A 51,335-nucleotide genomic window follows, 5' to 3' on the forward strand; every position below is an offset into this window, starting at 1 on the left:
CTCCGGTGCCCGCGCCACCGCCGCCGCCCGGTCCGATGCCGGCGCCACCATTCCCGCCGTTCCCGGCGACGATCGGCACGCCGGGCGTACGGGCCACCGCCCCGGTCTCCGCGCCGCCGGCCGCCTGGCCGTCCATGACCGACGCCGCACCGCGGGCCGTCAGCGCCCCGCACGCCGCCCCGACCGGGACACAGCCGTCGCCGGATGCCGCACCGTCGGCTTCGGGCGGCGCATGGACGTCGGAGGCCGCCTGGTCGGCCCCGAGCAGCGCACGGACGTCGGGTGCCACGTCGTCGACCCCGAGCAGTGCCTGGACGTCGGGTGCCACGTCGTCTGCCCCGAGTGGCGCACGGGCGTCGGAGGCCACGTCGTCGGCCACGAGCAGCACCCGGGCCGAGGTTCCCGTCTCGGCCCCACCTGTGGTGCCCGCGCCCGCGTTGCCGAGCTGGCCACCGTCCACCGCCGGCACGCCGGCGGCCGGTGGCACGGGTTACCGGACGACCACGCCGCCGGGCGGCGCTGCCCGGCGCGACGCGCCGGCGGGCCCGCCCGCCGGAAGGCGCGACGGCGGCACCGACCTGGCGGGCACCGTCTACGGCGGCGGTGAGGGCCCGGGGTTCGCCACGATCGCCCTGCCGGCCAACGCGGCGGTGGAGAATTCCGGCTCGCTGACCGGGCACATCCTCGCCCAGGGTTGGTCGGACACGCCGGCCGAGCGGTCGCGAAACACCCGGGTGGTGATCGTCCTGATCGCCGCGTTGGCGCTGCTGGTGGGGATCAGCGTGCTCGTCGTTCTGCTCGCGAACGACGCCCTGGACGGCCTGGTGGGCGGCGTGCTCAACGGCTGATCCGGCGACCGGACGGGTTCGCCGGTCCGTGAGTCCGCCCACTACCGTCGGTCAACCGGCTGGCGGCTTCGCCGAACCGCCGTACACTGGTCGAGATCACTGACCCGGCGCGCGTGGTGCGCGCCCCTGGGCGATCTTGCGGGCGATCCGGCGGCACAGCCGCGGCAGGCCATCGCGAAGATGCGCCCCGCTCGAAAGGCATTTGTTGACCACCTCTGCTGACCCCAGCACCGTTACGTCCGTTTACAACTCAGTCCCGGCGGCCGACACCGCCCGGGAGCAGCTCGACGTCGCCCCGAGCGAGGCCGGCACCGCGCCGGCAGCGACCGCGCAGGCCGAGCCGACCGAGACCACCGAGCCGATGAGCTTCGCCGCTCTCGGCCTGCCCGAGCCGCTGGTCCGCGCGCTGGCGCAGCAGGGCATCACCAGCCCGTTCGAGATCCAGCGGGCCACCGTTCCGGACGCGCTCGCCGGCCGCGACGTGCTGGGCCGCGGGCAGACCGGTTCGGGTAAGACGCTCGCCTTCGGTCTGCCGATGATCGCCCGGCTGGCCAACCGCAACCGGGCCCGGCCGATGCGTCCGCGCGCCCTGGTCCTGGTGCCCACCCGCGAGCTGGCCATGCAGGTCAACGACGCCCTGGTGCCGCTGGGCAAGTCCGTCGGCATCTTCCTCAAGACCGCCGTCGGCGGTGTTCCGTACGACCGCCAGATCGACGCGCTGCGGCGCGGCGTGGAAATCATCGTGGCGACCCCGGGTCGGCTCGGCGACCTCATCGAGCGGGGCATCTGCCAGCTCGACGACGTCGAGGTGACGGTGCTCGACGAGGCCGACCAGATGGCCGACATGGGCTTCCTGCCCGAGGTGACCGAACTGCTGGCGAAGACGCCGGCCAACGGTCAGCGACTGCTCTTCTCGGCCACCCTCGACGGTGACGTCGACGCGCTGGTCAAGCGGTTCATGAACGACCCGGTGACCCACTCCACCGCGCCGTCCACCGCGTCGGTGTCCACCATGGATCACCACATGCTCCTGATCCCGCCGCACGAGAAGTTCCCGGTGGCCGCGTCGATCGCCGCTCGCGACGGGCGGACCATGGTCTTCGCCCGCACCCAGCTGGGTGTGGACCGGCTCGTCGAGCAGCTCGCGGCGGTCGGCGTACGGGCCGGTGGGTTGCACGGGGGCAAGACCCAGCGGATGCGGACCAAGACCCTTGCCGAGTTCCGTGAGGGCCGGATGAACGTCCTGGTCGCCACGGATGTGGCAGCCCGGGGCATCCACGTCGACGGGGTCACCCTGGTGCTGCACGTCGACCCCCCGAAGGACCCGAAGGACTACCTGCACCGCGCCGGCCGTACCGCCCGGGCCGGCGAGTCCGGCGCGGTCGCCACGCTGGTGCTGCCCAAGCAGCGTCGTACCACCCTCGCCATGCTGGAGAAGGCCGGCGTGGAGCCGGCCGAGACCCGCGTCCGGCTCGGCGACCCGGCGCTGGCCGAGCTGATCGGTGCCCGCGAGCCCAGCGGCGTCCCGGTTCGCCTGGAGGCGGAGCCTCGCGGCTTCGGTGACCGCTCCGGCGGCGCACGCCGCTTCGACGACCGTTCCGGGGGCCCGCGCCGCTTCGGTGACCGGCCGAGTGGCGAGCGCCGCTACGGCGACCGGCCGCAGGGCGAGCGCCGCTACGGCGACCGGCCGCAGGGCGAGCGCCGCTACGGCGACCGCCCCACCGGCGACCGGCAGTACGGCGACCGACCGCAGGGCGAGCGCCGCTACGCCGATCGGGACAGCCGGGGTTACGGCGACCGGCCCACCGGCGAGCGCCGCTTCAGCGACCGCCCGCAGGGCGACCGGCAGTACGGCGACCGTCCGCAGGGCGAGCGCCGCTACGGCGACCGTCCGCAGGGTGACCGGCAGTACGGCGACCGGCCGACCGGCGAGCGGCGCTTCGGCGACCGTCCGCAGGGCGACCGGCAGTACGGGGACCGCCCGCAGGGCGAGCGCCGCTACGGCGACCGCCCGCAGGGTGACCGGCAGTACGGCGACCGGCCCACCGGCGACCGGCCCACCGGCGACCGGCCCACCGGCGACCGGCCCACCGGCGAGCGGCGCTTCGGCGACCGGCCGCAGGCTGACCGGGGTGACCGGCCGGCCGGTGAGCGGCGTTTCGCCGACCGGGACACCCGGGGTGGTTACCGCTCCGAGGGCCGCGGTCGGGACGACCGGCCGCGCGACGACCGTCGCGGTTTCGGCGGCCGGCCGGCGGCGCGTACCCACTGATCCACTGATCCACCGGAACGCCGTCGCGGAGCGCACGCTTCGCGGCGGCGTTCTCGCATGCCGTGGCCGATGTCGGTCCGGTCGCGTAACGTCCGGCTCATGGCGACCATGGCGAAGTCGATCTTCTGGTCCCGGACGGACACCGCCGGCAGTGAGCAGGCTCTGTTCACCGACGGCGACGGGTTGGCGGCGCGGGGCACGCTGCTCGCCGTGGACCCGATTCCGTTCACCGCCCGCTACCGGCTGGCCACGGCGCCCGACTGGAGCACCGCCCGGGTCGAGGTCGAGGCCGAGGGGTCGGGCTGGCTGCGCCGGGTGACGTTGGAGCGGGCGGCGTCCCGGTGGCGGGTGACCACCGCCGAGCAGGGCGACCTGGACGCGGCGCTGACCAGGGCCGGGCATCCCCGGTCCGGCCTGCCGGGCACCGACGATCCGGATCGCCTGGCCGAGGCGCTCGACGTCGATCTGAGCGGTTCGCCGCTGTTCAATGCCGTGCCGGTGCGCCGGCTCGGGCTGACCAGCGGGCCGGCCGACATGCCGCGCCGGATCACCGTCGCGTGGGTGCTGCTGCCCGGCCTGGAGGTGGTGCCGGCCGAGCAGATCTACACGGGGCTCGGGCCGGGCCGGGTCCGGTTCGCCAGCGGCACCTTCACGGCGGACATCGACCTGGACGCCGACGGCTACGTGGTGCGCTACCCCGGTCTGGCGGAGCGCATCGACCCACGGTGACCGGGCCGACAGCCCAGACCGGGCTCGCTCGCAGGCCAGCGCCCGCGCGACTGCGGGCGGGAACGCGCTGCTCAGGCGGGCCAGGCGCCGGTGGTCAGGAAGCGCTCGATGGTCGCGGCATGGGGTGCCAGATCGAGCCCCTGGGCGGCCACCCAGTCGTCGGAGTAGTACGTGTCGGCGTACCGGTCACCGGCGTCGCAGATCAGGCTGACCACCGAGCCGGTCCGACCCTCGGCGAGCATCTCGGCGATCAGGCCGAAGGCGCCCCACAGGTTGGTGCCGGTGGAACCGCCCACCCGCCGGCCGAGCACCGCCGAGCCGGCGCGCATCGCGGCCAGCGAGGCGGCGTCCGGCACCTGGACCATCCGGTCCACGACCGATGGCAGGAAGGACGCCTCGACGGTGGGCCGGCCGATCCCCTCGATGCGGGAGCCCCTGCCGGTGCGTACCGACCAGTCGGCGGCCAGCCAGGCCGGATAGAAGGCGGAGTTCTCCGGGTCGACGACGCAGAGCTTCGTGGCCAGGCGGCGGTAGCGGGCGTACCGGCCGATGGTGGCGCTGGTGCCCCCGGTGCCGGCGCCCACGACGACCCACGCCGGGATGGGGTGGCGTTCCAGCCCCAGCTGCGCGTAGATCGACTCGGCGATGTTGTTGTTGCCCCGCCAGTCGGTGGCCCGCTCGGCGTACGTGAACTGGTCCATGAAGTGGCCGCCGGAGTCCTCGGCCAGCCAGCGGGCCTCGACCACGACGCTCGCCGGGTCGTCCACCAGGTGGCAGCGGCCGCCCTGGAACTCGATCTGCGTGATCTTCTCGGGCGAGGTGGAGGCGGGCATCACGGCGATGAACGGCAGCCCGAGCATCCGGGCGAAGTACGCCTCGGAGACCGCCGTGGAGCCGGAGGACGCCTCGACGATCGTGGTGCGCGGCCCGATCCAACCGTTGCAGAGGCCGTAGAGGAACAGCGAACGGGCCAGCCGGTGCTTCAGCGAGCCGGTCGGGTGGGACGACTCGTCCTTGAGGTAGAGGTCGATTCCCCAGGCCCGGGGCAGGGGGAACGGCAGCAGGTGGGTGTCGGCCGAGCGGTTCGCGTCCGCCTCGACGGCCGCGATCGCCTCGGTCACCCAGCTGCGGCTGGCCTCGTCGCACCGGTCGAGATGAGTCACGCGGGAAACCTAGCAAGCAGGCCAGCGGCGCTCAGCCGCGGTCCGGAGGCGTCGACCGGCGTGACTGTCGGCGTTGCCCGGCCCGACCCACGGCCTCAACGAGAGGATTCAGTCCGACGGCGAGTCGGGGCAGGGCGTCCAGGAGCCGGACCTGAGCGCCCCGCCAGCGGGGCAGGCTGACCACCGGGCGGGGCCGGCGGGCCAGCCGGGCCGCCCGGGCGGCCACCCGCTGCGGGGTCAGCATCGACCCGGTGAACGAGGCCAGCGCGCCCGGATCGTCCAGCCGGTCGTGCAGCATCGGGGTCCAGATGCCGTCCGGGCAGAGGCAGGAGACGTGCACCCGCCGGTACCCGGCCATCCGCAGGTCGGACAGGGTGCCGAGGCTGAATGCCAGCAGTGCGTGCTTACTGGCGGCGTACACCGTCTCGCCGGGTGCGGCGATGAGCCCGGCCAGCGAGACGATGTTCAGGACGTGGCCGTGGCCCTGGTCGCGCATCACCGCCAGCGCGGCGAGTGTGCCGTTCATGGCGCCGAGCGCGTTGACGTCGAGCACGCGGCGGCGGGTCGGCCCGTCGTGCTCCCAGGAGGGGCCGGTGACCAGGATGCCGGCGTTGTTGACCCAGAGGCCGAGGCCGCCCCGGCTTGCGGCGTGCGCCGCGATCTCGGCGCACGCGGCCTCGTCGCGGACGTCCAGTGCGGCCGACCAGCCACCGAACGGCACGGCGGCTGCCGCCGCCGCGGCCGGGTCGAGGTCGGTGAGCAGCACCGACCAGCCGTCGGCGTGCAGCGCTGCGGCGACGGCGCGGCCCAGGCCGCCGGCGGCCCCGGTCACCACTGCCGCGCCGCGTTCCGGCGAGGTCATCGGCGCACGCTACCGCCGTGCGCGGCACGACACCAGGGGTACGCGGCGCAGCAGGGTCAGGCGGGCTGCGGGCCGACCGCCTGGGGGCGGTTCTCCCACTTGGTGGAGAGGGCGATGGCGGTGCGCGTGGAGGCGACCCCGGGGGTCCGGTTCAGCCGCACGATGAGCTGCTCCAGCTCGGCGATCGTGCCGACCCGGGCCTTGAGCAGGAACGACTCGACGCCGGCCATGAAGTAGCAGGACTCGATCTCGGGCAGCACCCGCAGCGACTCCAGCATGTCGTCGGAGTCCGCGCCGGAGTCCTCGACGATGCCGATGAGCGCCGTGACGCCCAGCCCGATCGCCTCGGGTTCGACGTCCGCGCGGTAGCCCCGGACCACGCCGCTGCTCTCCAGCTTGCCGACGCGTTCGTGCACGGCGGGGGCGGAGAGGCCCACCTGCCGGGCAAGCTCGGCGTACGAGAGGCGGGCGTTGCCCCGCAGCAGGTCGACGAGGCTCAGGTCGATGGCGTCCACGGAGAGTGACCTTAACGGGTTGGGCGTAACGCGATGCCTTCGGCATCCGTTGGTCAGAACAGTGAGTAACTGTTCATAAACTGACGGTCTAGGTAGGGGTTGCACCAGTACCATTTACTAACTTCCCACTCAGTGCATTTTTCGCGTTTGGCGGACAGGCCAGGTCCCTGGTGCTGTAATTGCCATACGTCCCTCATGACGGCTCTGGGCTCGCACCAGCCGGGGGCAGTGTGTTCAGCCAGGGGCTTCGTCGACGCGAGGAGGGGGCTGTGGACACTGGAGATCGCCTGCTGACACCGGGTGAGGTCGCCGCGCTGTTTCGGGTGGACCCGAAAACTGTGACGAGATGGGCGGCGGCCGGCCGGATAGGAAGCATCCGGACTCCAGGCGGGCATCGCCGGTTTCGGGAATCCGAGGTGCGGGCCCTGCTTGAGGGGGAGGGCATGCTGGACGAGGTGGACGAGGTCGGAAAGCCACGCAACGTGGGTCCGGCTGCCTCCACCGGGCCGGGTCCGGCCAACGCCGGCATGTACTGAACTGGTGCGGACAACGTCAGGCGGACCGGACATCAGTCCGGTCCGCGTCCCGCTGCGACGACCCGTGCGGCGGCCGGGCCGAACGGGCTGAGCCGACGGCTCAGCCCCGGGCCGCGCCGAGCTGGCCGGACCAGCGGCGGAACAGGGTGTGTGGCACGCCGAGAGCGTCCAGCACCTTGCCGGCCACGAAATCGACAAGTTGCTGCGCGCTGGCCGCCGCGCCCGCGCCGTAGAAGCCGGGGCTGGCCGGGAGCACCACAGCGCCGGCGTCGTGCAACGCGATGAGATGCTCCAGGTGACTGCGGGTCACCGGCGTCTCCCGGGGCACCACCACCACCGGTCGACGCTCCTTGAGATTGACCTCGGCGGCGCGTTGCAGCAGGTCCTTGGAGAGCCCGATCGCGATGCCCGCGCAGGCCGCCGTGCTCGCGGGCACCACTGCCATTCCGCGGACCCGGTAGGAGCCGCTGCTGGGCCCGGCCGCCAGGTCACCCGCCGGCCAGTGCCGTACGTCCGCGTCGGTCAGGTCCCGGCCGAGCCAGGCGGCGAGGTCCTCGGCCCAGTGCGCGTCGCGGAACGACCGTCCGGTCTCGTCGAGCACGGTGAGCCGTGCCGCCCGGGACACGATGAGGTCCACCGGCTCGCCCGCGTCGAGCAGCCCGCCGATGACTGCCGCCGCGTACGGCGTGCCGGAGGCTCCGGAGACTCCGACCACCCATGGTTCCCGCATGCCCTCAGCCTGCCTGGTCGGCGTCGCACGCCGGTGGGCACCCCCGCGATCCCCTCGACGCGAGCCGTCCGAGATGTCCGGGCGGGTATCTGCTCGTCCCGGCGACCTGACATGCTGCCGGTGGCGATTCGCGCCGGAAGCAGATCGCGCGGGAGGCAGGGGTGACGACCGGCGAGGTCCTCTGGGCGCTGCGCGCTGAGTGCCCGATTCCTGCCCGGCTCTCACCGCATGCGGACCGGGTCCAACAGTGGTTGCTCGGTCTGTTGCCCGAGCTGGGTCTGCCGCTGGACGATGCTGCCCTGCACCGGCTGGCCCGGGGCGGCTTCGCGCGGTACGCGGGGCGGCTCTACCCGGACGCCAGCGAAGCCGACCTGCGGGTGCTGACCGCTCTCTTCACGTGGTTCTTCCTCGTCGACGACGCGTGCGACGGGCCGAACCGGCTCGATCCGGCGCAGATCCGGGCGCTGCGCGACGGCACGCTGGCACTGCTGCGCGACGGCCCCCGGCTGCGGCACGGCGGCCTGACCGGTCCGCTGCGGCGGCTGCTGGTGCTGGCCTGGCGGGAGCCGCGCCGCCGGATGCCGGCCCGGTGGCGGCTGCGCTTCGCCGACGCGGTGGCCCGGCACCTCGACGGCACCTGGCGGGAGGCGGTCAACAAGGAGGCCGGCCGCCGACCCAGCGTCGGCGAGTACGTCGAGCTGCGCCGGGAAACGTCGGCGGCGGAGGTGTCGTACCCGCTGGTGGAGTTCGTCAGCGGCCGACCGCTGCCCGACCCGGTCTACCACCACCCGCTGCTGCGGCAGATCGCGCGCACCGGCAACGACCTGCTCTCCTGGTACAACGACGTCGCCTCCCTGGAGCGAGACCGGGCCACCTCGGGCGGGCACAACCTGGTCCTGGCCACGCAGGCCGAGCAGGGCGTGTCGGCGGCGGAGGCGGTCGACCGGGTGGCCGAGCGCTGGCGGGAGTCGATGCGACAGTTCGTGGCGCTGCGCGCCGCCGTGCCGTCGTTCGGGCCGGCGTTGGACGAGGCGGTCATCGACCATCTCGACGGGGTCGCGTACGCGGTGCGCGGCACCGTCGACTGGACGCTGGAGAGCGCCCGCTACCCGACCAACGCCTAGCCGCGCAGGTTGAGGCGGATCACCAGGTCGAGCAGGGCGAACACGAACAGCGCGATGCCGACGAAGCCGTTGGCGGTGAAGAACGCCCGGTTGACCTTGCTGAGGTCGGTCGGGCTGACCACCAGGTGCTGGTAGCCGAACGCGACAGCTGTCAACGCCAGCCCGATCCACCAGAGCCAGCCGAAGCCGACCAGCGCGCCGAACCAGATGAACAGCGCGAACGTCACCACGTGCGCGACCGTGGAGGCGTGCAGGGCGAAGCGCCTGCCGTACCGGGCGGGCACGCTGTGCACGCCGATCTCCTGATCGATCTCGGAGTCCTGGCAGGCGTAGATCAGGTCGAAGCCGCCGATCCACAGGCCGACCGCCGCGCCGAGCAGCCAGGCCGGCCAGGAGCCGTCCAGGGTGCCGGTGACCGCGAGCCAGGCGCCGACCGGGCCGACCGCCTGGGCGATCGCGAGGATGGCGTGCGGCCAGTTGGTGAACCGCTTGCCGTACGGGTAGACGACCAGCGGCACCACGGCGAGCGGCGCCAGCACCAGGCAGAGGGGGTTGAGCAGCGCGGCAGCGACGAGGAACACCACGAGCGCGACGGCCGCGCCGGTCCAGGCCGTGCGCACGCTCACGGCCCCGGTGACCAGTTCCCGTCCGGCGGTACGCGGGTTCCGGGCGTCGATGCGCCGGTCGAGGATCCGGTTGGCGGCCATCGCGAACGTCCGCGCGCCGACCATCGCCACGGTGATCAGCAGCAGGTCGAGCCACCGCACGTGCCCGCCGTTCACCTGCATGGCGGTCAGCGCCGACAGGTACGCGAACGGCAGCGCGAACACCGAGTGCTCGATCGCGACGAGCTTGAGGAAGGACTTGACCCGGCCCGGCTTCTCCACCGGTGCGTCGAGGACGGCCATCAGATCCCGTACTCCTTCCAGCGCTTGTCGACCAGGGCCGCGACTTCCGGGGCCATGGTCATCTCCTCCGGCCAGCCTCGGGTGTAGCCCTCGGTGGGCAGCTTGCGGGTCGCGTCGACGCCTGCCTTGCCGCCCCAGAACTGCTGGTACGACGAGTGGTCGAGGTGGTCCACCGGTCCCTCGGTCAGCAGCAGGTCACGGGCATAGTCGACGTTGCCGAACGCGCGGAAGGCGACCTCGTTGTAGTCGTGCACGTCGCAGTCCTCGTCGACGATCACGATCAGCTTGGTGAGCGACATGAGGTGCGCGCCCCAGATCGCGTTCATGACCTTCTGCGCGTGCTTCGGGTAGCGCTTGCGGATGGAGACGATCGCGCAGTTGTGGAACACCCCGGCGGCCGGCAGGTCGTAGTCGACGATGTCCGGGATCATCAGCTTGAGCAGCGGCTGGAAGATCCGCTCGGTGGCCTTGCCGAGGCCGTGGTCCTCCTGCGGCGGCTTCGACGTGACGATCGAGTGGTAGACCGGGTCGCGCTGCATGGTCATCGCCTCGATGTGCAGCACCGGGAATGGCTCGACCGGCGTGTAGAAGCCGGTGTGGTCGCCGAACGGGCCCTCGGGCAGCCGCTCGCCGGGCTCCAGGTAGCCCTCCAGGACGATCTGCGCGTGCGCCGGCACCTGCAACGGGACGGTGAGGCAGTCGACCATCTCCACCCGTTCGCCGCGCAGGAACCCGGCGAACAGGTATTCGTCGATGTCGCCGGGCAGCGGCGCGCTTGCCGCGTACGAGACGACGGGGTCGCAGCCGATCGCGATCGCGACCGGCAGGCGCTGGCCGAGCCGCTCGGCGACCGCGTGGTGCGCGGTGGAGTCCTTGTGGATCTGCCAGTGCATGCCGAGGGTGTTGCGGCCGTGCTGCTGGAGCCGGTAGAGGCCCAGGTTGCGCTTGCCGGTCTCCGGGTGCTTGGTGTGGGTCAGCCCGTAGTTGTGGAAGATCCCGCCGTCGCCGGGCCAGACCTGCAGCCCCGGCAGGCGGCCCAGGTCGACGTCGTCGCCCCGGTAGACGACCTCCTGGCAGGGCGCGGTCTTGACCTTGCGTGGGGGCAGCGACTTGAGCTGCATGACCTTGCCGAGGCCTTCGCGGATGCCGGACCAACCGACCGGCAGCTCCGGCTTGATCATGGCGCCGATCCGCTCGCCGATCTCGTCCAGCGAGTCGACGCCGAGGGCCATCGCCATCCGCTTCTCGGTGCCGAACAGGTTGATCGCCACCGGCATCTCGCCCCGGGTGGGGTGCTCGAAGAGCAGCGCCGGCCCGCCGGCCCGCACCGTCCGGGTGACCACCTCGCTGATCTCCAGGGTCGGGTCGACGGGCACGTCGACCCGGCGCAGCTCCCCCGCGCGCTCCAGCGCCGCGAGAAAGTCCTTGAGATCGGTGTACGGGAAGCCACGAGCCGCCATGACGCCCAGTCTCCCGCACCGGGTCCGGGGCGACCCACAGCGGGTGCTGTGACACCCACGACGGCCGGGTGCGCCCGCCCCGCGCCCGCGCCCAAGATCCGCGCAACTTCCCGGATGTTGCTGCCTCCGACACGCTGGAGACACCAACATCCCTGATGTTGTGCGGATCTTGCGACGAGCACCTGGTGCGGGCGGCTGCGCCGGTGTCCCGCGCTACTGGAGTTGAGTTACTCGTTGTCAGCTCCGCTGACCACCCGCCTGTCAGTCACGGGCGCTCCGAGCGTGGGGTGGACCTGGCGCGCGTCGCGGTCAGCGCGACCAGGCGCAGGTAGACGGACGATCGGTGGCCGGCACGCGCGCCCGGTGGCGGGTCAGTCGGTGCGGGCCAGGTCGACGAAAGCGCGCCACGCGGCCGGGCTGAAGGTCAGCACGCCACCGTCGCGGTCCTTGGAATCACGGACGTGCACCCGGCCGGGCAGGTTGTCGGCGACCTCGACGCAGGCGCCGCTGTTGTTGCCGCTCCGGGTGGACTTGTGCCAGCGGGCTCCGGTCAGATCCATGGCTTCACGATCTCCTCGAGCAGGTCGATGGACTGCTGCCGGGGCAGCGCGTCACTGCGCAGACTCTCCCACCTTCCGAGCAGGGTCGCCACCTCGTTGTTCTCGTCGACGGCGGTGCCGCCGGTCTGGTTGTCGAGGAAGCCGAGCCAGCTGCCGTCGGCGGTGCGACCGAGGATGAACGGCCCGAACAGGCCGGCGTGCAGCCCGACCGCCTGCGGCAGCACGTGCACCCGGATGCGTGGCCGACGGGCGCACGCCACCAGGTGCCGGAGTTGATCGGCCAACACTCCGGCGCAGCCCTCCGCGAAGCGCCGCAACGCGGCCTCGTCGATCACGGCGGTGAGCTGCGGCGGGTGCTCCCGGTCGAGGATCACCTGCCGCTCCAGCCGGGCGGCCACCAACTCCTCCACCCTCTCGGCGGTGAGCCCCAGGTCGAGCCGGAACACCGCGCGGGCGTAGTCGGCGGTCTGTAACAGGCCGGGAATCATCGTCGACTCGAAGCAGCGCAACTGGGTGGCGACGCGCTCGACCTCCAACCAGGGCCGGAACCAGACCGGCTCACCGTCCCGCCGGCCCAGCTCGCGCAGCGAGACCAGCAGCCCTCCGGTGTCGAGCACCTCGTCGGCCCGGGTCAGGTACGCCAGGTTGGGCACGGTCTGGCCCAACTCGACCGCCGACACCATTGAGGGTGAGTAGTGCGCCCGCTTGCCATACTCCTCCTGACTCATGCCGGCCGCGAGCCGCGACCGCCGGAGCTGGTCCCGGATCATCGCCACCGTCGACACCACTGGGGCCATTCGCCCACCTCCCGCCAGGAATGAAGGACCACATCGGCCCGCCTGCCGCAAGGTAGCGAACTCACGACGCTGAGTCAGCATCCAACGGCCATATCGGGGTATCGCGAGTCTCAAGCCGGCGGATGGAGGCAGCGATGGGCGGCGAAACGGTGCCGGCGGGGTTCACCGAGCAACGGGCACGGGTCGGCGAGATCACCCTGAACTACGTCCGGGGCGGCAGCGGCCCGCCACTGGTGCTGCTGCACGGCTATCCGCAGTGTTCGCACATGTGGCGGCACCTGCTGCCCGAGCTGGGGCGCTCCTTCGACGTGGTCGCGCCCGACCTGCGCGGCTTCGGGGCCAGCGACGCCCCAGCCGGTGGCTACGACAAGAAGACCGTCGCCGCCGACCTGCACGGACTGCTCGACCAGCTCGGCCTGACCGGTGACCTGCGGGTGGTCGGGCACGACCTCGGGACGATGGTGGCGTACGCGTACGCCGCCGCCCATCCGGAGCGGGTGAGCCGGCTGGCGCTCACCGAGGCGCCGATCCCCGACGAGAGCATCTACACGTTCCCCGCGCTCACCGCCGCCGGGCCGGGGGTGTGGAACTTCGGCTTCTTCTCGATCGGCAACGGGCTCGCGGAGGAGCTGGTCCGGGGGCGCGAGTCGCTCTGGGTGGACCGGTTCACCGATGCCCTGATGGTGCGCAAGGGCAGCATCGCCGCGCCCGACATCGAGGAGTTCGCCCGCCACCTGCGCGACCCGGCGCACCTGCGGGCCAGCTTCGCCTATTTCCGGGCGTTCGATCAGGACATCGTCGACAACGCGGCGTACCGGGCCGCGAAGCTGACGATGCCGGTGCTGGCCGTCGGCGCGTCGGCCAGCCTCGGTGGACAGGTCGCCGAGCAGGTCCGCCGGTACGCCGACACGGTCCGCGGCGAGGTGATCGACGACTGCGGGCACTGGCTGTACGAGGAACGCCCGGACGAGATGCTGGCCCTGCTGCGCGACTTCCTCGGCGCGAAATGACCGGTCAGGCGGCGGGCGTCCAGGCGTGGGCGGCCAGCGGCGGGTCGAGCGGCGCGCGGGTGAGCCGATTGGCGAAGGTCGACATGGTGTACGCCCCGACGCCCAGCACCACGTCCAGCGCCTGCCGGGGCTGGTAGCCGGCGGCCAGGAAGGCCTCCAGCTCCTCGTCGGGCACCGCGCCGTGGTGCGTGAGCACGGCAAGCGTGAACTGGCGCAGCGCCTCCAGCCGCGGCTCGGGCAGCTCCGCGCCGGCGCGCAGCGCGGTGATCAGCGCGGCGCTCGCGCCGATCTCAGTGATCTTGCCGGCGTGCAGGGCCACGCAGAAGTGGCATTCGTGGGAGGTGGAGACGGTCAGGATGACCACCTCCCGCTCCACGGGCGCGAGGCTGGTCTGTTCGAAGCCCGCGCTGGCGGCCAGGAAGCCGCTGAGCAGCTGTGGCGACTCGGCCATCAGCGCCACCGCGGTGGGGAGCCAGCCGAACCGGCCCCGCACGCCCTCGACGCTGCGGCGGGCGGCGGTGGGCACGGTCTCGGTGGTGTGGACGGTGAAGACGGACATGGTTACCTGCTTCCACGGCGTACGCCGTAAGATGGTCAACGTGGTTGACGAAATAGTAAACGTGGTTGTCGAACATGGCAACCTCTGATCCCGCCCGGCCCGGATTCCAGCTCCCGCTGTTGCTGCTGGCCGGTTTCCGCACCCTGATCGACGACCTGCACGCCGAACTGGCCCGGCAGGGGCACCCCGAGCTGCGCCCGTTGCACGGCTTCGTGTTGCAGGCCGTCGGGGTGCACGGCACGACCGCCACCGAGCTGGGCCAACGGCTGGGCATCTCCAAACAGGCGGCCGGCAAGACGGTCGACCGGCTGGTAGCCGTCGGCTACCTGGAACGGGTCTACGATCCCTCCGACGCCCGCCGCCGGCTGGTCCGGGTGACCGAACACGGCGCCGACGGGCTACGCCGCTCGGCGGAGACCTTCGACCGGCTGCGCGAGCAGTGGGCCGAGGCGCTGGGCGAGGAGCGCGTCGCCGCCTTGGAGGACGATCTGCGAACGATGGCCTCGGCCAACTGGTTCCGCCTCGACGTGCCGGGCTGGTTCGGCGGCTGACCCCACCCCAGATCGTCGCCGCTGCGACCCTTGATCGACACCACATCGGCGAGGTGGCGGTATGCCGGCCGCGTGACACCCCCACATCCCCGATGTGGTGTGGATCAAGCCGGGTCAAGCCCTGCGGACACATCTCACCGGTCCTGGCGCAACGGCCGAACCGCAGCGCAGGCTGGAGGCATGTCGGACGCGTACGTGGTCGGCGACCCGGACGGGTTGTCGCCCCTGCTGGTCGAGCTGCGCGACACCATCGCCCGGGAGCTGCACGCGCAGGTGGCGCTGCGGGGCGAGCGGATCGAGCTGGTCGACCTGCCCGAGGTGTCCTATCAGGTCACCATCCAGGTCGAGCGGGCGTTGCGCCTCTGGCGACCCGGGTCGCAGCCGCGCGGCGGGGCCCGTTTCGACGGTGGTCGCGCACCGATCGACGGATCGAGAACTGTCACAGGTGATCTCTAGGATCAGGGGTGCCGGTCGGGTCGGGGTCGCAGCAACCCCGGCCTCTTCCGACCGGCTCACCCTCACCAAGGAGATCGATGAGATCTGTGCGCGTTACGCGTGGCCGGCTCCTGCGCGGGCTCACCGCGCTGGTCGTGACCGCCGCGGGGGTCGGTGCGACGGCAGCACCCGCCCTCGCGGTCGACGACCCCGGCTGGGTCAACGCCTGGCTGGAAGACGTGACGGTCGGCGGTCCCGGCGCTCCCGCCCGGACGGTCTCGCTGACCCTGACCAGCACCGGCGCCACCGAGCCCCGGGTGAGCATCGATCTGGCCGGTCTGGCCGGCGTGGCCACCGCCAGCTTCCCCGCCGGGTGCGTCACCGCGGGCACCTCGACGACCTGCCCGATGCCCCCGACTGCCGTCGACGAGTTCGGCACGCTCACCGGCACCGTGCCGGTGGTGTTCCGGGCCGCTCCCGGCGCCGCCGACGGCGCGACCGGCACGCTCGACTACACGGCGTTCGGCGAGCAGACCGAGGCGTACGCCCAGCAGGCGACGATCACCGTGCGGTCCGGGCCCGCCCTGCTCGACATGGTCGACGAGTACGTCTCCGGCGTCGAGGTGGGCGACACTCGCCAGGTCCCGGTGGTCGTGGTCAACGCCGGCGACCAGCCGACCGTGGACCTGCGGCTCACCATGCGCTTCCCGGTGGGTCTGACGCCCGCCAGCTACCGCAACTGCCGGTACGGCACCGACCGGGTGCTCGCCACTGTGGCCGTCTGCACCGTGCGGGGCACCTTCGCGCCAGGTCAGCGGCACGAGCTGCGCGGCGGGCTCGCCACCACGGTCGGCCCGGCCACCCTCGGCGACAAGCGGATCACGCAGATCGTGGAGCCGCTGACCACCGCCGGGCCGCTGCCCAGCGGTGTGAAACTCGCGCGCCGCGAGGCTGACCAGGCGCTGCGGCTGCGGGCGGTCGGACGGCCGCTCGACGTGATCCCGGTCGAGGTGACCGGCGCCGGCGGGCAGACCTACCTGCGCAACGTCCAGGGCGCCTTCGACATCGTCGCCCAGGGGGCGACCGTCACCGGGGCCGTCGGTGACACCGTGCGGGTCACGGTGGGCCTGCGCAACGAGGGCCCCGGTGTCCCGGACGCCACCAACTCGGGTGACGGCGTCGCCGCCTTCCTCTTCGTGCCGCCGGCCGGCGCCACAGTGCTCGGCAACCCGTCGGGCTGCTGGCTGAACGGGGACGAGGAGAGCGCCGGGGACGCCCCGACAACCTGGTACTGCAACGGCCCGGGGTCCGTGTTCCCGGCCGGGACGAGCCGTACCGTCGCGTTCGACCTGCGCATCGACAGCCTCTCCGGTACGCCCGGCGAGATCCAGCCGTACCAGCGTTACCCGCGCGTGGACGACGACCCGAGCAACGACATCGCCCCGGTGACCGTGAGCTGACCAGGGCACCGAAAGACGACGGGCCGGTCACGGACGAATCCGTGGCCGGCCCGCGCGTCGTCGACAGCTGTCAGTTCAGCCCGCCGTACGAGTGCAGGCCGGTGAAGAAGATGTTCACGCCGAACAGGTTCATCAGCATGGTGAGGAAGCCGAGCACCGCGATCCAGGTGGCCACGTTGCGCTTCACGCTGGGCGTGGCGCGAGCGTGCAGGTAGCCGGCGTAGACGACCCAGGAGATGAACGCCCAGGTCTCCTTCGGGTCCCAGCCCCACGGCCGACCCCAGGCCGCCTCGGCCCAGATCGCGCCGGCGATGACCGCGAACGTGAAGATCGGGAACGCGAACGCGTGCAGCGTGAAGGTGAGCCGTTCCAGACTGACCGCGGACGGCAGCCGCTTCGCCAGGGTGTACGGGAAGCTCCGCTTGCCCTGCTCGTACCCGTTGCGCATCAGGAAGCCGACAGCCGGCACCGCGCCGAGCAGGAAGATGCCGGACGCGAAGACGATCGTCGAGACGTGGATGACGAACCAGTACGAGTTCAGGGCCGGCACCAGCGGCACGATCGGCACGTACAGGACCAGCTCGGCGGTGGCCACCAGCAGCACCATCACCAGGGTCAGGAACAGCCCGAGCTTGCGCAGCGACGGCCGCTTCCAGAGCACCACGAGCCAGGCCGCGACCCCGATGAACGTCACCGTGAGCACGAACTCGTACATGTTGCCCCAGGGCATCCGGTCGGCGGCCAGACCCCGCGTGACCAGCGCCGCAAGGTGCAGCACGGCGGCCAGCGCGGTGGCAGCCACCGCGACCAGGCCGGCGATCCGGGCCCGACGCGCCGCACCGTCGGCAGTCGGCGGGACCGGCGCGGGCGGCTCCGGGAGGACGCCGCCGGCACCGCCGACCCCCGCCCCCACCAGCTCGCGGGCGGGCGACGCCACGGCGACCCGGGTACGCGCGTTGCCCAGCGCGAACTCGACGGCGTGACTGATCATCGCGATCAGGTACGTCAGGATCGCGAAGGTCACCAGATTGTCGGAGAGCGCGGACATCACTCGGTCCCTTCTCGCACACCGGCCCGGTCGCTGGAGTCAGCGTCGGTGCCGGCCCGCTCGGCAGCCCCGTCGGCACCGCTCACAGCGGTGACGAGCTGGGCGAACTCGTCGGCGAACCCTGGATAGTCGGTGCGTGGCAACCCACCGGCCTCCATCAAGCTACTACCGCCCGTCGGAGATCCATTCGCCGGGTCGGCCGGTGCCACCCGGAAGAACACCCGGCGGCGCCGGCCGAACAGCGAGCCCATCAGCCCGACCAGCAGCGCGCCGCAGCTCACCAGCAGCGGCGTCGAGCCCGGGTCGTGCCGGACGGAGAGCGTCACGTACCGCTCGGTGCCCAGGAACTCGACTGTCGTGCCGTCGTCAAGCGTCCACTTCTCGCCCTTGCGCAGCAGCTTGCTGCCGATCTCCTTGACCTTGCCGTTGCGCACCTGCCGCTGGTCGAGCTGGTAGACCGAGCCGGGGATGCCGGCGTCCAGGCCGAGGTTGCCCCGGTAGGCGACCAGGTTCAGCGCCGGGTTGCGCTCGGTCGGGTACTCCGAGCGGACGAACGGGGCCTGCTGCGGCGCGGTGGGCAGGTAGATGCCGGTGAACGCCATCTGCTCGCCAGGGGTCCGCTTGCCGGTGGCCGGGTCGACGTTCGCGTCCGGGAAGGCCGCCAGTCCCTCGCTGGTCAGGCCCATGTCGCCGGTGGTCAGGAACGGCTCGTCACTGACCTGGCTGTTGCCGAACCGGTCGGTGTAGCGGATCACCGGGGCGTACCCGTGGCCGAGCAGGTAGACGCTCGCGTCGGCGAGTCGCAGTGGTGAGTTCACCGAGAAGTCCGCGCTACGGGTCGGCTCGTCCGGACCGTCGACGGTCACCCGGGCGTTGAAGAACTCCGGCTGGCCGGACGGCAGGAACCGGGCCTGGAAGTCGTCCAGCCGCAGGCAGAAGCGGGGCAGGTCCCCGCTGTCGACGCGGGGGCCGAGCTTGGCCTCGGCGTACTGCTGGCGGGTGTTGCAGAACGCGTTGTCCGCGCCCGCCACGAGCAGACGGTTGCCGCTCCAGCCGTACCACGAGCCGAGCGCGACACCGATCAGCACCGCGATCAGCGAGGTGTGGAACAGCAGGTTGCCGGTCTCCTTGAGATAGCCCTTCTCGGCGGAGACCTCGTCGCCGCGGACCTCGACCCGCCAGCGTCGCTTGCGCAACACCTCGGCGACCGCGGCCGCGCCACCGGCCGGGGCCTGCAGTACGGCGTGCTGCGGCAGCCGCGCCAGCTGCTTCGGCGCGACAGGTGGCCGGGACCGGAGCGCCCGGACGTGGTCGCGCAGCCGGGGCGTGATGCAGCCGATCAGCGACGTGAACAGCAGCAGGTAGATCGCGGAGAACCAGACCGAACCGAAGACCTGGAACGCGCCGATCCGGTCCAGTCGGGGGGCCCAGTCCGGGTGGTCGACGAAGTACTGGTTGACCTTCTCCGGGCTGATCCCCCGCTGCGGCAGCACCGAACCGGGAATCGCGGCGATGGCCAGCAGGAAGAGCAGGATCAGCGCGGTACGCATGCTGGTGAGCTGCCGCCACGAGTTGCGCAGCAGGGCCAGCAGCCGGTTGGGCCGGCGCCGGGGCGCCGGGGCCTCGGCCTCCGGTCGGTCGTCGACGACAGTCATCAGATGCTCACCTCGCCCACCCCGACGGTGGTCTGCAACCAGATCACGAAGCTCTGCCATCCGCCGGTGACCAGCGCCAGGCCGATCAGGATGAGCAGGGCGCCGCCGACCCGGGTGACCCAGCGGCTGTTGCGCCGGATGGCACGGAAGACTCCGAGCAGGCGCTGGAAGCCCAGCCCGAAGACGACGAACGGTATCCCCAACCCGAGGCAGTACGCCACGGCGAGCACCACCGCGCGGTCGCTCTGACCGCTGGTGGCGGCCATGCCCATCACCGCGCCGAGGGTCGGACCGGTGCACGGCACCCAGCTGAGCGCGAAGACCGCACCGAACACGGGTGCGCCGAGCAGGCCGGCGGACGGCAGCCGGGAGATCCGGAACTCACGTTGCAGGGCGGGGATCATGCCGAGGTAGCCCAGGCCGAGCACGATGATCAGCGCGCCGATGCCGATCTGGAGTTCGCGCTTGTAGTCGAAGAAGACCCGACCGATGCCGGCGAACAGGATCGCGGTGGCGACGAAGACGACAGTGAAGCCGGCGATGAAGAGCAGGGTGCCGGCGAGCACCCGACCCTTGACCGCCGCCGACGGCGCCGTCCGCTCCCGGACCGCGACACCCCCGCCGGTGGTCTCGGCGGGCGCGGGAGCTGTCACCGGGCGGCGGCCCTCCAGGTCGGCGCCGGCGAGACCGGTGACGTACGACAGGTAGCCGGGGACCAGCGGGAGCACGCACGGGGAGAGGAAGCTGACCAGCCCGGCGAGCGCCGCCGCGCCGATCGCGAGCACCAGCGGCCCGCTCTGGGCCAACTCCTTGAAGGTCTCACCCATCAGTTCGGCGCCGGCTTCTCGGCCGCGACCCGCTCGACGATCGGTTGCAGGCCCTCCTGCTTGACGGCGGCGCGGATCACCACCGCGACCCGGCCCTCCCGGTCGAGCACCACTGTCGCCGGGACGGTGTTCGGCGGGATGTCCAGGTCGAGTGCCAGACGGCTGGACGGGTCGAAGAGGCTCGGATAGGTGACCCGGCCCTCCTCGAACGCCTTGGCCTTGTCCCGCTGGTCCTGCACGTTGATGCCGAGGAAGCTCACGCCGGAGCCCTTGGTGGCCTGGTAGGTGGCTTCCAGGTCGTCGGCCTCGGCGCGGCACGGCGCGCACCAGGAGCCCCAGAAGTTGACCACCACGACTTGGCCGCGGGCCTGGTTGACGTCGTAGGTGCCGCCGGTGAGCAGCTCACCGGCGAGTTTCGGAGGGGCCGAACGCTGGTCCGGTGCGCACTCGATGATGCCGTCGGAGGTGGTCGAGCAGGTCTTCTCCTGCCCCTTCGACGACGTGCAGCCGACCAGCGCCACCGCTGCGACGGTGGCGAGCAGACCCGCGGTCCACCTCCGGGCGGTCATCAGGCCCCCTTGGCCGTCCGGGCTGTCGCGGAGAGGGCGATGAGGTGCGCGGCCGGCTCGCTGTATCCGATGCCGACGACCTTCGCGCCGTCGAAGTGGAACGAGGTGAGGCTCGCCAGCCCGCACTGCCGCTTGCGCGGGTCGTGCCACAGCCGCTTGCGCTCGACGTGGCGGCGCAGCGTCCAGATCGGGAGCTGGTGCGACACCAGCACGGCCTCGCGGCCCTCCGCGGCGACCCGGGCGGCGTGCACGGCGGCGAACATCCGCTCGGCGATCACCCGGTACGCCTCACCCCAGGACGGCGTCACCGGGTCGCGCAGCACCCACCAGTTGCGCGGGTCGCGGAACGACCCGTCGCCCGGGGAGACCTTCTTGCCCTCGAACCAGTTGGCGCTCTCGATCAGCCGCTCGTCCACCCCGACCGGCAGCCCGAACTGGGCGGCGATCGGCTCGGCGGTCTGCTGGGCGCGCTCCAGCGGACTGGCCACCACGTGCACGATCTCCCGATCGGCCAGCCCCTGCGCGGCGGCCTTGGCCATCTGCACGCCGAGCTCGGACAGGCGGAAACCGGGCAGCCGCCCGTACAGGATCTGGTCGGGGTTGTGCACCTCGCCGTGCCGGAGCACGTGGACCACCGTCTTGCTCACCGTTTACGACCCCCCGTGACCAGCCGCCGCCGCCGCGTTCGCCGCCATGGGCAGCGCTGCGGCGATGTGCTCCAGAGCGGCGTCGTCGAGCGCCGCCGACACGAACCACGACTCGAACGCGCTCGGCGGCAGGTAGACGCCAGCGGCGAGCATCGCGTGGAAGAACGCCTTGAACGCCGGCACCTGCTGGGTGCGGGCGCTGTCGTAGTCGACCACATCGGCGTCGGTGAAGAAGATCGAGAACATGCTGCCCGCGTACGACAGCCGGTGTGGGACCCCGGCGGCGGCCAGCGCGTCGGACGCGAGCTTGCCCACGACGGCGGCCGTGTCGTCGAGGCGCTGGTACAGCGCGTCGTCGGCGAGACGCAGGGTGGCCAGGCCGGCGGCGCAGGCCAGTGGGTTACCGGAGAGCGTGCCGGCCTGGTAGACCGGGCCGGCCGGGGCCAGCCGGGCCATGATGTCCGCGCGGCCACCGAAGGCCGCGGCGGGCAGGCCACCACCCATGACCTTGCCGTACGTCCACAGGTCGGCGTCGGAGGGGTCGAGGCCGTGCCACCCGGCGCGGGAGACCCGGAACCCGGTCATCACCTCGTCGGCCACCAGCAGGGCGCCGTGCGCGTGCGCGATCCGGGCGAGCTGGGAGTTGAACCCGTCGCGGGGGGCGACCACGCCCATGTTGCCGGCGGCGGCCTCGGTGATCACCGCGGCGATGTGCGGGCCCTCGGCGGCGAACGCCTCCTCGACGGCCCGGATGTCGTTGTACGGCAGCACGATCGTCTCGCTGGCCGCCGCACCGGTCACGCCGGGCGAGTCGGGCAGGCCCAGGGTCGCCACGCCGGAGCCGGCGGAGGCGAGCAGCGCGTCGACGTGGCCGTGGTAGCAGCCGGCGAACTTGACGATCTTGGAGCGGCCGGTGAAGCCGCGGGCCAGCCGGATCGCCGACATGGTGGCCTCGGTACCGGAGTTGACCAGGCGTACCTGCTCCACGGGCGTCCGGTCGACGATCTCGGCGGCCAGCTCCACCTCACCCGGGGTGGGCGTGCCGAAGCTGGTGCCCCGGGCGGCGGCGGCCTGCACGGCCTCCACCACCTCCGGGTGGGCGTGGCCGAGGATCAGCGGACCCCACGAGCAGACCAGGTCGACGTAGCGGCGACCGTCGGCGTCGTACAGCCACGGGCCCTCGCCACGGACCATGAAACGCGGGGTGCCGCCGACCGCCTGGAAGGCGCGCACGGGGGAGTTGACCCCGCCCGGCACGATGGCGCGGGCGCGGTCGAACAGGGCCTCGGAAGCCGGCGCGTCGGCCGGGTAACGGCCTCTTCCGGCGGAAACGATGTCGGTCACGATGCCGCCATTGTGTCAGCGACGGACGGTCAACCAGCAGCCACCCCGGGCCGGGGTTACCAGGCTCACCCGCTGCCGGCGCCCGTCACCAGCCCCGACACCTGCCGGCCGGCGGCTCGCGGCCTCAACAGGCCGGGTCAGCTGGATCGCGCTAGGCTGACCGGGTGGATCGTGCCGAACTGTCCATCACGCTACACCGGACGGGCGACGAAGCAGTGCTGCGCCTGGCCGGTGAGATCGACATGCTCACGGCCGCCCAGCTCAGCACCGTCGTCAACGAGGTGCTGGCCGATCCGCCCCCGCGGATCGTGCTCGATCTCGGCGGCGTCACCTTCTGCGACTCGCAGGGCCTGGGCACGCTCGTGGTGCTCAGCCGCAAGGCCAGTCACGCGCAGAGCCTGCTGATGCTCACCCACGTCGGCGACTTCCTGATCCGCGTCCTGGACATCACCGGCCTGCGCAGCGCCCTGATGATCCGCAACGACCAACCCACCGGCTGACCCACCCCACCCACCCGGCCTCCGGCCGCTCTCCGGGGTTGATCATGAAGTTATTGCCAACTTCTGTCCCATTTGTCGGCAATAACTTCATGATCAACGCGGGCAGGGGCCGGGGGTCCGTTACTGGGTGGGGATGTCGCGGGTTTGGAAGGTGCGCAGGGCCAGGGCCAGGAGGGCCGCGGTGATCACCGTGAGGGCCACCAGGGGGGTGACCGTCCAGTTGTCGCCCAGCACCTGGGGGGTGTGCGTGAACGGGGAGACGTCCAGCGCCCACTGGCTCAGCTTCAGCACCGCGCCGATCTGACCGAGCAGCAGGCAGCCGGCGAGCACGGCCCAGGCCGCCGAGGAGAACCGGGGCAGCCAGCCCACCAGCAGCGCGGCGAGCCCGGCGAGCACCCACACCGCCGGCACCTGGGCCAGCCCGACGCCGAGCAGCCGGAGCAGCTCACCACCGACGTCGCCCACGCTGAGGCCGTACGACAGCCCGGTCGCGAGCCCCGCTACGGCCAGCACCACCACCGGGCCGAGCAGCGCGAAGAGCAGGTGCGCCGCCAGCCAGCGGGACCGGCTCACCGCCGTGGCGAGCAGCGGCTCGGCCCGCCCGGCGGTCTCCTCGGCCCGCGCCCGCAGCGCGGCCTGGATGCCGTACCCGGCCGCGGCCAACGCGGTAAGGCTCAACGAACTCCCGAGGTACGCCTCGGCAAGCGTCGCCGTGCCGCCCAACCGGGCCAGGATGTCGGCGACCTGCTGGTTGCCCTGCACCGCGTCGGCGGCCGCGTCGGCGGCGCCACCCAGCACCAGACCGAGCAGCCCGAAGCCGAGCGTCCAGCCGAGCAGCTGGCCCCGGTGCAGCCGCCAGGCCAGACCGAACGGACCGGCCAGCCGCGGACCCGCGGTGGCCGGGCCGAGTCGTGGCGGCAGCACCCCCGCGCCGAGGTCGCGGCGCACCGAGATCGGGTACGCGACGAGCGCGACCACCGCGGCGAACAGCACCGGCAGCAGGAGCACCCACCAGCGCTCACCGGCGAAGGCCCGCACCCGGGGCGCCCAGCCCAGCGGCGAGACCCAGCTCAGCCACTCGGCCTTTCCACCGGCGCCGCCGGACCCTCCGGCGTCGCCCGCCAGCCGCAGCACGAAGGCCAACCCGAGCACGCCCAGGCCGATGCCGCGCGCCCCGCCGGCGCTCTCGGTGAGCTGCGCGGCGAGACCGCCGACAGTGGCGAAGGCGACGCCGGTGAGCGCCAGGCCGGCACCGAAGATCAGCGAACCCGCACCGGGCAGACCCGCGGCGACCAGGCCGCCGGCGATGAGCAGACCGAGAAGCACATTCGCGGCGTACGTCACCAGCAGCGCCGCAGTCAGACCCGCGTACCGGCCGAGGACCGTCGCGCCGAGCAGTTCCCGCCGGCCGGCCTCCTCCTCGGTGCGGGTGTGCCGCACCACCGTCAGCAGGCTGGCCAGCGCGGCGACCAGCACCAGCATGCCGGCCCGCTGGACGGTGAGCGCACCGATGCTGTCGCCGAACACCGGGCCGAGCAACGCGACGATCGACGGGTTGCTCGCCGTGTTGGCCAGGTACGCGGCCCGCTCGTCGGCGGTCTGGTACAGCTCGGCGTACGCGCTGGCGTAGCTGGCCGGCAGCACGGCCAGCAGGAGGATCCAGATCGGCAGCACGACCCGGTCCCGCCGCAGGATCAGCCGCACCAGGTGCCGGGTGCCGGTGAAGGGGCTCATGACCGCACCTGCTCGGCCTGGTAGTGCCGCAGGAACAGCTCCTCCAGCGTCGGCGGCTGGCTGGTCAGGCTGCGTACGCCGATCTCGGTGAGCCGGCGCAGCGCGGCGTCCAGCGCGGCGTCCTCCACGTCGAAGCGCACCCGCTGCCCGTCCACCCGCAGGTCGTGTACGCCGCCGAGCTGACCCAGGCCGTCCACCGACCCGGTCACTTCGGCCTCGATCGAGGTGCGTCGTAGGTGCCGCAGCTCGCTCAGGGTGCCGGTTTCCACGTCCCGCCCGTTGCGGATGATCGTCACCCGGTCACAGAGCGCCTCCACCTCGGCCAGGATGTGGCTGGAGAGCAGCACGGTGCGACCGTCGGCCCTGGCCCGGCGCACCCAGTGCTGGAAGACCTCCTCCATGAGCGGATCCAGGCCGGAGGTCGGCTCGTCCAGGATGAGCAGTTCGACATCCGACGCGAGTGCGGCCACCAGGCCGACCTTCTGCCGGTTGCCCTTGGAGTACGCCCGGCCCTTCTTGCGGGGGTCCAGCTCGAAGGAGTCGAGCAGTTCGGCTCGGCGGGCCGGGTCGAGGCCGCCGCGCATCCGGCCGAGCAGGTCGATGACCTCGCCCCCGGAGAGGTTGGGCCAGAGCGTCACGTCGCCCGGCACGTACGCCAGCCGGCGGTGCAGGGCCACCGCGTCGCGCCACGGGTCGCCGCCGAGCAGTCGGACGTCCCCCGCGTCCGTCCGCAGCAGCCCGAGCAGGGCCCGGATGGCCGTCGACTTGCCGGCGCCGTTCGGGCCGAGGAAGCCGTGCACCTCGCCGGCGCGGACGGTCAGGTCCAGACCGTCCAGCGCCCGGGTCCGGCCGAAGGTCTTGACCAGGCCGGACACCTCAATCGGAGTTTCCATATATCGGAAGCTACACTCGTTTCACAAAGTTGTGAAGATAGTGAGAGTCGGGGCACCATCGGTGCCCACGAACCGCGCAGGGAGGGACCGCCATGGCAGCCGACGACGGCCACGACCCCGTGCACCTCTTCGTCGAACGGATGGCCCTCACGTTCGCCGAGGTCGGCTTCCCACGGATGGCCGCCCGGGTGCTGTTCACCGTGATGAGCGCCGACGACCCCCTGACCGCCGCCGAGATCGGCGAGCGGCTCGGCGTCAGCGCGGCGGCGGTCAGCGGCGCGGTCCGCTATCTCACCCAGTTCGGCATGCTGATCCGCGAGCCCGTCCCCCGGTCCCGCCGCGATCGCTACCGGATGCCGGAGAACCCCTGGTACGAGGGGACCATCACCAAGACCGCGATCTACAAGACGTTCATCGACGTAGCCGAGGGTGGAGTGGCCGCCCTCAACGGCCCCGAGACACCGGCCGGCGAACGGGTCGCCGAGATGCGCGACTTCTTCATCTTCGTCCAGGAGGAAATCGACTCGCTGGGCGAGCGCTGGCGGGTCCGCCGGGCCCAAACCGGCCATCTGCGCCCCGGCGAGGGCTGACCGGCCCGGTCAGGCGGAGCTGCCCCAGCGGGCCTGCTCAAGCAGCTCCACCGCCCGGCTCCGCGACTCCTCGTCGTCGGCGCGGAGCAGGGTGGTCGCCTCGTCGACCGCGTCGGTGAGCCGCCGCCACTGCGTGTCACGCTCGCGCACCAGGTCCGACTGGGCGGCCAACTGCCGGGTCTTCACCCACAGCTCAACGAAGACCGACACCTTGGCCCGCAGCACCCACGGGTCGAACGGCTTCGTCAGGTAGTCCACCGCGCCCACCTGGTAACCCCGGAGCGCGAGCTGGGCGTCCCGGTCGGCGGCGGTGAGGAAGATGATCGGCACGTGCCGGGTCCGCTCCCGGCGCTTGATGTGGCTGGCCGTCTCGAAGCCGTCCATGTCCGGCATCTGCGCGTCCAACAGGATCACCGCGAAGTCGTCCACCAGCAGCTGCTTGAGCGCCGCCTCACCGCTCTCCACGGCCACCGACTGCACCGGAAGGCCCTGCAGGATCGCCTCCAGTGCCATCAGATTCTCGCGGCGGTCGTCCACGAGCAGCGCCTTGGCCATCTGGGTCACGAAGTCTCCTCGGTCCGGCCGCCACTGATCCAGGACGACATCAGCTCGATCAGGTCGTCCAGGTCGACCGGCTTGGTGATGTAGTCACTTCCGCCGGCCGCCAGCGCGGACTCGCGGTCACCAGGCATCGCCTTCGCGGTCAGGAAGACGACCGGAAGATCGGCGAACCGGTGGTTACGGCGGATCTGGCGGGTCGTCTCGTATCCGTCCTGGTCCGGCATCATGGCGTCCATCAGCACGATGTCCACCTCCGGGTGCTCGGCCAGCAGGCGGACGCCGTCCGCCCCGTTGTCCGAGTACAGCACGGTCATGCCGTGCAGCTCCAACGCGCTGGTCAGAGCGAAGACGTTGCGGACGTCGTCGTCCACGATCAGCACTGTGGCACCGTCCAGCTGACGGGTGGCCGGCGCCTCCGGCCGCGCCGGCAGCAGCTCCAGCGGCGGCATCAGCAGCGACGACGGCAGGCCGGCGCGCTGCGGTGACGGCGCCTGGGGCGCGACCACCGCGTCCGGAGCGAGGACCTGCGGCACGAACAACGTGAACGTCGAACCCTGTCCGGGCGCCGACGACACCGTGATGGTGCCGCCGATCAGCCGGGCCAGGTCACGGCTGATCGACAGCCCCAGGCCGGTGCCGCCGTAGCGGCGGCTGGTCGTGCCGTCCGCCTGCTGGAACGCCTCGAAGATGATCGACAGCTTGTCGTCGGAGATGCCGATGCCGGTGTCGATCACCGTGAACGCGATCACCTGCTGGGCGTTGGTGAGCGCCGGCACGTCGAAGACCGCGTTCTCGCCCGCCGGGGCGATCCGCAACGTCACCGCGCCGTTGTCGGTGAACTTCACCGCGTTGGAGAGCAGGTTGCGCAGGATCTGCTGCAACCGCTGCGCGTCGGTGACCAACGCCGGCGGCAGATCCTTGCTGACCCGTACCTGGAAGTCGAGGTGCTTCTCCTCGGCCTGCGGCGCGAACGCCTGCTCCACGTAGCCACGGATTTCCGCGAAACGGATCTCGGTGGGCTCGACGTCCATCCGGCCGGCCTCGATCTTGGACAGGTCCAGGATGTCGTCGATCAGCGAGAGCAGGTCCGAACCGGCGCTGTGGATGGTCCGGGCGAACTCGATCTGCTTCGGGTTGAGGTTCTGCTCCGAGTTCTCGGCCAGCAGCCGGGCCAGCAGCAGCAGCGAGTTCAGCGGCGTACGCAGCTCGTGGCTCATGTTGGCCAGGAACTCCGACTTGTACGCCGACGCCCGGGTCAGCTGCTGCGCCTTCTCCTCCAGGCCCAGCCGGGCCAGCTCGATCTCCCGGTTCTTGGTCTCGATGTTGCCCTTCTGCTCGGACAGCAGGGTGGCTTTCTCCTCCAGCTCGGCGTTGGTGCGCTGCAACTCCGCCGACTGCTCCTGCAACTCGTGCGCGAGCCGCTGCGACTGGGCCAGCAGCTCCTCCGTACGCCGGTTGGCCTGAATGGTGTTGACCGCGATGCCGATGGTGAGCACCAGCCGCTCCAGGAACGACAGGTGCAGCTCGGAGAACGCCGCCACGCTGGCGAACTCGATCACCCCGAGCAGCTCCCCCTCGAACAGCACGGGGAGCACCACCAGGTCGGACGGGGGTGTCTCGGCCAGGCCGGAGCGCAGCGTGAGGCGGCTGTTCGGGGAGGCGCTGACCCGGATCGTCCGGCGCGAGAGGGCGGTCTGACCGACCAACCCCTCACCCGGGCCGAAGGTGACGTCGTGCCCGCGCGCCACGTACCCGTACGACGAGGTCAACCGCAGCCGCATGCTGCCGTCGGTGTCGTCGGCCAGGAAGAAGGCGCCGAGCTGGGCGTCGACCAGCGGGGTCACCTCCATCATGATCATGCGGCAGACCTCGCCCAGGTCCCGCTGGCCCTGCAGGAGGCCACCGATGCGGGCGAGGTTGGAGTCCAACCAGCCCTGCTCGGCGTTCTTCTTGGTCGTCTCCCGGAGGGTGACGATCATCTGGTTGATGTTGTCCTTCAGCTCCGCGACCTCGCCCTGCGCCTTGACCGCGATCCGCTGGGTCAGGTCGCCCCGGGTCACCGACGTGGACACCTGGGCGATGGCCCGCAGCTGGGTGGTCAGGGTCGAGGCGAGCTGGTTGACGTTCTCGGTGAGGTCGCGCCAGGTGCCGGAGACACCCTTCACCTGCGCCTGACCGCCGAGCTTGCCCTCGATGCCGACCTCGCGGGCCACCCGGGTCACCTCGTCAGCGAACGACGACAGCTGATCCACCATCGTGTTGACAGTCGACTTGAGTTCCAGGATCTCGCCCTGCGCGTCCACGGTGATCTTCTGGCTCAGGTCGCCCTTCGCCACGGCCGTGGTCACCGAGGCGATGTTGCGGACCTGGCTGGTCAGGTTCGACGCCATGGAGTTCACGTTGTCGGTCAGGTCCCGCCAGGTGCCGGAGACGCCCTTCACCTGCGCCTGACCGCCGAGCTTGCCCTCGGTGCCCACCTCACGGGCCACCCGGGTCACCTCGTCGGCGAACGACGACAGCTGATCCACCATCGTGTTGACAGTCGACTTCAGCTCCAGGATCTCGCCCCGCGCGTCCACCGTGATCTTCTGCGACAGGTCACCCTTCGCCACCGCCGTGGAGACCTGCGCGATGTTGCGCACCTGGGCGGTCAGGTTCGACGCCATCGAGTTCACGTTGTCGGTCAGGTCCCGCCACGTGCCGGCGACCCCGCGCACCTGCGCCTGACCGCCGAGCTTGCCCTCGGTGCCCACCTCACGGGCCACCCGCGTCACCTCGTCGGCGAACGACGACAGCTGATCCACCATCGTGTTGACGGTCGACTTCAACTCCAGGATCTCGCCCCGCGCGTCCACCGTGATCTTCTGCGACAGGTCACCCTTGGCCACCGCCGTGGTCACCGAGGCGATGTTGCGGACCTGGCTGGTCAGGTTCGACGCCATCGAGTTCACGTTGTCGGTCAGATCCCGCCAGGTGCCGGAAACGCCCTTCACCTGCGCCTGACCGCCCAGGTTGCCCTCGGTGCCCACCTCGCGGGCCACCCGCGTCACCTCGTCGGCGAACGACGACAACTGGTCGACCATGGTGTTGACGGTGTTCTTCAGCTCCAGGATCTCGCCCTGGGCGTCGACGGTGATCTTCTGCGACAGGTCGCCCTTCGCCACCGCGGTGGAGACCTGGGAGATGTTGCGGACCTGGCTGGTCAGGTTGCCGGCGAGCTGGTTGACGTTCTCGGTGAGGTCCCGCCAGGTGCCGGAGACGCCACGCACCTGCGCCTGACCACCGAGCTTGCCCTCGATGCCCACCTCACGGGCGACCCGCGTCACCTCGTCGGCGAACGACGACAACTGGTCCACCATCGTGTTGACGGTGTCCTTCAGCTCCAGGATCTCGCCCTGCGCCGCCACGGTGATCTTCTGGGAGAGGTCACCGCGCGCGACAGCCGTGGAGACCTGCGCGATGTTGCGGACCTGGGCCGTCAGGTTCGACGCCATCGAGTTGACGCTGTCGGTCAGGTCCTTCCAGGTGCCGGCCACGTTCGGCACCTCGGCCTGGCCGCCCAGCTTGCCCTCGGTGCCCACCTCACGGGCCACCCGGGTCACCTGCTCGGCGAAGAGCCGCAGCGTGTCGGTGAGGTAGTTCATCGTGGCGGCCAGCTCGGCGACCTCACCGCGCGCGCCGACCGTGATCTTCTGCGACAGGTCGCCCTTGGCCACCGCCGTCGCCACCTGCGAGATCGACCGCACCTGGCCGGTCAGGTTCGACGCCATGGTGTTCACCGAGTCGGTGAGGTCCTTCCAGGTGCCGGCGACGCCCCGGACGTCGGCCTGGCCGCCCAGCTTGCCCTCGGTGCCCACCTCACGGGCCACCCGGGTCACCTCGTTGGAGAACGACGACAGCTGGTCGACCATCGTGTTGACGGTGCGCCCGATGCGCAGGTACTCACCGCGCAGCGGCCGACCGTCGATCTCCAACGCCATGTGCTGGGACAGGTCGCCGTCCGCGACCGCCACGATCACCCGGGCGATCTCGGTGGTGGGCCGGCCCAGGTCGTCGATCAGCGAGTTGATCGCCCGCTGCCCCTCCGCCCAGGAGCCGTCCAGCCCCTCGTCGTCGAGTCGCTCGGTGAGCCGGCCGTCCCGACCGACGATCCGGCTGATCCGCCGCAGGTCCAGGTACTGCCGCTCCTGGAGCGAAACCACCTCGTTGAAGGCGTCCGCCACCTCGCCGGCCTTGCCGGCACGGCGGGGCAGCCGGACCTTCAGGTCGCCGCGACCGATCCGTCGCAGCGCCTCGGTCAACTCACCGAGGAGCGCCTCGTGGTCGGGCGCGGACGGATCCGCGACCGACTGCTTCGCCGTGGTCATCATTCCTCGCTCAGCTCGGGGGGCCCGTGCCCGTACGGACACACCGGCACCCCATATTGTGCCCGCGCGCGCCGTAGTGCCAGGGTGCGCGACCCGCCGATCGGCCCTGGTGGCCTCCGCGATCCCCCCGGCGACGCCCAACCCGGCACAGACCTCGCCGAGTGGCGCTGGTCACCGGAGGGATCGCGTGGCCGACCCCGAGTTGGCGGGACGCTGCCAGGCCCCGTCGTCACCGGTGCGGGCCTTTCGCGCCGAGCCCGCCGTCACGCGCCCGGCGCGCTCCGCCGACCGACGCCCGCCCCGCCGATCGCGCATCGGCTTGGCACCCGACGGGGGAACGGTGGAGGATACGGGGGTGTCAGCCGAGGCGGGGGCCGCGACGGCCGGGGCCGAAAGCGGGGCCGTCCGGCGTGTCCGCCTGCCCGCCGACCGTCGTACGCCCGCCGCCGCCCGCGCGGTCGTCCGCTCCGTCCTCGCCGAGGCGCACCTGGACGACCTGGTCAACGAGGCGCTGCTGCTCACCACCGAGCTGACCACCAACGCCGTCGAGCACGCCGGCACCGAACTGGACATCGAGGTCGTCGCGGACGGCGTCGGGCTCTCCGTGACCGTCTCCGACTTCGCGCCCAGCTCGGGCAACGACGAGCTGACCGTCGGCACCCGCAACGACGCGACCGAGATCAACGAGGTTTCCGTACGCGGTCGCGGACTGCTTCTCGTCGACCACTTCGCGAGCCGCTGGGGCACCACGTACCTGCCCACCGGCAAGGGCGTCTGGTTCCGGTTGGACCGTCCCGGCGCCGAGCCGGCGGCCGGGGCCAGCTCCGGCGGCACGTCGATGGCCGGCAACCCCGAGGCCGTCGACAGCTCGGCGCCGAGCGCCGGCGCGATGAGCGAACTCATGCAGACCGCCCCCGACGTGTACGCGGACGACCCGCTGCCCGACTTCGCCGCCAGCCTGCTGAGCCGGGTCGCCGAGATGGTCGGCGCGGCCGGCGGCGCGATCCGACTGGACCGGGGCGACGGTCAGGGGCGACAGTTGCTGGCGCGTTTCGGCCGGCAGCCCCGCCCCGACAGCGAGCTGCTACGGGTGCCGCTGACTGTGCACCGCCCGTACGCCGGGGAGCTGGAGCTGGACGCCGCGCCGTCGGCGTACGCCCGACCGCTGGCGGTGCTCACCGCCGAGCGCCTGTCGCTGCACCTGGAGAACGACCGGCTGCGCCGGGCGGACGTACGCCGCCAGGCGTGGCTGACGTTCCTGGCCGAGGCGAGCGAACTGCTGGCCCAGTCGCTGGACGTCGAGCTGACCATGGCGCTGATCCCGCAGTTGGTGGTGCCCCGCCTCGGCCAGTGGTGCGCGGTGCACACCACCGACGAGTGGGGCCGACTGCGTCTGGCGGCGGCCAGCCACGCCGACGAGTCGATGCTGCCGCAACTGCACAAGGTGCTGGCCGAGACCGGCCAGGACTCCATCCAGGCCCGGCTGCGCGAGGCGACCCGCAGCGCGGCGCAGATCCCGCTGGGCGGGCCGATGGAGGGTTTCGCGGTCCCGCTGATCGCCCGCGGCCAGCGGCTCGGCACCCTGGCGGTGGGCCGGCACCAACGGCACCGGCACGACCCGGACGAGGTGGCGGTGCTGGAGGACGTGGCCCGGCGGGCCGCGCTGGCGATCGAGAACGCCCGCATCCACGCCGAGCGCCGACGGGTCGCGCAGACACTCCAGCACTCCCTGCTGCCGCCCGTCCTGCCCGTGGTGGACGGCATCGGCTTCGCCGCCGAGTACGTGCCGACCGGCGACGACGCCGAGGTGGGTGGCGACTTCTACGACGTGGTGCCGCTGCCCGACGGGCGTTGGCTCGTGGTGATCGGGGACGTCTCGGGCAAGGGCGTCCAGGCGGCGGCGGTCACCGGGCTGGTCCGTGACGTGATCCGGGTGCTGGTCGGCGACGGCAAGCCGCTGCCGGAGGCGCTGGCCCGGCTCAACGAGACGCTTGTCGAGCGGGGTGGCGGCCGGTACTGCACGCTGGCCCTGGCGGCGGTCGGGCCGGGTGACGGTGACCGCCTGGACGTCTCCCTGCACCTGGCGGGGCACGACCGGCCGGTGCTGCTGGCCGGTGGGGGCGGCGCCCGGTTCGTCGGCACCGGCGGCACGGCGCTGGGCCTGCTCGACACGATCACCTCGCCGACCGCCGAGATCACACTCGCCCCGGGTGACTCGCTGATCTTCTACACCGACGGGGTCACCGAGCGGCGGCGCGGCCGGGAGCTGTTCGGCACCGACCGGCTGCGGGACGCGGCAGCGCCGTTGGCCGGCTACTCGGCCGACGTGGTCGCCGCCCGCCTACGAGCCGCCGCGATCAACTTCTCGGTCGAGCCGCCCCGGGACGACATCGCCGTGCTGGTGCTGCGCAACGACGCGGCCTGACGCCGACACGCCCGATCCCGGGTCACAGGCCGCCGGGGAGGCGGCCGGGGGCGAGACGGTGCTCCGGGTCGAGGTGTTCCTTGGCGGCCCGGAGCCGGGCCAGGCCGGCCAGCTCGCCCCACAGGTCGACGGCCTGGCGCACCGCCGCGGGGGCGGAGACGACCACGCAGCGGCCCTGCCGGGCCAGCAGCACGCCACGGACCGCGGCCAGGATGGACGCCACCCGGTCGGGTGCCACCGCGCCGGGCAGGGCTGCGTGCACCACGCCCATCCCGGCCGAGCCCCGCACCGGCACGGGGGCGCCGGCCGCGTCCCGCAGCGCGTAGACGGCGGCGTGGAGATCGCTGATCGGCACCTCCAGGCGCAGCGCCGTGTCGCCGGGCGCGAACGGGTAACGCCGCCACCACGGCGGGGCGGAGTGGGCGACCGTCGCCTCGCCGTGCAGCAGCCCGACCAGCCGCTCAGCGCGCTCGGTGACCTCGGCCGGGCCACCCTCCAGCAGCACGACCAGGCTGCCCGCCCGGGACGGGGCGCTGGGCCGGCCGGACATCGACGGGTGGCGCTCGCGGGCGGTGGCGGCGGGGTGGCCGGGCGGGTAGGCGGTGCGCGGTCGGGGCGGCCCGCCGGGCAGGTCCAGCTCGATGGCCGCCGGCTCGAGTCGGGCGGCGAGAATCGCCCGGACCAGGTCGTGGACCTCCAGCGGCGTCCACACCGGACGGGACACCCAGAGCCGGGTGGCCGGCACCGGCTGCACCCGCAGGCTCGCCGAGACCAGCACGCCGAGGGCGCCCTGCGAGCCGCAGAGCAGGCGGGCCAGGTCGAGCCCCGGTGCGCCACCGCCGGCGCTCACCAATTCACCGTCGGCGCCCAGGTAGCGGACGCCGAGGAGCTGGTCGCACGGGCTGCCGTGGCGGTGCCGGAGCGGCCCGGCCTCCCCGGCCGCGAGCACCCCGCCCAGCGTCGCGCCCGGCGACGGGGCGTCCATCGCGAGCCGCTGCCCGGTGCGCTCCAGAGTGGCCTGCACCGCCCGCAGCGGGGTGCCCGCACCCACCTCGGCCACCGGAGCGCCCACCGGCTCGTGGCCGATGCCCGCCAGCCGGCCGGTGTCGAGCATGATGTCGACCTGTGTGGGGGTGGCACCCCAGTCGATCTTCGTGCCGGCGCCTCGGGGCACCACCGCCAGGTCGTGCACGGCTGCCAGCCGCAGCACCTCGGCCGCGGCGTGCGGGCCACCGGGCACCGCCACCCAGCGGGCCGGACGCCCGGCGACCTCGTCGGCCGGGCCGGCGAGTCGGGCGAACGGCGGACCGCAGATCGCCGTCAGTCGCCGGGTGATCTCGAGGGCTCCGGACCGACCGAGGGAACTCGCTGCTGCCGCCATGCCGGCTATCGTACATGTGTTCGAAAGCCGTGGTGATGGCCTTCGGGATGCCACTGGTCCGGCACGCAGGGTGAGCCGGCCGGTAACGTGGCCGCCGTGACCACCGAGACTGCCCCGCCCGCGGCGAAGCGGGTGCCCACCGAGCGCACCCACCACGGCGACACGGTCGTCGACGAGTACGCCTGGCTCGCCGCCAAGGACGACCCGGAGACGATCGCCTACCTGACCGCCGAGAACGCGTTCACCGAGGAGCGCACCGCGCACCTGGCCGCCCTGCGGGGTGAGCTGTTCGAGGAGACCCGTCAGCGGACCCGGGAGACGGACCTGTCCGTGCCCACCCGCAAGGGCGGGCACTGGTACTACACCCGGACGATCGAGGGCCAGCAGTACGGGGTGCACTGCCGACGCGCGGTCCGTGGCGGCGAGACCGACCCGCCGGTCAGCGCGGACGGCGCACCGCTCGACGGCGAGGAGGTGCTGCTCGACGGCAACCTGCTGGCCGAGGGACACGACTTCTTCTCGCTTGGCGCGTTCGACGTCAGCCCGGACGGACGCTGGTTGGCGTACTCGACCGACTTCTCCGGTGACGAACGGTTCACCCTGCGCGTGAAGGACCTGAGCACCGGCGAGCTGCTGCCGGACGAGGTGCCCGACACGTTCTACGGCACCGCCTGGTCGGCCGACGCATCGGTGCTGTTCTACGTGACTGTCGACGACGCCTGGCGGCCGAACAAGGTCTGGCGGCACACCATCGGCTCAGCCGCCGCCGACGACGTCGTGGTCCACCAGGAGGACGACGAGCGGTTCTGGGTGGGCGTCGAGCTGACCCGGTCGGAGAAGTTCATCCTCATCGACATCCACAGCAAGATCACCAGCGAGGTGCTGGTGATCCCGGCCGGCAACCCCACCGGGGCGCCGGCCGTGATCGCGCCCCGCCGGCAGGGCGTCGAGTACGCCGTGGAGCACCACGGCCACCGCTTCCTGATCCTGCACAACGACGGCGCGGAGGACTTCGCGCTGGCGTTCACCTCGGCGGACGTCCCGGGCGACTGGGTGCCGCTGATCGAGCACACCCCCGGCACCCGCCTGGAGGCGGTCGACGCGTTCGCCAACCACCTGGTGGTGTCGCTGCGCACCGACGGGCTCACCGGCCTGCGGGTGCTGCCGGTCGGCAGCGACGACTCGTACGACATCGACTTCCCCGAGCCGCTCTACAGCGTGGGGTTGGACGCCAACCCGGAGTACCGCACGGGGCAGATCCGGCTGCGCTACTCCTCGCTGGTCACCCCCGACTCGGTGTACGACTTCGACCTGGTCACCCGGCAGATGGTGCTGCGCAAGCAGAAGCCCGTGCTGCCCGGGCCGGACGGTCGGCCGTACGACCCGGCCGAGTACGAGCAGCACCGCGACTGGGCGCTCGCCGACGACGGCACGCGGGTGCCGATCTCGCTGGTCTGTCGGGTCGGTACGCCCCGGGACGGCTCGGCGCCGTGCGAGCTGTACGGCTACGGCTCGTACGAGGCCAGCATGGACCCGTGGTTCTCGGTGGCCCGCCTGTCCCTGCTGGACCGGGGCGTGGTCTTCGCGGTGGCGCACATCCGTGGCGGTGGCGAGCTGGGCCGGCGCTGGTACGACCAGGGCAAGATGCTGGCCAAGAAGAACACCTTCACCGACTTCGTCGCCTGCGCCCGGCACCTCGTCAAGGCCGGCTGGACGGCCAGCGACCGGCTGGTCGCCCGGGGCGCCTCGGCCGGCGGCCTGCTGATGGGCGCGGTCGCCAACCTCGCGCCGGACGCGTTCGCGGGGATCGTGGCGCAGGTGCCGTTCGTGGACGCGCTCACGTCGATCCTCGACCCGTCGCTGCCGCTGACCGTCACCGAGTGGGAGGAGTGGGGCAACCCCCTCGACGACCCCGAGGTGTACGCGTACATGAAGTCGTACACGCCGTACGAGAACGTCGCGGCGGTGGACTACCCGGCGATCCTCGCGGTGACCAGCCTCAACGACACGCGGGTGCTCTACTCCGAGCCGGCGAAGTGGATCGCGCGGCTGCGGGCGACCGCGCCGCAGGGCGACTACCTGCTCAAGACCGAGATGGGTGCCGGGCACGGTGGCCCGAGCGGTCGCTACGACGCCTGGCGCGAGGAGGCGTTCATCAACGCCTGGGTCCTGGACCGCCTCGGTCGCGCCTGATGCTCTGATCCCGGATGTGGTGGCCTCACCCGGCCGTCGAGGCCACCACATCCAGGAACTGCGCGATCATGCCCGCCTAGACTTCCCGGAATGAGCGACGAGGTCGATGCGGGTGCCGACGCGCCGCCGAGCGCGGCCCGGCGCAGGTCCGCGTGGATGATCCTGGGGGTGGTGGCCGCCGCCCTGGTCGTCTGCTGCTGCTCCGCCGCGGTCGGCCTGCTGATCTCCTGGTCCGCCGGCCTGTTCCACGCCCCGACCTGACCGGGCGCCCCGCTCAGCCGCGCCCGGCGCCGACCAGCGCGGCGGCCTCACCGGTCCGCACCATCCGCTGCCAGCGCAACCGGTTGCCGATCAGCGCGGTGACCACCGACTGCACCACCACGAGGTACATCAGCTGTCGGTAGATCAACTGTTGGAACGGCAGCGCCCACAGCGGCCCGTACCGTTCCCGGTCCAAGCGCAGCGCGTAGCCGGCGGTGGCCGCCTGCAGCACCAGCAGACCCGCCCACGCCAGGGCGAGGGTCGACCACGGCAGGAAGAGCAGGCCGTACACGGCGAACACGTCGACGGCGGGCGCGCTGAGCGGCAACACGATCTGGAAGACCGTGAGGTACGGCAGACCGCGCCGGCCGAGCTTGCCACCGGCGCCCGACTCGCGCAGCGCGTGCCGGTGCTTCCACATCGCCTGCATCGTCCCGTAGCACCAGCGGTAGCGCTGTCGCCAGAGCTGACGCAGCGAGGAGGGCGCCTCGGTCCAGGCGATCGCCGACTCCTCGTACACCACCCGCCAGCCGGCCCGGAGCACCTTCATGGTCAGGTCGGTGTCCTCGGCCAGGGTGTCCGCCGGGACTCCGCCCACTCGTAGCAGCACCTCGCGGCGGAACGCGCCGATCGCGCCGGGAATGGTCGGCATGCACTCCAGGACGTCGTACATCCGCCGGTCGAGGTTGAAGCCGATCACGTATTCCAGGTGCTGCCACCGGCCGAGCAGGCGACGCCGGTTGGCGACCTTCGTGTTGCCGCTGATCGCGCCGACCGACGGATCGGCGAACTCCTGCACCAACCGGTGGACGGTGTCCGGCTGGAAGACCGTGTCTCCGTCCACCAGCACCAGCAGGTTCGCCCGGGCGGCCCGGATGCCGGTGTTCAGCGCCGCAGGCTTGCCGGCGTTGGCCTGCCGGATCACGCGTACGCCGCGCAGCCCCATCCGCTCGACGATGTCCGCGGTGCCGTCGTCCGACCCGTCGTCCACCACGATCACCTCCAGCGCGGGGTACGCGCTGGCCATGAGGGAGCGGACCGTGGCGGCGATGTTCGCGGCCTCGTTGTATGCCGGCACGATCACCGACACCGGGGCGCGCACCTCGGGTCGGGTGTGCCGGCGTCGGCGGACCCGGCGCGCGTGCCGCTGGGCGCAGAAGACCTGCACGGCCAGCCGTGCCACGCCGAGCACCAGGGCGACGGCGAGCAGCAGGTTCATCGCCTGCGCCGACCAGCGTGCGCCGGTCTGGGTCCAGCGCAGCGCGGTGCCGCTGAGGCGGCTGTCGACGCCCGCCGCGACCATCGACGGGCCGGCGTCGATGCCGGCGGAGACGGTGGTGAACCGGTAGCCCTGCCCGGTGAGGGCCGGCAGCAGCCGGTCCAGTGCGGCCACCGTCTGCGTCCGGTCACCGCCGCCGTCGTGCATCAGCACCACCGCGCCCCGCCCCCGTTTCGGGGTTGCGGCCCGCGCGATCTCGTCGACGCCGGGTCGCTGCCAGTCCCTGGTGTCCCGGTCGGCGAGCACCGCGACGTGCCCGGTGCCGGCCGCGGCGCGCAACGCGTCGTACTCGGGGCCGGTCAGCGCCGTCGGCAGCGACGAGAACGGCGGCCGGAGCAAGGTGACCTCCTGGCCGCTGGCTGCGGCGATCGCCTTGCGGGTCAGCGAGAGTTCGAGGTCACGCCGCCATGGCGGCACCGCGGCGAGATCAGCATGGGTGAAGGTGTGCGACCCGATCTCGTGGCCCTCGGCGAGGATCCGCCGGACCAGCTCCGGATGCTCGTTCACCCGGGCCCCGACCACGAAGAACGTGGCGTGCGCACCGTGGCGACGCAACACGTCGAGCACCTGTGGGGTCCAGCGCGGGTCCGGTCCGTCGTCGAACGTCAGCGCGATGGTCCGGTCCGGTAGGGCGCGGCTGACCGGCTCGTCTCCGTCCAGCCGCAGCACCGGCCCGCCCGTGCCGACCGTCGCGGGCACGCCGGCCGCGGTCGGACCGCCGGCCGCCGGAGCGCCGGAGCCGCCGGCGATGCCGGTCACCAGGCCGTTCACGGTGAGCGCCGCGAGCAGCAGGAGCAGTCCGAGCAGGAGCAGAAGCCAGTGCGCCCGGGGATCGCGCCGGGCCACGTGTCGCGCTGTCGTCACTGCGGCTTACCGGGGGACCTGTTCGGCTTCGCGGTGTTGCGGTGCTCGTCCCCCCGGCCCGGCTGACCGGTGGTGGAGGGCGCCGTCGTGACGGCGGGAGGCGGGGAGGAACGTCGCGCGCCGACGGTCGCCGTGGGGCCGGGCAGGGGCGCCGACGTGCGGGTCACCGGGCTGGGCGACGGCCGCGGATCGGCCACCCGCGGCTGGTCGGCCCCGTCCACGCCGGCCTCCACCGGTCGGGGGGCGCGACCGTCGTCGGACCAACCCGGCAGCGGCACCGACGTGTCCAGGAAGAGCCCGGCCGCGATCAGCCCGAGGCTCGTGAGCAGGCCGAGGCCCATCGCGGTGCCCGCGATCACGGTCAGCCGACGGCGACGGCCCGTCCCGTCGACGAACACCGGCGGGGCACCGCCCGGTTGGTTGTGCATCTGCCGAAACTCCCGCCGTCGCACGCGCCACGAACCGTCCGGTCCGGCGCGGAGACCCGATGGTCGGGCTCCCGATGCGGACAGCGGCACCGCGGGCGGCGGCGTTACATCGCTCAGGCCGTCCGCAGCTCGTCCACCGCCGTGCTCACCCGGAGGAAGAGCAGGCCGACGCCGACCGTCACCAGCACCGCCGCCAGGGCGCCGGCGCCGAGCCAGGCCAGCTGTTCCAGGGGTACGGCGATCGCCCGCTCCACCCCAGGGGTCTGCACGATCCGCGTGTACTGGTCGCGGGTGGCCGGATCGTCGCAGAGCGCCGCGCCGGCGTCGCAGACCGCAACCGACGACCCGCTCGTGGTTATGTTGCGAAAGAGCCCCCGGCCGAGCAGCAGGCCCACGGTGAGCGCCAGCAGGATCGCCGGCACGGCCGGGGTGAGCGCCTGCCAGGCAACCGATGCGCTGAGCGTGCTGCGGGGCACGCCGGCGGCGACCAGCGCGGCGTAGGCGCGTCGGCGGGCCACGATCCCCTCGACCAGCGCGACGATCAGGCCACCCGCCGCGATCAGCACCGCCACGGCCACCGCGGCGTCGACCAGATTCATCGTCGACAGGTAGAAGGGGTTGGTGCCCGCGTCCACCCCGGCGAGCCGGTTCTGTTCCCGTTCCGCCTCGTCCTGCGCGACGAAGTAGGCGCGCTGCGCCGCCGCGCCGGCACCGAAGATCACGGCGGCCAGCAACGCGGCGAACGTCCGGCTGCCCGCCCACGGGTCCGCCATCAGCCGACCCGCGGCGAGCAGCGCCGACGCGCCCCGGGCGTGCCGGCGCAGCAACCGTCCGCAGGTGTGCGAGATCCAGCCGGTGCCGATGACCACCCCGATCATCGCGGCGAGCCCACCCGCCAGGAACAGCAGCGGCACCAGCCAGCCGAGCAGCACGCTGTTCCCGTCGACCTGGTTGAGCACCGGTCGGATGACGACGAAGCAGGCCAGCCCCAGGCCGATCAGCAGCCCGGCCCAGGGGCGTGGACCCCGCTCCCGGGCGGCCTTGCGACTGATCCCGAGCGGGCTGGTCGTGACCGTCCGCAGCATCAGGGCGGTGGCCAGCGCCGCGACCACCGGCAGACCCAGCACCACCGCGACAGCCGCGCCGGCCGACGGCAGCACGTCGGTGGGCAGGGCCAGCCGACCCTGCTCGTCCGGCCGGTGCAGCAGCTCGCGGCCGGCCAGGTAGACGCCCAGCCCGGCGAGGGTGCCGAGCAGGCTGGCCAGGCCGGTCTCCAGCACCGCCAGGCGGGTGACCTGACCGGGGGTGGCGCCGGCCAGCCGGAGCGCGGCGAGTCGCCGGTCCCGGGCCGGCGCCCCGAGCCGGGCGCACTGACCGGCCAGCGCCAGCACCGGCACGGCCAGCATCAGCAACGCGAACGCCGTCCCCCCGCGCAGCCCCGGCTCACGCAGCAGCGCGTTGCGGTACTGCTCGGACTCCGCCCAGGCGTCGCCGGCCGGCTTCTGGATGGCCAGCACGGTGAGCGCCGCGAGCCCGGCCAGCGCCGCCAGCAGCGCACTGAGCGCGGTCAGCACCACCCGCGCCGTGTCGGTCCGGTTGCCGGCCAGCGCGAGCCGCACCAGCGTCGCCGGCCTCACCGGGAGCCGCCCGCCAACGGCACGTCGAGCCCCAGGCCGGTGTGGTCCACCAGGCCGTCGCGCAGCACGATCTCCCGATCGGCGTACGCGGCGATCCGGGGCTCGTGCGTGACCAGCACGACGGCCGTGCGCTGCTCGCGGGCGAGCCGGACCAGCTGGGTGAGCACCTGCTCGCCGGTGAGCGTGTCCAGCGCGCCGGTCGGCTCGTCGGCGAAGAGCACCCACGGTTCGGTGACCAGCGCCCGGGCCGTGGCGCACCGCTGCTGCTGACCACCGGACATCTCACCCGGCCGGAGGTCGGCCAGGTCGGCCACCCCGAACCGTTCCAGCCAGGTGATGGCCGCCGTCCGTGCCTCTCGCCGCCCCGTGCCGGCGAGGAGCAGGGGCAGGGCCACGTTCTCGGCCGCGGTCAGCTCGGCGACCAGCTGCCCGAACTGGAACAGCACGCCGAACTCGGTGCGCCGCAGCCGGGACCGGGCCGCCTCCGACCAGGTGTCGATCCGGTGGCCGCGCCAGGTGACCTCGCCCGCGTCGGGCCGGAGGATCCCGGCCAGGCAGTGCAGCAGGGTCGACTTGCCGCAGCCACTCGGACCGGTGACCGCGACGATCTCGCCCTCGGCCACGTCGAGCGTCACACCGCGCAGGGCGGGCGTCGGGCCGTACGCCCGAACCACGCCGCGAGCCTGGAGTTGCGTCACGCGTGCACCTCCCGGTGCCAGTCGGCGACCCGGCCCAGGGTGGTGTGCAGCCACCGCAGGTCCGCGTCGAGATGGGCGATCGCGAAGTCGGCCGCGACCACGTCGTTGAGGGTGGCGGCCGGGTCGGTCTTGACCGCCGTCAGCTCCCGCAGCCGTGCGGTGTGCGCCGCGCGCTGGGACACCAGGTACGACCGCGCCCGGTCGACGTCGGCGACCAGCAGCGCCACCACGACCTTGGCGAAGAGCGTGCTGGCCACGTACGGCATCGGTGGTTCCACGGCGGACAGCCAGTGGTCCAGCGTGGAGCGACCCTCGTCGGTCAGTTCGTACGTCGTGCGGTCGGGCCCGGAGGCGCGGTCCTGACCCGCGGTGGCCACCAGACCGTCCCGTTCCAGGCGGCCGAGGGTGGCGTAGACCTGCCCGAAGGCCAACGGCCGAGCCCGCGGCAACCGCTGGTCGTGCGCACGCTTGAGCTCATAACCGTGCCGGCTGCCCCCAGCGAGCAACCCGAGCAGCACATGCGGCGTGGACACCCCGCCCACTATTCACCCAGCGAATACCTCCGTCAACCACCCCTCCCTCCCCGCCCCTCCGGACCCTGACCCCTGGTGATCAAGAGGTTCGGGTCAGATCCGGCCCCGCTGATGACGCAGACCTCTTGATCACCGAGGCGAAAGAGGTGGGTGGACCCGGGGTTAGTGGGTTTGGGGCCAGGTGGGGGTTCGGCCGGTCTGGGTCAGGAGGTGGTCCAGGTCGGCAGTTGTGGAGGTGGGTGGCGTCGGGGTGGGGTCGGCGAAGACGCCCATCTTGCGGGCGGTCGGGCCCAACCTTTCGACCAGGGCGTGCAGCTCGGTCACCGCCTCCGGGGCGGGCTGATAGGGCTGGCCGGTCGCCACGGCGAGATCCCAGCCGTGCACGGTCAGGTCCAGCAGCGCCATGCCGCCGACGACGGTCTGCGGCAGGCCCATGCCCGGCGACACGCCCTCCAGGGTGGACGGGTCCGACCAGGCGGCGATCAGGCGGTCGGTCTCGACAGCGAACCGGTCCCGCCAGCCGTCGTCCAGGTGATCGGGTTTCTCGGCCCACTCCACCGGCCTCTTCTCGGCCAGGTCCTGGAAGTTCACCACCACCTCGAACAGGTGGTTGAGCAGATCCCGGACCACGTAGTCGCGGCACGGCGTGGGCCTGTCGAGCTGGTCGTCGGCGATACCGCGTACGACGTCGACGGTTCGCGGCGCGGCAGCCGCCAGCAGATCGCTAGTCTGAGTGGCCATACGGCCAGCGTATGAGGGTGGTCTTGAAGAAATGCGACAGCGACCGCGCGGCGACAGCCGGGGCATTCTCGACCCGGCGCGGTTGCTGCGCGAGGTCCGCTTCCGGCGGCACCTGCCGGCCGAACCGCTGCGCGGATGGGTCGAGCACTACTGGTTGATCGACTGGACGTTGAGCGCGCCGTTCGAGCAACGGATCGTGCCGCACCCCGCCGTGAACGTGGTGTTCCGCAGCGACGGCGCGAGTGACGGCGACGGCGGCGACGCGGCGGAGACCGGCGAGGTGGCCGGGGTGGGCCGTGACCTGTTCCGGATCACGCTCACCGGCACCGGCCGGGTCTGCGGGATCCAGTTCCGGCCCGGTGGCTTCCACCCGTTCTGGCGTCGGCCGGTGGCCGAGCTGACCGGCCGTCGGCTGCCGCTGCCCGCCGGCCGGCTGACCCGTCCCGCCCATCCCGTCTGCGCGGACACCGACACCGACCGCTGTCGCGCGCTCGACGCGGCGCTCACCGCGTGGGCGCCGGACCCGGACCCGGCCGCGGCGGAGGCCGTCCGGCTGGCCGAGTCCATCCGGGCCGACCGTACGGTGCTGCGCGTCGACGACTTCGCCGCGCGGCACGGCGTTCCGGTCCGCCGGCTCCAGCGGCTCTTCACCGAGTGCGTGGGGGTCGGCCCGAAGTGGGTGATCCGGCGCTACCGCCTCCAGGAGGCCGTCGAGCAGGCCGCCGGGGCGCCCCTCGACTGGGCGGGCCTCGCCGCCACCCTCGGCTACAGCGACCAGGCCCACCTGGTCCGCGACTTCACCGCCGTCGCCGGAGTGTCACCCGCCGCGTACGCCCGCTCGGTGCACTGAACCGCGCGCAGCGACCACCGGACAGCCGTCGCCGTGCTCAGCGACGGCGCAGGACGACCACTGCGACGTCGTCCTGGATCTTGGCCGGGGCCAGTTCCACCAGCAGGCGGGCACAGAAGTCGTCCAGGTTCTCGTCCACGGTGGTGGCGACCGCCGCGAGCGCGGCCAGCCCCTCGTCGATCGTGGCGTCCCGGCGCTCGATCAGCCCGTCGGTGTAGAACACCAGGGTGGCGCCGGCCGGCAGGACGAACTCCAGGTCGGCAGGTCGGGGCGCGCGGACGCCGAGCAGCGGCGCCGAGTGCTGCACGAACTCGACCGTGCCGTTCTGGTTGAGCAGCGGCGGCAGGTGACCGGCGCTGGCCAGCCGGACCCGCCCGCTCGGCGGGTGCAGCAGCAGGACGCAGAGCGTGGCCAGTTCGTTCGGCAGCAGGGTGCGCATCAGCTCGTTGACCCGGTGCAGGATCTCGCCGGGCTGGTGCCCCTCGACGGCGTACGCCCGCACCGCGTGCCGCAGCTCGGCCATCACGGTGGCCGCGTGCAGCGAGTGGCCGGCCACGTCGCCGATCGCCAGCAGGAGGTGCCCGTCGAGCATCACCAGCTCGTAGAAGTCGCCACCCACCTCGGTCTGCGCGCTGGCGGGCTCGTAGCGCACCGCGAAATCGAGTCCGGTCACCGTGGGCAGGCTGCGCGGGAGCAGGCTGCGCTGGAGGGTGACGGCGATGCGGTGCTCCTCGTCGAAGGAGCGCTGGGCCTCGACCGCCGCGGCCACGGCCTGGGCGAGCTGCACGAGGACCGGCGTTCGGGCGGTCTGGGTGGCGGTGGGGACCACCACGTACAGCGGTGCCCGGTCCTCCCGCAGTCGAGCGGCGGCCACCGTCACCGAATCGTCCGCCGGCCAGGTGAGCAACCCCCAGTTCGCCGGAGACTCCACCCGGACCGTGGCGCCGGTGGGCACCCCGGTGTCGTCGACGACCCACGGCACGATGGCGGCCTCGGCGCCGGGGCCGGCGCAGATGCCGGCGATGCAGTCACCGTCGAACGTCTCGGCGATGACGGCGGCGGGGCTCTTGAAGATCTGCGCGGCGCCCTCCGCCGCGACCTCGAGCAGCCGTGCGAAGGTCGACGCGGCGTGCACCGCCACTGTCGTGTCGGCGAGGCCCAGCAGCCGCTCGGCGAGCAGTTCGGCACGCTGGCGGGCCCGGTAGTAGCGCAGGACCGCCCGGGTGGTGGCGATCAGCTCCTCGGGCTCGATCGGCTCGGCCAGGTACGCGTCCGCTCCCCGGGTCAACCCCTGGGCGCGGTCGGCGACATCGACAGCGTGCGCGGAGACGTGGATCACCGGCATCGCAGGCTGGTTCGCCTTGATCCGCTCGCACACCTCGTAGCCGCTCAGGTCGGGCAGCCGGACGTCGAGCACCACCAGGTCGATCCGCTCCGTCTCGACCCGGGCGAGCGCCTCGGTGCCGCTCTCCGCTTCGAGGACCGTGTACCCCGCCCGGGTCAGCCAACTGACCAGCAGGTAACGCTTGGTACGACTGTCATCGACCACCAGGACTGTCGCCGGGCCGCCGTCCACGTCACGCTCCGCCGGTGGGCAGGGAGACGGTGAACGTGCTGCCCCGGCCGGGCTCGCTGGACAGCTCCAACGTGCCCCCGAGCAGGGTCACCAGCCGCCGGGCGTACGGCAGGCCGAGGCCGGTGCCGCCGACCCGGGTCGCCCCCGGCACCTGGTAGAACTCCTCGAAGATCCGATCGTGCAGCTCGGGCGCGATGCCCGGCCCGGTGTCACTGACCTCGAAGTTCCACCTGTCGTCGCGGTGCCAGGCGCGCAGCCGCACCTCGCCGCGCGCGGTGAACTTCAACCCGTTGTGCAGCAGGTTGCGCAGCACCTGGCCGAGCAGCACCTCGTCGGTGCGGAGCACGGCCGGCGCGGTCGGCTCCTCCACGGTGAGCTCCACACCCGGCCGGGTGGCCAGCGCCCGCATGGTGCCGCGCAGTTGGCCGAAGACCGGGCGCAGATCCACGTCCGCCCAGTCCGGCTCGATCCGGCCCGACTCGGCCTTGGCGAGATCCAGCAGTTCGTTGACCAGCCCGAGCAGGTCCTCCGCCGACGAGCGGATGAGGCCCACCTGGCGGGCCTGTTCGGCGGTCAGCGGGTCGGAGGAGGAGTCGGCGAGCAGACGCCCCAACCCGATGATCGCGGTGACCGGGGCGCGCAGCTCGTGGCTCACGTTGGCCAGAAAGCGGCTCTTCGACTCGCTCGCGGCGCGCAGTTGGGCCGATTTCTCGTCCAGCTCGGCGTAGAGAGCGACCACGCCCCGGTTGGTCTCCTCCAGCTCCTCGGTGAGCTGGTTGTAGAGCGCCAGCACACCCCGGTTGGTCTCGGCCAGCTCCTCGTTCAGCACGGCCAGCTCGTCGCGCTGGCTGCGTACCTCGTCGAGTGCCGCGATGAGCTGGCCGTTCTGCACGGTCAGCTCGTCCAGCGCGCTGGCCGGGGCGGTGCGGCCCAGCTCCGCACGGAACTCGGCCAGCCGCTCCGGAGTCGGCGTCGGCGCGTTGGCCGGGACTCTTCGGGACATCCGTACGACCGTAACCCCCTCGGCGGTCGACACGCTGAGTGAGTCGACCAGGCGGGACACCGCACCCGACTGCGGCTCGTACCGGCCGTCGGGCAGCGGGGTCACCGGGGCCAGGTCGGCGCGGAGGTGGAGCCTGCCGTCGGGTCCCGCGTCGATGTGGAACGCGACGTCCGCGCCGCCTGTCGTCCGCAGCAGGTCCCGGGCGACCTCGCTGAGCGCGGTGGCGATCCGGACCTGGTCCTGGTGTTCGAGGCCCACCACGTTGGCCACCTCGCGGCCCCGCTGGCGGATGACGAAGATGTCCTGCTCGACCCGCAGCGCCATCTGCAGCAGCGGCGGCGCGGCCGGCTCCGCGCTCATGTCCACGACCTCGCGACCAGAACGCAGGCGTCGTCGCGTCGCACGCCGGCGTCGCGCAGCAGGGTCGCCGCCATCACCAGCGGTGATCGTTCGGCGAGACCCGGGTAGTCGGTCAACCGCCAGCGGTCGACCACGCCGTCGCTGTGCATCACCAGCCGGGCGCCGGGGCTGAACGGGTAGTCGTAGCCCCGGACCGTCGGCCGCTGGTGCCCGGCGATGCCGGGCAGCGACACCAGCCCTCGGCGCTTGCCGTCGCCGTCGACGATCACGCCGCTGATGTTGCCCAGGCCGGCGTAGTGCAGCACGTCGGCCGCCAGTTCGGCGACCGCGAGCGCGGCGCCGCGGGTGTGCGACATGCTCCGGTGCAGGTGGCTGACCACCGCCGCCGGCGGGCTGGCCGGGGCGTCGCGGAAGGCCGCGAGCGCCGCCTCGGTGGCGGCGGCGGCCAGCGGGCCGTGCCCCAGCCCGTCGCTGACGAGGACCTGGTGGCGGCCGTCGGCGAGGCGGACGGCGTACCCGTCGCCGCTGACCGTCTCGCCGGTAATGGGCCGGGTGAGGGCGCCGGCCCAGGAGGGTTGGGCCGGTTCGGCCGGCCAGACCTGCACGGCGAGGACGGTGCCCTGACCGGGCACGGAGTACCCGTCGAACCAGCTCGCCTGCCGCACGATGGCGCCCAGGCCGATGCCGAGCGTGCCGGTGGTGGAGTGCCCGTCGCGGGACGAGACGGCGAGGTCGGCCATGCCGGGCCCGGAGTCGATCGCCACCAGCTCCACGCCGGCCTGCCCGGCGCGGCGGACCGGCCGGAGCAGCAGGACACCGTTGTCGGCGTGCTTGACGAGGTTGCTGGTCAACTCGGCGGCGACGATGGCCAGGTCGGCGATGCGCGCCGCACCCATCTCGATCTGCTCGCCGAGGCGTTCCGCTGCGCGTCGTACGGCGCTGGCGGTGCTGCCGGCCTCCACCCGGAACCAGATGCCGCTGTCGGTGACCGGGTCCCCGTTCACCGCGACCACTTGGTCACCGTGATGCGCGTGCCGGTCTCCGCCGACGTGTCGATCTCGAACTCGTCGACCAGTCGGCGGGACCCACTGAGCCCGAGGCCGAGGCCACCGCCGGTGGTGTAGCCGTCGGTCAGGGCCAGGTCGAGGTCGGCGATGCCGGGGCCGGAGTCGGCGAAGACGATCCGGACGCCCTTGCGACGACCGTTCTCCACCGTCGTCACCTCGACGGTGCCGCCGCCGCCGTACACCAGGGTGTTGCGGGCCAGCTCGCTCGCCGCGGTGACCACCTTCGTCTGGTCGACGAGGGACAGCTTGACGGCGACCGCCACCGTGCGGACCAGTTGCCGGACGCGGACGACGTCCTCATCGCTGCGGACCGCCTGTGCCTGCGGCTGGCCCAGGTCGACGCCCGTGGTCACGGCGTGGCCGTCTCGGCGTCCGGATCGTCGTCGAGCTGGTGGTCGAGCTCGTCGGCGCGGGCCGCCGCGATCAGCTCCATGCCGCGCTCGACGTTCAGCGCGGTACGGATGCCGTTCAGTGACAGCCCCAGTTCGACAAGGGTGATGGCGACGGCGGGTCGCATGCCGACCACCACCGTCTCCGCGTCGAGGACCTTGGAGATCGACGCGATGGTGGAGAGCATCCGCCCGACGAACGAGTCGACGATGTCCAGCGCGGTGATGTCGATGATGACGCCGTGGCAGCCGGTGGCCACGATCCGCTCGGCGAGGTCCTCCTGGAGCTGGACCGCCGTCTGGTCGGACATGTCGAGCTGGATGGAGACGAGCAGGATGTCACCGATCTTGAGGATCGGTACGCGTTCCATCAGACGTCCCGGCGTGGTTGGCGACGGGCGGTCTCCACCCCGTTGAGCCGCAGCACGTGCCGCAGCGCGTCGGCCAGGCTCGCCTTGGTCGCGATGTCACCGAACTCGATGCCGAGCGCCACGATCGTCTGCGCGATCTGCGGACGGATGCCGGAGATGATGCAGTCGGCGCCCATCAGCCGGGCGGCCACCACGGTCTTCAGGATGTGCTGGGCGACCTGGGTGTCCACGGCGGGGACGCCGGTGATGTCGATGATCGCGTACGGGGAGCCGGTGTCGACCAGGGTCTGCAGCAGCCGCTCCATGACCACCTGGGCGCGGGCCGAGTCCAGCGTGCCGACCAGCGGGACGGCGACCACACCCTCCCAGAGCTTGACCACCGGGGTGGAGAGTTCGAGCAGCTGCTCGGCCTGGTCGGCGATCAGGCTCTCGCGGGTGCGGACGAAGCTCTCGAAGGTGAACAGGCCCAGCTCGTCGACCAGCTTGGAGAAGGCGACGTAGTCGTGCAGCGCGTCGGCGGTGGCGGACCCCTGCACCAGGTCGGCCAGCACGTCCTTGAGCGCGAAGATGCTGATCGTCGTCTCGGTGGCGGAGAAGCCCTGTCGGGCCCTGCCCCGGGACAGCTCGGAGAGCGCGGCGCGCAGTTCTGCGGCGTGCTCGGCGGACAGGTCGATCGCGCCCTGCTCACCCGCGCCGACGATGGCACGGTGCAGGTCCTCGACCTGCCGGCGCAGCTCGGCGTGACTCAGCCGGCCCCGCAGCGAGCTCGCGACGATGTCGGTCCACCGCTGCGTGACCTGCTCGGCATGCCCACCCAGCAGCGCGGCGAGCCGACCACTTTCCTCGGCGTTCAACGCCATCGTGAAACCCCCCTCGACCTGGACCGGCCGGACTCTATCACCGGGGTCTGGGCAACTACTTGCTCCGTAGCAATGGAATGATGATGGCCACCGGGTGCCGGCTCCCGTTCTTCGTCGGATCGCGTTCGTGGGATACCGTTCCCCCGATAACAGGAGGTCTGGCGAATGTCCCTGACGGTGCATACGGAACAACGCGGCGACGTGGTCGTCGTGTCGGTCGCGGGCGAGCTGGACATGGCAACCGCACCGCAGTTGCAGGATCAGATCACCGACCTGCTCGACAAGGGCCGTAACCGGCTGGTGTTCGACCTGGCGGACGTCTCGTTCTGCGACTCGACCGGTCTGTCGGTGTTCGTTCGTGCCAAGAACAGCTGTGACGAGGCCGGCGGTGTGGTGCGGTTGGCCGCTCCGCAGCGCGGGGTGCTGCGCATCCTCGAGGTGAGCGGGCTCGTCGAGGTGCTGCACACCTACCCGACGGTTGATGAGGCCGTCGCCGGCGAACCCACCCCGGCGTCCTCCTGATCGCTGTTGCGACCTACTCGTCCTCGACGTAGCGGGGACGGGCGATCGCCATGCCCGCCGTCGTCTGCACGGCGAGTGCGGCCAGCAGGAATCCGATTGGCGCCGTCCAGCCGCCGGTGACCTGGTAGAGGATGCCGACCATCAGCGGGCCGAGGGCGGCGATCACGTAGCCGGTGCTCTGCGCGAACGCGGAGAGCGCGACGGTTCCCTCGGCGGTGCGCGCCCGCAGGCCGATCGTGGTGAGGATCATCGGGAACGCGCCCTGGCCGATCGCCAGCAGGGCCACCCAGAGCAGTGCGGCGCCGTGCGGGGCCAGCGCCAGCCCCAGGTAGGCCAGCGTCGAGGCGGCCGTCAGGCCGAGCACCAGCGGACGCAGGGTGGCGAGCCGGCCGGCGAGGGTGGGCATCAGCAGCGCGATCGGCACGCCGAGCGCGGTCACCCCGGCGAGCAGCAGCCCGGCCGACTCCGGCCGGTAGCCGGCATCGCGGAAGAGTTGGGCCAGCCAGCCCATGATCGCGTACCCGCTGAGTGACTGCGCCCCGAAGTAGACCGCCATGGCCCAGCCCAGCCGGGTCCGCGCCGGGCGGACCCGCGTCGGCGCGGCGACGGCCGCCGTCGGCGTCGCGCGCCGCGCGCCCGCCCG

The 51,335-nt window shown here is 72.4% G+C and carries 48 protein-coding genes and 2 pseudogenes; 16 read left to right on the forward strand and 34 right to left on the reverse strand.

Annotation, left to right across the window (positions count from 1 at the left end; translation table 11 throughout):
- A pseudogene (locus B0E54_RS22115) lies at positions 1-460 on the reverse strand (hypothetical protein); the annotation flags it as partial.
- Here B0E54_RS22115 and B0E54_RS22120 point away from each other — a divergent pair.
- The 3 genes from B0E54_RS22120 (at position 438) to B0E54_RS22130 (ending at position 3,849) form a co-directional block, all read left to right on the forward strand.
- Entirely contained in the window at positions 438-848 is a 411-nt protein-coding gene (locus B0E54_RS22120; RefSeq protein ID WP_234587747.1) for a hypothetical protein, read from the forward strand. The pseudogene B0E54_RS22115 and the gene B0E54_RS22120 overlap by 23 nt on opposite strands.
- A 361-nt stretch (positions 849-1,209) precedes the next feature.
- Positions 1,210-3,120 (forward strand): DEAD/DEAH box helicase, encoded by a 1,911-nt coding sequence (locus B0E54_RS22125; protein ID WP_234587809.1) that lies wholly within the window; start codon positions 1,210-1,212, stop codon positions 3,118-3,120.
- A 108-nt stretch (positions 3,121-3,228) separates the two neighbouring features.
- On the forward strand, positions 3,229-3,849 hold the full coding sequence (locus B0E54_RS22130; protein ID WP_234587810.1) for a putative glycolipid-binding domain-containing protein: 621 nt from the start codon (positions 3,229-3,231) through the stop codon (positions 3,847-3,849).
- A 71-nt stretch (positions 3,850-3,920) separates the two neighbouring features.
- Here B0E54_RS22130 and B0E54_RS22135 read toward each other — a convergent pair whose 3' ends face one another.
- From B0E54_RS22135 to B0E54_RS22145, 3 genes are read right to left on the reverse strand one after another with little or no spacing between them, the layout of a single operon-like run.
- Complete coding sequence (locus tag B0E54_RS22135) at positions 3,921-5,012, reverse strand: PLP-dependent cysteine synthase family protein (protein ID WP_234587749.1); 1,092 nt, start codon at positions 5,010-5,012, stop codon at positions 3,921-3,923.
- 31 nt (positions 5,013-5,043) lie between these two features.
- Positions 5,044-5,874, reverse strand: coding sequence for an SDR family oxidoreductase (locus B0E54_RS22140; RefSeq protein ID WP_234587751.1), 831 nt, complete (start codon positions 5,872-5,874; stop codon positions 5,044-5,046).
- A gap of 56 nt (positions 5,875-5,930) precedes the next feature.
- Positions 5,931-6,389: an Lrp/AsnC family transcriptional regulator gene (locus B0E54_RS22145; protein ID WP_234587753.1), complete on the reverse strand. Its 459-nt coding sequence runs from the start codon at positions 6,387-6,389 to the stop codon at positions 5,931-5,933.
- Between the two features lie 269 nt (positions 6,390-6,658).
- Here B0E54_RS22145 and B0E54_RS22150 point away from each other — a divergent pair, with 269 nt between their 5' ends.
- A complete protein-coding gene (locus tag B0E54_RS22150) occupies positions 6,659-6,925 on the forward strand; it encodes a BldC family transcriptional regulator (RefSeq protein ID WP_007454516.1) in 267 nt (88 codons plus the stop codon).
- 100 nt (positions 6,926-7,025) lie between these two features.
- Here B0E54_RS22150 and B0E54_RS22155 read toward each other — a convergent pair whose 3' ends face one another.
- Positions 7,026-7,655: a UbiX family flavin prenyltransferase gene (locus B0E54_RS22155; RefSeq protein ID WP_234587754.1), complete on the reverse strand. Its 630-nt coding sequence runs from the start codon at positions 7,653-7,655 to the stop codon at positions 7,026-7,028.
- Between the two features lie 161 nt (positions 7,656-7,816).
- On the opposite strand from B0E54_RS22155, the gene B0E54_RS22160 reads away from it, so the two are divergent.
- Complete coding sequence (locus B0E54_RS22160; protein ID WP_234587755.1) at positions 7,817-8,779, forward strand: terpene synthase family protein; 963 nt, start codon at positions 7,817-7,819, stop codon at positions 8,777-8,779.
- Here B0E54_RS22160 and mqnP read toward each other — a convergent pair.
- The 4 genes from mqnP to B0E54_RS22180 all read right to left on the reverse strand — a co-directional run bounded on the left by mqnP (position 8,776) and on the right by B0E54_RS22180 (position 12,504).
- Positions 8,776-9,687: a menaquinone biosynthesis prenyltransferase MqnP gene (gene mqnP, locus B0E54_RS22165; RefSeq protein ID WP_234587756.1), complete on the reverse strand. Its 912-nt coding sequence runs from the start codon at positions 9,685-9,687 to the stop codon at positions 8,776-8,778. The genes B0E54_RS22160 and mqnP overlap by 4 nt on opposite strands.
- Positions 9,687-11,147, reverse strand: a complete 1,461-nt coding sequence (locus tag B0E54_RS22170; protein WP_234587757.1) for a menaquinone biosynthesis decarboxylase — start codon at positions 11,145-11,147, stop codon at positions 9,687-9,689. The genes mqnP and B0E54_RS22170 overlap by 1 nt, the downstream gene beginning before the upstream one ends.
- A 371-nt stretch (positions 11,148-11,518) precedes the next feature.
- Positions 11,519-11,707: a DUF397 domain-containing protein gene (locus B0E54_RS22175; protein WP_234587758.1), complete on the reverse strand. Its 189-nt coding sequence runs from the start codon at positions 11,705-11,707 to the stop codon at positions 11,519-11,521.
- On the reverse strand, positions 11,698-12,504 hold the full coding sequence (locus tag B0E54_RS22180) for a helix-turn-helix transcriptional regulator (protein ID WP_234587759.1): 807 nt from the start codon (positions 12,502-12,504) through the stop codon (positions 11,698-11,700). Before B0E54_RS22180 ends, B0E54_RS22175 begins: the two co-directional genes overlap by 10 nt.
- A 134-nt stretch (positions 12,505-12,638) precedes the next feature.
- Here B0E54_RS22180 and B0E54_RS22185 point away from each other — a divergent pair, with 134 nt between their 5' ends.
- Complete coding sequence (locus B0E54_RS22185) at positions 12,639-13,514, forward strand: alpha/beta fold hydrolase (RefSeq protein WP_234587760.1); 876 nt, start codon at positions 12,639-12,641, stop codon at positions 13,512-13,514.
- A 4-nt stretch (positions 13,515-13,518) separates the two neighbouring features.
- Here the strand turns inward: B0E54_RS22185 and B0E54_RS22190 are convergent, their stop codons facing one another.
- Positions 13,519-14,073, reverse strand: coding sequence for a carboxymuconolactone decarboxylase family protein (locus B0E54_RS22190; protein WP_234587761.1), 555 nt, complete (start codon positions 14,071-14,073; stop codon positions 13,519-13,521).
- Positions 14,074-14,147: 74 nt separating this feature from the next.
- On the opposite strand from B0E54_RS22190, the gene B0E54_RS22195 reads away from it, so the two are divergent.
- The 3 genes from B0E54_RS22195 (at position 14,148) to B0E54_RS22205 (ending at position 16,519) form a co-directional block, all read left to right on the forward strand.
- The gene (locus tag B0E54_RS22195; protein WP_234587762.1) at positions 14,148-14,624 is read left to right on the forward strand and encodes a MarR family winged helix-turn-helix transcriptional regulator; all 477 of its coding nucleotides are present in this window, start codon (positions 14,148-14,150) and stop codon (positions 14,622-14,624) included.
- A gap of 180 nt (positions 14,625-14,804) precedes the next feature.
- Complete coding sequence (locus B0E54_RS22200) at positions 14,805-15,080, forward strand: hypothetical protein (RefSeq protein ID WP_234587764.1); 276 nt, start codon at positions 14,805-14,807, stop codon at positions 15,078-15,080.
- 77 nt (positions 15,081-15,157) lie between these two features.
- Positions 15,158-16,519, forward strand: a complete 1,362-nt coding sequence (locus tag B0E54_RS22205; RefSeq protein WP_234587766.1) for a hypothetical protein — start codon at positions 15,158-15,160, stop codon at positions 16,517-16,519.
- Between the two features lie 70 nt (positions 16,520-16,589).
- Here B0E54_RS22205 and ccsB read toward each other — a convergent pair whose 3' ends face one another.
- Genes ccsB through hemL form a run of 6 tightly spaced genes read right to left on the reverse strand, consistent with a single transcriptional unit; the run spans position 16,590 to position 22,609 of the window.
- Complete coding sequence (gene ccsB, locus B0E54_RS22210; RefSeq protein ID WP_234587768.1) at positions 16,590-17,567, reverse strand: c-type cytochrome biogenesis protein CcsB; 978 nt, start codon at positions 17,565-17,567, stop codon at positions 16,590-16,592.
- Positions 17,567-19,222, reverse strand: coding sequence for a cytochrome c biogenesis protein ResB (locus B0E54_RS22215; RefSeq protein WP_234587770.1), 1,656 nt, complete (start codon positions 19,220-19,222; stop codon positions 17,567-17,569). Before B0E54_RS22215 ends, ccsB begins: the two co-directional genes overlap by 1 nt.
- Complete coding sequence (locus B0E54_RS22220) at positions 19,222-20,049, reverse strand: cytochrome c biogenesis CcdA family protein (RefSeq protein WP_234587772.1); 828 nt, start codon at positions 20,047-20,049, stop codon at positions 19,222-19,224. Before B0E54_RS22220 ends, B0E54_RS22215 begins: the two co-directional genes overlap by 1 nt.
- Entirely contained in the window at positions 20,049-20,618 is a 570-nt protein-coding gene (locus B0E54_RS22225) for a TlpA disulfide reductase family protein (protein WP_234587774.1), read from the reverse strand. Before B0E54_RS22225 ends, B0E54_RS22220 begins: the two co-directional genes overlap by 1 nt.
- Complete coding sequence (locus tag B0E54_RS22230) at positions 20,618-21,265, reverse strand: histidine phosphatase family protein (protein WP_234587777.1); 648 nt, start codon at positions 21,263-21,265, stop codon at positions 20,618-20,620. Before B0E54_RS22230 ends, B0E54_RS22225 begins: the two co-directional genes overlap by 1 nt.
- Before the next feature lie 3 nt (positions 21,266-21,268).
- Complete coding sequence (gene hemL / locus B0E54_RS22235; RefSeq protein WP_234587779.1) at positions 21,269-22,609, reverse strand: glutamate-1-semialdehyde 2,1-aminomutase; 1,341 nt, start codon at positions 22,607-22,609, stop codon at positions 21,269-21,271.
- Positions 22,610-22,773: 164 nt separating this feature from the next.
- Here hemL and B0E54_RS22240 point away from each other — a divergent pair, with 164 nt between their 5' ends.
- Complete coding sequence (locus B0E54_RS22240; RefSeq protein WP_007454492.1) at positions 22,774-23,109, forward strand: STAS domain-containing protein; 336 nt, start codon at positions 22,774-22,776, stop codon at positions 23,107-23,109.
- Between the two features lie 120 nt (positions 23,110-23,229).
- Here the strand turns inward: B0E54_RS22240 and B0E54_RS22245 are convergent, their stop codons facing one another.
- Both B0E54_RS22245 and B0E54_RS22250 read right to left on the reverse strand, forming a co-directional pair.
- Entirely contained in the window at positions 23,230-24,843 is a 1,614-nt protein-coding gene (locus tag B0E54_RS22245; RefSeq protein ID WP_234587780.1) for an ABC transporter permease, read from the reverse strand.
- A complete protein-coding gene (locus tag B0E54_RS22250; protein WP_234587781.1) occupies positions 24,840-25,736 on the reverse strand; it encodes an ABC transporter ATP-binding protein in 897 nt (298 codons plus the stop codon). Before B0E54_RS22250 ends, B0E54_RS22245 begins: the two co-directional genes overlap by 4 nt.
- Before the next feature lie 92 nt (positions 25,737-25,828).
- Between B0E54_RS22250 and B0E54_RS22255 the strand changes: the two genes are divergently transcribed.
- Positions 25,829-26,326, forward strand: a complete 498-nt coding sequence (locus B0E54_RS22255; protein WP_234587782.1) for a GbsR/MarR family transcriptional regulator — start codon at positions 25,829-25,831, stop codon at positions 26,324-26,326.
- 9 nt (positions 26,327-26,335) lie between these two features.
- Here the strand turns inward: B0E54_RS22255 and B0E54_RS22260 are convergent, their stop codons facing one another.
- Positions 26,336-26,890 (reverse strand): two-component system response regulator, encoded by a 555-nt coding sequence (locus B0E54_RS22260; protein ID WP_234587783.1) that lies wholly within the window; start codon positions 26,888-26,890, stop codon positions 26,336-26,338.
- Positions 26,887-31,254 (reverse strand): HAMP domain-containing protein, encoded by a 4,368-nt coding sequence (locus tag B0E54_RS22265; protein WP_234587784.1) that lies wholly within the window; start codon positions 31,252-31,254, stop codon positions 26,887-26,889. The genes B0E54_RS22260 and B0E54_RS22265 overlap by 4 nt, the downstream gene beginning before the upstream one ends.
- 355 nt (positions 31,255-31,609) lie before the next feature.
- Here B0E54_RS22265 and B0E54_RS22270 point away from each other — a divergent pair, with 355 nt between their 5' ends.
- A complete protein-coding gene (locus B0E54_RS22270) occupies positions 31,610-33,679 on the forward strand; it encodes a SpoIIE family protein phosphatase (RefSeq protein WP_234587785.1) in 2,070 nt (689 codons plus the stop codon).
- Between the two features lie 22 nt (positions 33,680-33,701).
- Here the strand turns inward: B0E54_RS22270 and B0E54_RS22275 are convergent, their stop codons facing one another.
- Positions 33,702-35,060: an FAD-binding oxidoreductase gene (locus B0E54_RS22275; protein ID WP_234587786.1), complete on the reverse strand. Its 1,359-nt coding sequence runs from the start codon at positions 35,058-35,060 to the stop codon at positions 33,702-33,704.
- Positions 35,061-35,156: 96 nt separating this feature from the next.
- On the opposite strand from B0E54_RS22275, the gene B0E54_RS22280 reads away from it, so the two are divergent.
- Positions 35,157-37,253: a S9 family peptidase gene (locus B0E54_RS22280; protein ID WP_234587788.1), complete on the forward strand. Its 2,097-nt coding sequence runs from the start codon at positions 35,157-35,159 to the stop codon at positions 37,251-37,253.
- 90 nt (positions 37,254-37,343) lie between these two features.
- The gene (locus B0E54_RS22285; RefSeq protein ID WP_234587790.1) at positions 37,344-37,514 is read left to right on the forward strand and encodes a hypothetical protein; all 171 of its coding nucleotides are present in this window, start codon (positions 37,344-37,346) and stop codon (positions 37,512-37,514) included.
- Positions 37,515-37,527: 13 nt separating this feature from the next.
- On the opposite strand, the gene B0E54_RS22290 is transcribed toward B0E54_RS22285, so the two are convergent.
- The 6 genes from B0E54_RS22290 to B0E54_RS22315 form a co-directional block, all read right to left on the reverse strand.
- Positions 37,528-39,657, reverse strand: a complete 2,130-nt coding sequence (locus B0E54_RS22290; RefSeq protein ID WP_234587793.1) for a bifunctional polysaccharide deacetylase/glycosyltransferase family 2 protein — start codon at positions 39,655-39,657, stop codon at positions 37,528-37,530.
- Positions 39,654-40,085 carry a hypothetical protein gene (locus tag B0E54_RS22295; RefSeq protein ID WP_234587795.1) on the reverse strand — a complete coding sequence of 144 codons (432 nt, stop codon included), beginning with the start codon at positions 40,083-40,085 and terminating at the stop codon, positions 39,654-39,656. The genes B0E54_RS22290 and B0E54_RS22295 overlap by 4 nt, the downstream gene beginning before the upstream one ends.
- A 113-nt stretch (positions 40,086-40,198) precedes the next feature.
- Positions 40,199-41,722 (reverse strand): FtsX-like permease family protein, encoded by a 1,524-nt coding sequence (locus B0E54_RS22300; RefSeq protein WP_234587797.1) that lies wholly within the window; start codon positions 41,720-41,722, stop codon positions 40,199-40,201.
- Positions 41,719-42,420, reverse strand: a complete 702-nt coding sequence (locus B0E54_RS22305) for an ABC transporter ATP-binding protein (protein WP_234587798.1) — start codon at positions 42,418-42,420, stop codon at positions 41,719-41,721. Before B0E54_RS22305 ends, B0E54_RS22300 begins: the two co-directional genes overlap by 4 nt.
- Positions 42,417-42,953, reverse strand: coding sequence for a PadR family transcriptional regulator (locus tag B0E54_RS22310; protein WP_234587799.1), 537 nt, complete (start codon positions 42,951-42,953; stop codon positions 42,417-42,419). Before B0E54_RS22310 ends, B0E54_RS22305 begins: the two co-directional genes overlap by 4 nt.
- Before the next feature lie 162 nt (positions 42,954-43,115).
- Positions 43,116-43,694 carry a TIGR03086 family metal-binding protein gene (locus tag B0E54_RS22315; RefSeq protein WP_234587800.1) on the reverse strand — a complete coding sequence of 193 codons (579 nt, stop codon included), beginning with the start codon at positions 43,692-43,694 and terminating at the stop codon, positions 43,116-43,118.
- A gap of 31 nt (positions 43,695-43,725) precedes the next feature.
- Between B0E54_RS22315 and B0E54_RS22320 the strand changes: the two genes are divergently transcribed.
- Positions 43,726-44,544, forward strand: coding sequence for an AraC family transcriptional regulator (locus tag B0E54_RS22320; protein ID WP_234587801.1), 819 nt, complete (start codon positions 43,726-43,728; stop codon positions 44,542-44,544).
- Between the two features lie 37 nt (positions 44,545-44,581).
- On the opposite strand, the gene B0E54_RS22325 is transcribed toward B0E54_RS22320, so the two are convergent.
- Genes B0E54_RS22325 through B0E54_RS22350 form a run of 6 tightly spaced genes read right to left on the reverse strand, consistent with a single transcriptional unit; the run spans position 44,582 to position 50,170 of the window.
- On the reverse strand, positions 44,582-46,120 hold the full coding sequence (locus tag B0E54_RS22325; RefSeq protein ID WP_234587802.1) for a SpoIIE family protein phosphatase: 1,539 nt from the start codon (positions 46,118-46,120) through the stop codon (positions 44,582-44,584).
- Position 46,121: 1 nt separating this feature from the next.
- Positions 46,122-47,483: a sensor histidine kinase gene (locus tag B0E54_RS22330; RefSeq protein WP_234587803.1), complete on the reverse strand. Its 1,362-nt coding sequence runs from the start codon at positions 47,481-47,483 to the stop codon at positions 46,122-46,124.
- A complete protein-coding gene (locus tag B0E54_RS22335) occupies positions 47,480-48,487 on the reverse strand; it encodes a SpoIIE family protein phosphatase (protein ID WP_374109300.1) in 1,008 nt (335 codons plus the stop codon). The genes B0E54_RS22330 and B0E54_RS22335 overlap by 4 nt, the downstream gene beginning before the upstream one ends.
- Complete coding sequence (locus tag B0E54_RS22340; protein WP_234587805.1) at positions 48,484-48,903, reverse strand: ATP-binding protein; 420 nt, start codon at positions 48,901-48,903, stop codon at positions 48,484-48,486. Before B0E54_RS22340 ends, B0E54_RS22335 begins: the two co-directional genes overlap by 4 nt.
- Positions 48,900-49,310, reverse strand: a complete 411-nt coding sequence (locus B0E54_RS22345; RefSeq protein ID WP_234587807.1) for an STAS domain-containing protein — start codon at positions 49,308-49,310, stop codon at positions 48,900-48,902. Before B0E54_RS22345 ends, B0E54_RS22340 begins: the two co-directional genes overlap by 4 nt.
- Positions 49,310-50,170 (reverse strand): STAS domain-containing protein, encoded by an 861-nt coding sequence (locus B0E54_RS22350; RefSeq protein ID WP_234587808.1) that lies wholly within the window; start codon positions 50,168-50,170, stop codon positions 49,310-49,312. Before B0E54_RS22350 ends, B0E54_RS22345 begins: the two co-directional genes overlap by 1 nt.
- 165 nt (positions 50,171-50,335) lie before the next feature.
- Here B0E54_RS22350 and B0E54_RS22355 point away from each other — a divergent pair, with 165 nt between their 5' ends.
- Positions 50,336-50,692, forward strand: a complete 357-nt coding sequence (locus B0E54_RS22355) for an STAS domain-containing protein (protein WP_007454464.1) — start codon at positions 50,336-50,338, stop codon at positions 50,690-50,692.
- A 13-nt stretch (positions 50,693-50,705) separates the two neighbouring features.
- Here the strand turns inward: B0E54_RS22355 and B0E54_RS22360 are convergent.
- Positions 50,706-51,335 (reverse strand): annotated as a pseudogene (locus B0E54_RS22360) (MFS transporter); the annotation flags it as partial.

This window comes from Micromonospora sp. MH99, assembly GCF_021442385.1.
GTDB lineage: Bacteria > Actinomycetota > Actinomycetes > Mycobacteriales > Micromonosporaceae > Micromonospora.

Excerpts from the sequence above, each read along its gene's own strand:
- B0E54_RS22175 (WP_234587758.1), bottom strand. The coding sequence starts at position 11,707 with ATGGATCTGACCGGAGCCCGCTGGCACAAGTCCACCCGGAGCGGCAAC.
- B0E54_RS22350 (WP_234587808.1), bottom strand. The coding sequence starts at position 50,170 with ATGGCGTTGAACGCCGAGGAAAGTGGTCGGCTCGCCGCGCTGCTGGGT.
- B0E54_RS22185 (WP_234587760.1), top strand. The coding sequence starts at position 12,639 with ATGGGCGGCGAAACGGTGCCGGCGGGGTTCACCGAGCAACGGGCACGG.
- B0E54_RS22345 (WP_234587807.1), bottom strand. The coding sequence starts at position 49,310 with ATGGAACGCGTACCGATCCTCAAGATCGGTGACATCCTGCTCGTCTCC.
- B0E54_RS22170 (WP_234587757.1), bottom strand. The coding sequence starts at position 11,147 with ATGGCGGCTCGTGGCTTCCCGTACACCGATCTCAAGGACTTTCTCGCG.
- B0E54_RS22225 (WP_234587774.1), bottom strand. The coding sequence starts at position 20,618 with ATGACCGCCCGGAGGTGGACCGCGGGTCTGCTCGCCACCGTCGCAGCG.
- B0E54_RS22200 (WP_234587764.1), top strand. The coding sequence starts at position 14,805 with ATGTCGGACGCGTACGTGGTCGGCGACCCGGACGGGTTGTCGCCCCTG.
- B0E54_RS22205 (WP_234587766.1), top strand. The coding sequence starts at position 15,158 with ATGAGATCTGTGCGCGTTACGCGTGGCCGGCTCCTGCGCGGGCTCACC.
- B0E54_RS22250 (WP_234587781.1), bottom strand. The coding sequence starts at position 25,736 with ATGGAAACTCCGATTGAGGTGTCCGGCCTGGTCAAGACCTTCGGCCGG.
- B0E54_RS22140 (WP_234587751.1), bottom strand. The coding sequence starts at position 5,874 with ATGACCTCGCCGGAACGCGGCGCGGCAGTGGTGACCGGGGCCGCCGGC.
- B0E54_RS22125 (WP_234587809.1), top strand. The coding sequence starts at position 1,210 with ATGAGCTTCGCCGCTCTCGGCCTGCCCGAGCCGCTGGTCCGCGCGCTG.
- B0E54_RS22130 (WP_234587810.1), top strand. The coding sequence starts at position 3,229 with ATGGCGAAGTCGATCTTCTGGTCCCGGACGGACACCGCCGGCAGTGAG.
- B0E54_RS22315 (WP_234587800.1), bottom strand. The coding sequence starts at position 43,694 with ATGGCCACTCAGACTAGCGATCTGCTGGCGGCTGCCGCGCCGCGAACC.
- mqnP (WP_234587756.1), bottom strand. The coding sequence starts at position 9,687 with ATGGCCGTCCTCGACGCACCGGTGGAGAAGCCGGGCCGGGTCAAGTCC.
- B0E54_RS22190 (WP_234587761.1), bottom strand. The coding sequence starts at position 14,073 with ATGTCCGTCTTCACCGTCCACACCACCGAGACCGTGCCCACCGCCGCC.
- B0E54_RS22180 (WP_234587759.1), bottom strand. The coding sequence starts at position 12,504 with ATGGCCCCAGTGGTGTCGACGGTGGCGATGATCCGGGACCAGCTCCGG.
- B0E54_RS22155 (WP_234587754.1), bottom strand. The coding sequence starts at position 7,655 with ATGCGGGAACCATGGGTGGTCGGAGTCTCCGGAGCCTCCGGCACGCCG.
- B0E54_RS22195 (WP_234587762.1), top strand. The coding sequence starts at position 14,148 with ATGGCAACCTCTGATCCCGCCCGGCCCGGATTCCAGCTCCCGCTGTTG.
- B0E54_RS22215 (WP_234587770.1), bottom strand. The coding sequence starts at position 19,222 with ATGACTGTCGTCGACGACCGACCGGAGGCCGAGGCCCCGGCGCCCCGG.
- B0E54_RS22330 (WP_234587803.1), bottom strand. The coding sequence starts at position 47,483 with ATGAGCGCGGAGCCGGCCGCGCCGCCGCTGCTGCAGATGGCGCTGCGG.
- ccsB (WP_234587768.1), bottom strand. The coding sequence starts at position 17,567 with ATGTCCGCGCTCTCCGACAATCTGGTGACCTTCGCGATCCTGACGTAC.
- B0E54_RS22255 (WP_234587782.1), top strand. The coding sequence starts at position 25,829 with ATGGCAGCCGACGACGGCCACGACCCCGTGCACCTCTTCGTCGAACGG.
- B0E54_RS22220 (WP_234587772.1), bottom strand. The coding sequence starts at position 20,049 with ATGGGTGAGACCTTCAAGGAGTTGGCCCAGAGCGGGCCGCTGGTGCTC.
- B0E54_RS22285 (WP_234587790.1), top strand. The coding sequence starts at position 37,344 with ATGAGCGACGAGGTCGATGCGGGTGCCGACGCGCCGCCGAGCGCGGCC.
- B0E54_RS22265 (WP_234587784.1), bottom strand. The coding sequence starts at position 31,254 with ATGACCACGGCGAAGCAGTCGGTCGCGGATCCGTCCGCGCCCGACCAC.
- B0E54_RS22355 (WP_007454464.1), top strand. The coding sequence starts at position 50,336 with ATGTCCCTGACGGTGCATACGGAACAACGCGGCGACGTGGTCGTCGTG.
- B0E54_RS22295 (WP_234587795.1), bottom strand. The coding sequence starts at position 40,085 with ATGCACAACCAACCGGGCGGTGCCCCGCCGGTGTTCGTCGACGGGACG.
- B0E54_RS22275 (WP_234587786.1), bottom strand. The coding sequence starts at position 35,060 with ATGGCGGCAGCAGCGAGTTCCCTCGGTCGGTCCGGAGCCCTCGAGATC.
- B0E54_RS22245 (WP_234587780.1), bottom strand. The coding sequence starts at position 24,843 with ATGAGCCCCTTCACCGGCACCCGGCACCTGGTGCGGCTGATCCTGCGG.
- B0E54_RS22320 (WP_234587801.1), top strand. The coding sequence starts at position 43,726 with ATGCGACAGCGACCGCGCGGCGACAGCCGGGGCATTCTCGACCCGGCG.